This window comes from Fundidesulfovibrio terrae (assembly GCF_022808915.1).
GTDB lineage: Bacteria > Desulfobacterota > Desulfovibrionia > Desulfovibrionales > Desulfovibrionaceae > Fundidesulfovibrio > Fundidesulfovibrio terrae.
This window is the reverse complement of record NZ_JAKZFS010000001.1, coordinates 1,492,994-1,536,752: the sequence shown is the minus strand read 5'-3', so window position 1 is coordinate 1,536,752 and position 43,759 is coordinate 1,492,994. Positions and strand designations below refer to the sequence as shown.

The 43,759-nt window shown below is 60.3% G+C and carries 30 protein-coding genes, 2 tRNA genes and 1 pseudogene (1 of these 33 only partly in view); 19 read left to right on the top strand and 14 right to left on the bottom strand.

What is annotated here, in order from left to right; all coding sequences use genetic code 11:
- Positions 1–102 precede the first annotated feature (102 nt).
- The 3 genes from ML540_RS07165 to treS form a co-directional block, all read right to left on the bottom strand.
- Entirely contained in the window at positions 103–690 is a 588-nt protein-coding gene (locus ML540_RS07165) for a TrmH family RNA methyltransferase (RefSeq protein WP_243359618.1), read from the bottom strand.
- A gap of 9 nt (positions 691–699) precedes the next feature.
- Positions 700–3,126: a glycosyltransferase family 39 protein gene (locus ML540_RS07160; RefSeq protein ID WP_243359617.1), complete on the bottom strand. Its 2,427-nt coding sequence runs from the start codon at positions 3,124–3,126 to the stop codon at positions 700–702.
- Positions 3,127–3,234: 108 nt separating this feature from the next.
- Complete coding sequence (gene treS, locus ML540_RS07155) at positions 3,235–6,522, bottom strand: maltose alpha-D-glucosyltransferase (protein ID WP_243359616.1); 3,288 nt, start codon at positions 6,520–6,522, stop codon at positions 3,235–3,237.
- 113 nt (positions 6,523–6,635) lie between these two features.
- Here treS and treZ point away from each other — a divergent pair, with 113 nt between their 5' ends.
- Genes treZ through ML540_RS17940 form a run of 4 tightly spaced genes read left to right on the top strand, consistent with a single transcriptional unit; the run spans position 6,636 to position 17,441 of the window.
- Positions 6,636–8,603: a malto-oligosyltrehalose trehalohydrolase gene (gene treZ, locus ML540_RS07150; RefSeq protein ID WP_243359615.1), complete on the top strand. Its 1,968-nt coding sequence runs from the start codon at positions 6,636–6,638 to the stop codon at positions 8,601–8,603.
- Positions 8,600–11,419 (top strand): malto-oligosyltrehalose synthase, encoded by a 2,820-nt coding sequence (treY, locus tag ML540_RS07145; protein ID WP_243359614.1) that lies wholly within the window; start codon positions 8,600–8,602, stop codon positions 11,417–11,419. Before treZ ends, treY begins: the two co-directional genes overlap by 4 nt.
- A gap of 19 nt (positions 11,420–11,438) precedes the next feature.
- Positions 11,439–13,253 (top strand): autotransporter assembly complex protein TamA, encoded by a 1,815-nt coding sequence (locus tag ML540_RS07140; RefSeq protein WP_243359612.1) that lies wholly within the window; start codon positions 11,439–11,441, stop codon positions 13,251–13,253.
- Between the two features lie 36 nt (positions 13,254–13,289).
- Positions 13,290–17,441, top strand: coding sequence for a translocation/assembly module TamB domain-containing protein (locus ML540_RS17940; protein ID WP_341482630.1), 4,152 nt, complete (start codon positions 13,290–13,292; stop codon positions 17,439–17,441).
- 104 nt (positions 17,442–17,545) lie between these two features.
- Here the strand turns inward: ML540_RS17940 and ML540_RS07130 are convergent.
- The 3 genes from ML540_RS07130 to ML540_RS07120 form a co-directional block, all read right to left on the bottom strand.
- A tRNA-OTHER gene (locus ML540_RS07130) sits at positions 17,546–17,630 on the bottom strand.
- 336 nt (positions 17,631–17,966) lie between these two features.
- The gene (locus ML540_RS07125) at positions 17,967–18,161 is read right to left on the bottom strand and encodes a hypothetical protein (protein WP_243359610.1); all 195 of its coding nucleotides are present in this window, start codon (positions 18,159–18,161) and stop codon (positions 17,967–17,969) included.
- A gap of 442 nt (positions 18,162–18,603) precedes the next feature.
- Positions 18,604–18,867 carry a hypothetical protein gene (locus ML540_RS07120; protein ID WP_243359608.1) on the bottom strand — a complete coding sequence of 88 codons (264 nt, stop codon included), beginning with the start codon at positions 18,865–18,867 and terminating at the stop codon, positions 18,604–18,606.
- Positions 18,868–18,932: 65 nt separating this feature from the next.
- Between ML540_RS07120 and ML540_RS07115 the strand changes: the two genes are divergently transcribed.
- The 7 genes and pseudogenes from ML540_RS07115 (at position 18,933) to ML540_RS07085 (ending at position 25,434) form a co-directional block, all read left to right on the top strand.
- A complete protein-coding gene (locus tag ML540_RS07115) occupies positions 18,933–20,315 on the top strand; it encodes a DUF3987 domain-containing protein (RefSeq protein WP_243359607.1) in 1,383 nt (460 codons plus the stop codon).
- A gap of 195 nt (positions 20,316–20,510) precedes the next feature.
- Positions 20,511–20,894 (top strand): plasmid mobilization protein, encoded by a 384-nt coding sequence (locus tag ML540_RS07110; protein WP_341482629.1) that lies wholly within the window; start codon positions 20,511–20,513, stop codon positions 20,892–20,894.
- Positions 20,885–21,226: pseudogene (locus ML540_RS18010) on the top strand (relaxase/mobilization nuclease domain-containing protein); the annotation flags it as partial. The gene ML540_RS07110 and the pseudogene ML540_RS18010, both read left to right, overlap by 10 nt.
- A gap of 397 nt (positions 21,227–21,623) precedes the next feature.
- Positions 21,624–22,154, top strand: a complete 531-nt coding sequence (locus ML540_RS07100) for a hypothetical protein (protein WP_243359606.1) — start codon at positions 21,624–21,626, stop codon at positions 22,152–22,154.
- A gap of 3 nt (positions 22,155–22,157) precedes the next feature.
- Positions 22,158–22,436 (top strand): hypothetical protein, encoded by a 279-nt coding sequence (locus ML540_RS07095; protein ID WP_243359605.1) that lies wholly within the window; start codon positions 22,158–22,160, stop codon positions 22,434–22,436.
- A 438-nt stretch (positions 22,437–22,874) separates the two neighbouring features.
- On the top strand, positions 22,875–24,356 hold the full coding sequence (locus tag ML540_RS07090; RefSeq protein ID WP_243359604.1) for a DUF5677 domain-containing protein: 1,482 nt from the start codon (positions 22,875–22,877) through the stop codon (positions 24,354–24,356).
- Positions 24,349–25,434 carry a hypothetical protein gene (locus ML540_RS07085; RefSeq protein WP_243359603.1) on the top strand — a complete coding sequence of 362 codons (1,086 nt, stop codon included), beginning with the start codon at positions 24,349–24,351 and terminating at the stop codon, positions 25,432–25,434. Before ML540_RS07090 ends, ML540_RS07085 begins: the two co-directional genes overlap by 8 nt.
- Before the next feature lie 381 nt (positions 25,435–25,815).
- Here ML540_RS07085 and ML540_RS07080 read toward each other — a convergent pair whose 3' ends face one another.
- Positions 25,816–26,820 carry a site-specific integrase gene (locus ML540_RS07080; RefSeq protein WP_243359602.1) on the bottom strand — a complete coding sequence of 335 codons (1,005 nt, stop codon included), beginning with the start codon at positions 26,818–26,820 and terminating at the stop codon, positions 25,816–25,818.
- Between the two features lie 99 nt (positions 26,821–26,919).
- Positions 26,920–27,006, bottom strand: a tRNA-Leu gene (locus ML540_RS07075).
- Positions 27,007–27,092: 86 nt separating this feature from the next.
- Here ML540_RS07075 and ML540_RS07070 point away from each other — a divergent pair.
- The 5 genes from ML540_RS07070 to ML540_RS07050 all read left to right on the top strand — a co-directional run bounded on the left by ML540_RS07070 (position 27,093) and on the right by ML540_RS07050 (position 31,997).
- Positions 27,093–27,779 (top strand): DUF554 domain-containing protein, encoded by a 687-nt coding sequence (locus ML540_RS07070; RefSeq protein ID WP_243359601.1) that lies wholly within the window; start codon positions 27,093–27,095, stop codon positions 27,777–27,779.
- 18 nt (positions 27,780–27,797) lie between these two features.
- On the top strand, positions 27,798–28,151 hold the full coding sequence (locus ML540_RS07065) for a hydrogenase maturation nickel metallochaperone HypA/HybF (protein ID WP_243359600.1): 354 nt from the start codon (positions 27,798–27,800) through the stop codon (positions 28,149–28,151).
- Between the two features lie 2 nt (positions 28,152–28,153).
- Positions 28,154–28,810 (top strand): hydrogenase nickel incorporation protein HypB, encoded by a 657-nt coding sequence (gene hypB / locus ML540_RS07060; RefSeq protein WP_243359597.1) that lies wholly within the window; start codon positions 28,154–28,156, stop codon positions 28,808–28,810.
- Between the two features lie 210 nt (positions 28,811–29,020).
- Positions 29,021–30,730, top strand: a complete 1,710-nt coding sequence (locus ML540_RS07055) for an ATP-dependent nuclease (RefSeq protein WP_243359595.1) — start codon at positions 29,021–29,023, stop codon at positions 30,728–30,730.
- Positions 30,731–30,884: 154 nt separating this feature from the next.
- Positions 30,885–31,997, top strand: a complete 1,113-nt coding sequence (locus ML540_RS07050; RefSeq protein ID WP_243359593.1) for an NADH:flavin oxidoreductase — start codon at positions 30,885–30,887, stop codon at positions 31,995–31,997.
- Between the two features lie 121 nt (positions 31,998–32,118).
- On the opposite strand, the gene alr is transcribed toward ML540_RS07050, so the two are convergent.
- Positions 32,119–33,240 carry an alanine racemase gene (gene alr, locus ML540_RS07045; RefSeq protein WP_243359592.1) on the bottom strand — a complete coding sequence of 374 codons (1,122 nt, stop codon included), beginning with the start codon at positions 33,238–33,240 and terminating at the stop codon, positions 32,119–32,121.
- A 46-nt stretch (positions 33,241–33,286) separates the two neighbouring features.
- On the opposite strand from alr, the gene mutL reads away from it, so the two are divergent.
- On the top strand, positions 33,287–35,392 hold the full coding sequence (gene mutL / locus ML540_RS07040) for a DNA mismatch repair endonuclease MutL (protein ID WP_243359591.1): 2,106 nt from the start codon (positions 33,287–33,289) through the stop codon (positions 35,390–35,392).
- Between the two features lie 104 nt (positions 35,393–35,496).
- On the opposite strand, the gene ML540_RS07035 is transcribed toward mutL, so the two are convergent.
- Together ML540_RS07035 and rfaD are read right to left on the bottom strand one after the other, a co-directional pair.
- The gene (locus ML540_RS07035; protein ID WP_243359590.1) at positions 35,497–36,522 is read right to left on the bottom strand and encodes a hypothetical protein; all 1,026 of its coding nucleotides are present in this window, start codon (positions 36,520–36,522) and stop codon (positions 35,497–35,499) included.
- Between the two features lie 55 nt (positions 36,523–36,577).
- Positions 36,578–37,549, bottom strand: a complete 972-nt coding sequence (rfaD, locus tag ML540_RS07030) for an ADP-glyceromanno-heptose 6-epimerase (protein WP_243359589.1) — start codon at positions 37,547–37,549, stop codon at positions 36,578–36,580.
- Positions 37,550–37,699: 150 nt separating this feature from the next.
- On the opposite strand from rfaD, the gene ML540_RS07025 reads away from it, so the two are divergent.
- Positions 37,700–39,289 carry a phosphoenolpyruvate carboxykinase gene (locus ML540_RS07025; protein ID WP_243359588.1) on the top strand — a complete coding sequence of 530 codons (1,590 nt, stop codon included), beginning with the start codon at positions 37,700–37,702 and terminating at the stop codon, positions 39,287–39,289.
- A 95-nt stretch (positions 39,290–39,384) separates the two neighbouring features.
- On the opposite strand, the gene ML540_RS07020 is transcribed toward ML540_RS07025, so the two are convergent.
- A complete protein-coding gene (locus ML540_RS07020) occupies positions 39,385–40,323 on the bottom strand; it encodes a hypothetical protein (RefSeq protein WP_243359587.1) in 939 nt (312 codons plus the stop codon).
- Between the two features lie 841 nt (positions 40,324–41,164).
- Between ML540_RS07020 and ML540_RS07015 the strand changes: the two genes are divergently transcribed.
- Positions 41,165–41,935 (top strand): helix-turn-helix transcriptional regulator, encoded by a 771-nt coding sequence (locus tag ML540_RS07015; RefSeq protein ID WP_243359585.1) that lies wholly within the window; start codon positions 41,165–41,167, stop codon positions 41,933–41,935.
- Here ML540_RS07015 and ML540_RS07010 read toward each other — a convergent pair.
- Positions 41,868–42,587: an acyl-homoserine-lactone synthase gene (locus ML540_RS07010; RefSeq protein ID WP_243359584.1), complete on the bottom strand. Its 720-nt coding sequence runs from the start codon at positions 42,585–42,587 to the stop codon at positions 41,868–41,870. The two genes, ML540_RS07015 and ML540_RS07010, sit on opposite strands and share 68 nt — an antisense overlap.
- Positions 42,588–43,095: 508 nt before the next feature.
- Positions 43,096–43,759, bottom strand: the 3' portion of a protein-coding gene (locus ML540_RS07005) for a deoxyhypusine synthase family protein (RefSeq protein ID WP_243359583.1). The gene runs 308 nt beyond the window's last position; 664 of the gene's 972 nt are visible here — the last part of the coding sequence; its start codon lies beyond the right edge, outside the window; the stop codon is at positions 43,096–43,098.

Sequence of the window (43,759 nt, the reverse complement as noted above, 5' to 3'; positions counted from 1 at the left end):
CTGATTCCACCGGCATGCCGGTGGAATCAGGCCCGCGAAGCCTATTGAGGGTCCAGGGGGATCATCCCCCTGGCGGGTGCAAGGCAGCGCCCTGCTCTTTTCTTATTTCTTTATCCAGCCGTCGAACTTGTCCTGGATCTCTTCCGGCGTCAGGCCCGGCGTTTCGTACATGCCCTTGGCCATGCGCTGCCGGAAGGCCTCGTACAGAATCACCGCCGCGGCCACGGACACGTTCAGGCTCTGCACCATGCCCTGCATGGGGATGTAGATGTGGTCCGTCACCAGGGTCTGCAGCTCGTCGGCCACGCCGTCGTGCTCGTTGCCCAGGATGACGGCCGTGGGCTTGGTCATGTCCCAGTCGGTGAGGGACTTGGCCCCGGGGCCGAAGCCGGTGGAGAGCACCTGATGGCCGGTGGCGCGAAATCCTTCCACCATCTCTCGGGCGGACTTGTGGCGCTTCATCTCCACCCATTTCTTGGCCGAGGCCGAGCTCTTGTGGCCGAGCTGCGGGAAGGGGGTGTCGGTGTAGAGCAGGTGCGCCTCGCCCACGCCGAAGGCGTCGCAGCTCCTGAGCACGGCCGAAACGTTGTGGGGGTCGTGGATGTTGTTGAGCACGATGGTCAGGTCTTTCTGCCTGCGGGCCAGGACGTCGAGGATCCGCTGCTTGCGGTTGTCGGTTCGTTCTCTCATGGGATCATCCTAGAAGAGTATTGCCCCGTCCTTGTGCCAGAGCTGGCAGTAGCGGCCGCGCAGTTCGATGCGCAGCGTGCGCTCCTTGGGCCCGGGCGGGAGGATCAAGGGATATTGGGCGCTGATGGGGGTCCACTCGACAGGCACGCCGGCCATGAGCAGCACAGGGCGGCTCGTGCCGTCGGGCGACACCTCGAGCACCTGCACCGAGGCGTCGGAGCCCGCAAGGCGCGGATAAAAGATGGTGCCCGGCCCAACGGCGGCCTCGACCGTCAGCACGGCCGGGGCGTCTGGGTCCTTGGGGGCGAGCACGCGCCAGCCGGGGACTTCCGAGGAGGGGGTGTCGTCCAGGTTGACGGCCTCGCTCCATTTGGGATCGTGCGGGGTGGCGCTGTTGGAGACGAACGCCTCGGCGCCGTAGTTGAGCCGCATGCTCTCCATGTTGGCCCGTTCCCATGCGGCCTGGCTCTGGGCGGTCTCCCCGGGCCTGCACGCGAACACGTCGAGCCCCCGGAAGGCCAGGGTTTCCAGATTGCCGCCGTGGTACTGGGCCGTCAGCCCCCGGCACAGGAGCTCCACCGTGAACGTCACCCGCTTGAAGGGCTTGTCGCGAGTGAGCACGGTCTGGGACTGGCGCTTGGGGTCCGGCCCGGCCGTCCCGGCCAGGGGGATGCGCGGCTCGTCGTCGAAGCGGGCGTACAGGCCGAGCAGGTTGCCGAGCCCGATGTTCAGATACTGGAGGTTGAGGAAAAAGGTCACGGGGCCCTGATCGGGACCGTTATCCAGGACGTATTCGATCGATCCGGGATGGTCGTTGGCCGTGGCGGTGATGCCGATCCCCGGGATGGGGCAGAACGTCGCGTCGGAGAAGCTGGCCACGCGGCGGAAGAAATCGAGGGACGTGGCCGCAAGCGAGGCGTGCATCGGCAGGGAATCGAGGACCGGCGCGGGGTCGTGGGTCAGCCGGAAAGTGTAGACCGTGGCGTTCAGGGCCTTTTCGACCGACAGGGGCCTGCCCTGACGTGCGAGAAAATCCGTCTCGTCGCGGCCCAGGACGCCGAAATCGCCGTAGGCGGAGACGAAGCGGAGCTGGGCCGTTTCCCAGCCCGGAACGAGGCGTTGGGAGCGCAAGGGGTTGGGCGTGCTGTACTGATCCATGTACCAGTCCACGCCGCTGACGAACCCGGGATTGGACCCGACGACGAGGCCGTCCGGCGGCAGCACCCCGGCCAGGTGCTTGGCCATGGGCTTGAACAGGGTCACGAACACGGGATGACGGTAGCTGTCGACCTCGTAATAGCGCGCCTGCTGCGTGGACAGGATGGACGCGCACCCGGCCACCGCGAGGACGGCGGCCAGGGCCTTGGCAAAGGGGAGCTGGGACAGGGGCTGGGCCATGAAAAAGGCCAGCAGGGGCGTGGCGTAGGCCACATGCCAGGGCGAAAAGTAGGCCGCCTTGCCCATGACCAGCACGTTGGCCAGGGGAACAGCCACGAGGATCAGGCAGATGGCCGCCAGCCGCGGCCTGCGCAGGGCCAGCATGGCGAACCCGCCCAGGGCCAGGGCGGCCGCCCCGAGCCTGACGCGCTGGCCGTCGAAGAAGAAGAGCGCCTGTCCCAGATAGTCGGCGATGAGGTCAAAGACGTTCCAGCGAGAATACTGGGCGTCGGAGAAGATGCTTCGCGAGCCCGAGCTTGGCAGGAAGAACCAGGCGAACACGGGCAGGGCCGTGGCGGCGGTGGCAACGCAGAAGACCGCGAAGTGCTTCAGGTCGAAGCGCGGCCGGTGCATCCACAGGCACAGGGCCAGGGCAGCGCCCTGGGCGGCCGCCATGTGGAAGGTGAAATAGTGCAGCCAGAACAGGGCCATGTTGACCAGACAGAGACCGGCCAGGTCCCGCCAGCGCCCCTCCTCCGCCAGCCGCACCAACAGGCGCAGGGCCACGAGCAGGAGGACCAGTTGCAGCGCGTAGGGCCGTATCTCGCGCGAGAGCAGCAGGTGCAGCCCATTCACGGACAGGATGGCGGCGGAGAAAAGGGCCGTGTTTTCGTCCGTGAAGGCGCGCGCGATGCGGTACAGCAGGTAGATCGACCCGGTACCCAGGAGGGAGGGCAAAAGCCGCAGGGAGAAATCGCTCAGCCCGATCCCCATGGCCGCCTTGGAGACCAGGTAGAACAGCGGCGGGTGCATCTCGGCCGAACGGCAGAAATCCAGGATGTAGTCGAGTCCGTGGCTGGCGGTGAGCGGCACCAGGATCTCGTCCCACCACAGGGACGGCGTCTCGAGATGGTAGAACCGCAGCGCCGCCCCGGCCAGAAGGATGACGGCCAGCGAAATCCGGGCCCGGACGGAAGGGGCGTCGCAGGAGGAGGAAGACAAGGCCATTGGGTTCGTCGCGTCCAGCCGGATTGGATAGGTGGATGGAAGCCGCGGCATGCGGCTCCGTTTGGGAAAGGATGGATAGCGAAAGAACCCTTCCGGGTCAACGCCGTCCCAGCCCGCCCGGCCCGGCTCATCCGCCGCAAACGAAACCGGCCGCGCGGCTCACGGGAATATCTCCATGAGGAGCTCCGTCAGCTCGATGAGCGCGGGCACGTCTTCGGGTGCTTCCTCCAGGCTCCTGTTCAGGGTGCGCAAGAGCTGCTCCAACAGGAAAACCAGCAGAAGCTGCCGGACGGAATCCTCCTGCGGCGGCACCAGGATCGCCCCCTTCACGGCCTCAAGGTAGGCGTCGAAGAAGGCCAGTCCGGCCGTTCTGCGCCACAGGAAGCACCAAGCCGTGAGTTCGTGAGCGGCGTGGGGAGTTCTCTCCAGGTGCCGGCGTAAGGCCTTCTCGGTGGTCACGGCCATGGAGGCGATCATGCAGGCCACGTCCCGGATGGCCGGTCGCTTGATGGTCCTTTCACCAAGGGGCAGCCGCACGTCGCCGTCGAAGTCCACCAGCATGAAATCCCTGCCCATATGGAGCACGTTGTCGAGCTGCAGGTCGCCGTGGGCCCTGATGCGCACGCCCGTGGGCTCCATGTTCAGAAGCTTCGCGAATCGCTTCAGGATCGCCGTTTCCGGCAGCAGCCGGGGGACGGCGTCCGTGTCCCCGGCCTTGGCGCGCCACATGCGCTCGATGCCCCGGGCCGTGTTGTGGGCCAGATTGCGCATGGTCTGGTACAGGGAGCGCAGGTAGAGTTTCGTGACCGGCTCGGGGGAGAAGGCCGGGTTGTCCAGGCCGGCCAGGATGGTGTGGAAATGCGCTATGCGCTGGGCCAGGCGGCGGAAGAACTCCAGGGAGTACTCGTCCACCATGCCTTGCTGCTCCTTGGTGAGCACCGGGGCGACGAAGGGATCGGCTGGCAGCGGCCAGGGTGGCGCGAGGCCCGAGGCCAGGACCTGGTCCAGGAAACGCTCCACGGTGTCGAGCACGAAGGCCGTGCCTTCCGTGGCTCCCTGCACGAATTCCATGGCCAGGGCCAGGGTCATGGCCTGGCCGCGCGGCCCCAGGTAGGCGAGCCTGGCCAGCAGGCGCGGCACCCCCTCGAACCCGGCCTTGTTCAGAATGCTCAGGATTTCCGCCTCTGGGTGGCCGCCCTCCTCCGGGTGGCGGAAAATCTTGAGGAAGGCCCTGTTGCCCACGGAATAGGAAACCGTTTGGCGGGTGGAGTGGACGCGGCGGACGGGCCCGGACGAATGCATCAGCGCCTTGCGCAGACTCAGGGGGGCTCGGAGATCAACAATGAAGCGGGACGACCGGCCATGGTATTTCCTGTTGGAGGCAAGAAAGGCGGCCAGTCCGGCCACTGCCTCGGGATCGTCGAAGCCGTCCAGCAGGATTTTGCCGGCCTTGTCGTCGGCCAGATGGGCCAGCACCGCGTCCTGTGAATCCAGGGCGAACATTTCGGCGCGCTTGCCCCCGGCCACGGACACGAACAGCAGATGGTGGTCCTGGAACGCCTGACCGTGGACGGTATCGATGACGAACAGGGTGGCTCCCGGCTCCTGGTTCCTGATGGGCAGGTGGTCGAGTATCTTCAGGTCGAAAAGCGGACCGGGGGAGGCCGTCCCGCGCAGGCTCCTGGCCAGGGCCGTCGGCAGCAGCACGGATTTCAGCTTGCCCAGGTTCTCCCTGTGAGCCACGCCGTGTTCGGAATCCACCGTCAGGGACAAGGGGGCCCGGGGGATGGCCTGGACGGGCTGGGCCGCTCCCTTTTCCAGCACGAACCAGAAATGGTCGTGGGGGCCCAAGGTGAGGCAGTAGGGCTCCTTGCGGATGGCCGGGAAACGGGTCTGGCCGAAGACCTCCACCGGGGTGCACCCGGCCAGGCTTTCCAGGTCGAGCTCCTCCACCTGGGCATAGCGGGACAGGTTGGCCACGACCAGCAGCGTCTGCTCGCCCTCGGTGCGCAGAAAGCTCAGGACCTTGGTGTTGTCCCCGCGCACGAACGTAAGCTCCCCCGTGCCCAAGGCCGGAAAGGTCTTGTAGAGGGAAATGATCCGGCGCATCCACCAGAGGAACGAGGATTGGTTGCGCTCCTGGGTCTCCGCGTTGACCACTTCATAATGGTACTCGGGATCGATGATCACCGGGAGATACAACGATTGGGGGTTGGCCTGGGAAAATCCTGCGTTGCGGTCCGGGCTCCACTGCATGGGAGTGCGTACTCCGTTGCGGTCGCCCAGGTGGTAGTTGTCGCCCATGGCCAGCTCGTCCCCGTAATAGATGATCGGCGTTCCCGGGAACGAGAAGAGCAGGAAGTTGATGAGTTCCATCCTCCTGCGGTTGTTCTGCATCAGGGGTGCGAGCCTGCGCCGGATGCCCAGGTTGATGCGGGCCTTGAAGTCCAGGGCGTAGGCCCGGTACATGTAGTCGCGCTCCTCGTCGCTGACCATTTCCAGGGTCAGCTCGTCGTGGTTGCGCAAAAACACCGCCCACTGGCACGTCTCGGGGATGGCCGGGGTCTGGCCCACGATGTCGATGATGGGGTAGCGGTCCTCCATCCACAAAGCCATGAAGATGCGGGGCATCACCGGGAAATCGTAGGCCATGTGGCATTCGTCGCCCTGGCCGAAGTAGTCCACGGCATCCTCGGGCCACTGGTTGGCCTCGGCCAGGAGCATCCTGCCCGGAAACCTGGCCTCCACATGGGAGCGCAGTCGTTTGAGAAAAGCGTGTGTTTCCGGAAGGTTCTCGCAGTTGGTGCCTTCGCGCTCGTAGAGGTAGGGCACGGCGTCCAGGCGCAGGCCGTCCACTCCCATGCCCAGCCAGTGGTCCACCACCTTGAACAGTTCCCGGTGCACCAGGGGATTGGCGAAGTTCAGGTCCGGCTGGTGGGAATAGAAGCGGTGCCAGTAGTTGGACTTGGCCACCGGGTCCCAGGCCCAGTTGGAGTGCTCGAAGTCCTTGAAGATGATCCGGGCCTTGCCGTACTTGTCCGGAGTTTCGCTCCAGACGTAGAAGTCGCGGTGGGCCGAGCCGGGTTTGGCCTTGCGGGCCCTCTGGAACCACGGATGCTGGTCCGAGGTGTGGTTGAGCACCAGTTCGGTCACCACCCGGATGCCGCGGTGGTGGGCCTCGCGCAGGAACCGCTTGAAATCGGCCAGGGTGCCGTAATCAGGATGGACGTCCATGTAGTTGGCGATGTCGTACCCGTCGTCGCGCAGAGGGGAGGGATAGAAGGGCAAAAGCCACAAAGCCCCGACTCCCAGGCGCTCCAGATACCCCAGCTTGTCGATGAGCCCCGTGAAGTCGCCGATGCCATCCGCGTTGCCGTCCGCGAAAGAACGTACGTGGAGTTCGTAGAAGATGGTTTTCTTGTACCACAGGGGATCGAACGTCAGCATCCGCGCCTCCTCGTACGTCTGGTCCGGGCGGCCGAAACCTTTCCCATGGGAACTTGACCGCATTTGGAAAAAAATGTCTATGGTGCATTCAAATCGTCTGCTCGCGTTCCGGGATGGTCCGGTCCGGGGAGCAGGCCCGTGAGCCGCAACTGGTGGACATCATGGGAAACGAGACGTTGCTTCCCGGACCGCGCCCCCTTCCCGAGGTCGGGCACTGGAAGGCCGGACCGGACACATACGGGTTCCGCCTGTGGGCGCCACTGGCCCGCCAGGTGGAGCTCGAACTCATCGCCCCGGGCGGGGCACCTGCCGGAGAAGCCGGGTGGGACACCGCGTGGCCGCTGGCGCAACTCCTGCCCATGGAGCCCCTGGCGGACGGTTACTGGGCGGCCGAAGCCACGGGCCTGAGCCACGGCGATCTGTACCGCTTCCGCCTGGATGGCCGGACAGGCCGCCCTGACCCGGCCTCCCACCACCAGCCCCACGGGGTCCATGGCCCCTCGGCCCTGGTGGACCACGCGGCCTTCCCGTGGGCGCAGCTGGAATTCGCGTCCCCGGCCTTGTCCGACCTGATCCTGTACGAGACCCACATCGGCGCGTTCACCCCCGAGGGGACCTTTCAGGCGGCCGAAGCGCGCCTGGACGATCTGGTGAGCCTTGGGATCACAGCCGTGCAGGTCATGCCCGTGGCCCAGTTCCCGGGCAGCCGCAACTGGGGATACGACGGGGCGTATCCGTTTTCCGTGCACCACGACTACGGCGGCTCCCAAGGGCTCAAGGGGTTCGTGGAGGCGTGCCACGCCCGGGGCCTAGCAGTGGTCCTGGATGTGGTCTTCAACCATCTGGGGCCGGAGGGAAACTATCTGCGCGACTTCGGCCTCTACTTCACCGACCGCTACAGGACCCCCTGGGGAGACGCCCTCAACTACGACGGACCGGAAAGCGACCACGTCCGCAACTTTTTCTTCTGGAACATCCTGCACTGGCTGGAGCGCTTCCGCGTGGATGGGTTCAGGCTGGATGCAACCCACGCCGTCCATGACGTAAGTCCCAGGCCCTTTCTCGGACAGCTGGCGGAACTGGCCGGGCGTTACAGGACCGCACGCGGCCGTGAGCCGTTTTTCCTGGCCGAGAGCGACCTCAACGAACCAAGGCTGGCCCTGCCCCCGGAGATGGGGGGGCTGGGCCTGTCGGCGATCTACGACGAGGATCTCCATCACGGGGTGCACGCCTGGCTCACGGGCGAGAGGAAGGCATACTACCAGGACTACGGGCGCATGGAGCACGTGGCCAAGGCCGCGACCCGGGGCTTCGCGTACACGGGCCAATATTCGGCCTACCGCAGGCGAGGCCACGGGGGGGATCCGTCCCGTCTGCCGGTGTCCGCGCTGGTGGCGTTCCTGCAGAACCATGACCAGACCGGCAACCGGGCGCAAGGGGAGCGGCTGGCCTCCCTGGTGGACTTCGAAGCACTGAAGGCCGCGGCCGGGCTCCTGCTGCTCGCCCCCTTCGTGCCCATGCTGTTCATGGGCGAGGAGTACGGCGAGGAAAATCCTTTCCTGTATTTCATCAGCCACAATGATCCCGAGTTGGTCCGGGCCGTGCGGGCCGGAAGGCTGGAAGAGTTCGCCCGGTTCCACGACGGGCAAACTCCACCGCCGGACCCCCAGGACGAGGAGACCTTCCGTAACTCCAAGCTCGCGTGGGGAAAGCGGAGCACTGGCCGCCACAGGTTCTTGCTCGACTGGCACCAGAAGCTGATCGCGCTGAGAAAGCGCCTGAAGCCCGGCAGAGAAGGGACTCCGTGGCCCATGGCGCTCGCCCACGACGAGCAGGGGTTTCTGGCCGTCGAAGGCATGTGCGGCCCTGCGCGCCTGCTGTGCATGTTCAACCTGTCCCAGGCCAGCCGGACCGTGGAGGCAGGCGGACTGGCCCGGGGCGTGGCCTGGGGCAAGATCCTGGACTCCGCCGAAACGCACTGGGGGGGGCCGGGGTCGGCCATGCCCACTGTGCTGCGGGGGAAGGCGGTGTTCTCCCCCTGGTCCATGGCCGCCTATGCCCGGGAGGAGGTGCGTTCATGATTGCGGCGCCGCTGTCCTTGTACCGGCTGCAGTTGTGCCCGGGGTTCGGCTTCGAGCAGTGCAGGCAGGCGCTGCCCTATCTGGCGGGCCTGGGAGTCTCGCACATCTATGCCTCCCCGATCTTCAAGGCCAGGCCCGGATCAGCCCACGGCTACGATGTTTGCGACCACCAGGCCCTGAATCCGGAACTGGGCACGCCCGAAGAGTTCGACCGGCTCATGGCCGAGTGCAGGCAGCTGGACATCGGCTGGGTGCAGGACATCGTACCCAACCATATGGCCGTGTCCGGCGACAACGGCATGCTGGTGGACGTCCTGGAAAATGGTGAGACATCCCGATATTTCAATTTTTTCGATATAGAATGGAGCCATCCCTACAAGAGCATGGCTGGTCGGATGCTGGCCCCCTTCCTTGGCGTGTACTACAGCCAAGCCCTGGAGAACGGTGAGATACAGATACGATTCGACCAAGAGGGATTCAACGTAAAATACTATGACATCAGGTTTCCACTGCGCATAGATTCCTATGGGAAGATCCTAACACACAATTTAGTCGCATTTCGCGACCGGGTTGGCAGGGACAACCCGGATTACGTGAAGATGCTCGGTGTGCTGTACAACATAAAAAGCGTGACTGGGGAAAAACGTGAATCGGAACACTATACGCAGATTTATTTCATCAAGCGCCTGCTTTTCGAGATGTACCAGTCGAGCCCTCCGCTCAGGGACTTCATCGACACCAACATCAGGGTATTCAACGGCCAGGCCGCGCCGGGAGAGGGCGACCGTTTCGCCCTGCTGGACGACCTTTTGTCCGAGCAGTTCTTCCGGCTCTCCTTCTGGAAGGTCGCGGGGGAGGAGATCAACTACAGACGCTTTTTCAGCATCAACGACCTGATATCCTTGCGCATCGAGGACGAAGCCGTCTTCAACCACACCCACAGGCTCATCCTGGAACGAATCCATGACCAGAGCTTTTTCGGCGTGCGGGTGGATCACATCGACGGGCTCTACGACCCGTCGTTCTACCTGCAGCGCCTGCGCGGACAGGCCCCGGGCGCCTACATCGTCGTGGAGAAAATTCTCATGGCGCACGAATCCCTGCCCGCCTTCTGGCCGGTGCAGGGCACCACGGGCTACGATTTCATGGCCCTGGCCTGCAATCTGTTCGTCCATGGCGGGCAGGGAGCGGCATTCCAGAAGATTTACTCCGGCTTCACCGGCGTGAAGAAAAGCCTGGGCGACATCCTCACGCAGAAAAAAAGGGAGATCATCCGGCGGCACATGGCCGGGGACGTGGACAACCTGGCCCGGCTGTTCAAGACCGTGTCCATCATGGACCGGCGGGGCATAGACATCACCATGGTGGCCCTCAAGCAGGCCATAACGGAGCTTCTCGTCCAGTTCCCCGTCTACAGGACCTACATCAGCCACGAGGAATTCCGCCCGGCCGACCTGTCCTATGTGCGGGCCGCGATCCGCTGGACGCGGCGGGCCAACCCTGACCTGAACTTCGAACTGAGCTTCCTGGAGCGTTTCCTCCTCCTGGAATTCGGCGAGGGCATGGAGGCCACGGCCAGGCGGGAATGGACCCACTTCGTGATGCGTTTCCAGCAGGTGACGGGTCCGCTTTTGGCCAAGGCCATGGAGGACTCCACCTTCTACGTCATGAACCGACTGCTTTGCCTCAACGAGGTGGGGGCCGACCCGAACCGCTTCGGCATGGCCGCCGAGGATTGGCACGACGCCATCCGCAAGCGAGTCGAACATTGGCCGGCGACCATGAACGCCACGGCCACCCACGACTCCAAGCGCGGCGAGGACGCCCGCATGCGCCTGGCCGCGCTCTCGGAACTGCCCGAGGAGTGGGCAGGGGCCCTTACTGCGTTCCGAAAGCTATGCTGCGGGAAACACCGGCGCTCCGAAGAGCAGCAGTCCCCGGACCGCAACGAGCAGTATTTCCTGTTCCAGACCCTTCTGGCCAACATGCCCTTTGACGAGGAGGAGCTGGCGACATTTCCGGAGCGTCTGCGGCTCTATTTGGTCAAGGCCTTGCGAGAGGCCAAGGAGCGCTCCAACTGGCTGAGCCCCGACGAGGCGGCCGAGCAGGCATACTGCGCCTTTGCCGACACCCTGCTCGACCCCGGGGCGCGCAACAGGTTTCCGGCGATTTTCCAGCCTCTGTGGAATAGGATCGCCCGCGTGGGCATGGTCAATTCCCTTTCCCAGGCCCTTCTCAAGATCACCGCGCCGGGCGTGCCGGATTTCTACCAGGGATGCGAACTGTGGAACTTCTCCATGGTGGACCCCGACAACCGCAGGCCGGTGAACTACACCCTGCGCCAGAAAATCCTGAAGGACATGGCCGGAGGGTTCGAGTCGGACCGGAAAAAGCTTCTTCACCAGCTCGTGGAACACCCCGAGGACGGCCGGATCAAGCTCTTCCTGATCTGGCGGAGCCTGCACGTGCGCAAGGACTTCGCGGAGCTTTTCCGCAAAGGGGACTACCACCCCCTGAACTTCGATGGCGTCCGGCGGGACATGGCCTTCGGCTTCGCCAGAAGCCTGGACGGCGAGTCGACGCTGACCGTGATTCCCAGGCTGTTCGCCAAGGCTGCGGGGGAGGAGGGCAGTTTCCCGGTGGGGCCGTTCTGGGAGGACACGGTGCTGCACCTGCCCGAACCCAGGCCGTTCACCGACGCCTTCACCGGAAGGGAATTCCCGGCCGAGGACGTGGTGTACCTCAAGGAGATCTTCCGGGACCTGCCCTTCGCGCTGCTCACAGCCAGGGCAGACCGGCCGGCGGCTCCGGAGTGACCGCGAAATGGCGGCCGTCATGAGGCAGATGATCGCCCTGGGACTTGTCCTGTTCCTGTGCCGCGCCGAGGCGGCCTGGGCACTGAACGGCAAGGCCGGGGGGCACGCCGCGGGGCTGCGCTACCAGGTGTCCATCACGGGGATGGACGACCCGGAGCTGTCCGCCCTGCTGTTCTCGGTCTCCTCCTGCGCGGAGCAGCAGGACAAGCCCGTGGCCTCGGCCTTCCGCCTGCGCGCCCGGGCCAAGGCCGACGTGCCCGCGCTCCGGGACGCGCTCAAGTCCCGGGGGAGGTTCGCCGCCCAGGTGTCCTTCAGCGTGGACGAAGCCGCGACGCCGGTCAGGGTGTTGTTCGCGGTGAGCTCGGCCGAGCCCTTCCTCTTGGAAAAGGTGGACGTGGTACTGGCCGGGGGCGCGGGCGCGCCCGCGTTCCCCCTTCCTGGCGGGCGCGAGCTGGGCCTGGTCGAGCGCGCCCCAGCGATCTCCAAGGAGATCGTGTCCGGGGCGAACACCCTGCTGTCCATTCTGCAAGGCAAGGGGCATCCCTTCCCGGTCCTGGCCGGGCAGCGGGTCGTGGCCGATTTCGAGACCCACCTCGTCCGGGTGACCTACACCGTGGACCCAGGCCCGCGAGCGGATTTCGGCCCGGTCCGTTTCAGCGGTCTCAAGGGCGTGGAGGAGTCCTTCCTGCGGCCTCTGGTCCCCTGGAAGGAGGGCGACGAGTATCGGCAGGAGCTCGTGGCGCGTTTCCAGGACCGCCTCCTGAGTCTGGGCCTGTTCGCCACCGCGGCCGTGGCCCCGCGAAAGTCCCTGGACGAGAACGGCCGCGTCGTGGTGGAGGCCACGGTAACGGAGCGCAAGATGCGCACCATCAAGGCCGGAATCAACTACAAGACGGACGAAGGGCCGGGAGCCAACGCCTTCTGGGAGCACCGCAACCTTTTCGGCCAGGCCGAGAAGCTGCGCCTGAGCCTCGCCGTGTCGCAGATCAACCAGACCTTCGAGGCCGCATTCGAGAAGCCATCCTTTTTCAGCCCGAAACAGAAGTTTCTCTCCGACTTCAAGAGCGTCGCGGAGAACACCCAGGCGTACAAGGGCCAGAATGCGACCCTGCAGGCGGGCCTCAGCCGGGAGCTGACCGAACACCTGACCGCCACCGCCGGGGTGGGGTACCGGGCCAGCAGGATCGAGGAGGACGCGGCCAATCCCCAAGAGAACAGCAAGCGCTGGGGGCTGGCGTTCATCCCCCTGGAGCTGGCCCTGAACACCCGCGACGACCCCATGGACCCGAAAAAGGGGTATCTGGTGGGGGTCAAGGTCGCGCCATACCTGGACACGCTGGGGAACAAGCTCGACTTCCTGAAGGCCGAGCTGTCCGCTGCGGCCTACCTGAGCCTGCTGTCCAAGCCCCCGGTCATCCTCGCGGCCAGGGCCGGGCTGGGTTCCATCAACGGCGCCCAAGCCAGGGACATCCCTCCCGACGTGCGCTTCTACGCCGGCGGCAGCGCCACGGTGCGGGGGTATGCCTACCAGCTCGTGGGCCCTCTGCGCGGCAACAGCAAGCCCCTCGGTGGCAACTCGATCTTCGATTTCGGCAGCGAACTGCGCGTCCAGGTGACCGAACGGATCGGGATCGTGGGTTTTCTCGACGGGGGCAACGTCTACGACAAGCAGTACCCGGCATTGAACGAGGGCATGCGCTACGGCGCGGGCCTGGGCGTCAGGGTCAAGACCCCGGTGGGCCCCCTGCGCCTGGACGCGGCCACGCCGCTCAATCCGCGCCCCAATGTGGACGGCCCTTTCCAGTTCTACATCGGGCTGGGGCAGGCCTTTTGAACGCCGGATGAAACGGCCTGGAGAAGAGGACGGACAGTGAACGACCGACATCCGGAACATCCGGGCGCGAAACCTCCGGGCAAGACCAGGGCCAAAGGCCGGGTAGCGAGGTTCGCCCGCTGGCTGGCCCTGGGTTTTGTGCTGGCCTTGGCGCTGCCGCTTGCCGCGCTCCAGCTGGAGCCGGTGCGGCGCGCGGCCGTGGGGGCGCTTACGGACCTGGTGGCCGCCCAGGCCGGGTGGCGTTTGCAGGTCGGCTCCACGGAGGGCCTGTGGCCTTTCCGAATGCGGTTGGGCGATGTCCGCCTGTCCGACGCGGCGGGCGAGTGGCTGTCGGTCTCCGACCTCCGCATCACGCTGCTGCCCTGGCCGCGCCCCGGGGATGAGCCCAATCTGGAGGCCGTACTCGGACAGGTCCGGATACGGCGCGCCCCCGAGGCTGCTCCGCCCCCGGCCAAGCCGCCGCCACCGGAGCGCCCGCTGGTCTTCCTGGACGGCCTGGCGCCAATTCCCCTGGCCTTCTCGGCCCGGGTGGTAGTGGACCGCATGGACCTGGACGACCCCGTGGCCGGACGCGCCCTGGCCGCGCGCCTGTCCCTTTTCGCACGCAACGCCGGGAACGTCCTGTCGATCAAGGCCCAGGCCGAGCGCCTCGAGGGTGCGGCCACCCGGCTGGAGTTCCAGGCCGAACTCGATGCTCTGGCCCGTTCGGCCAGGCTCGACGCCGGGCTGGAAGAAGCACCCGGAGGCCTGGTTTCCGGGCTTGCCGGACTGGGGGGCGACTCGCCCCTGTCCGTGAAGCTCACAGGGAACGGGCCGCTGGCGGCCTGGTCGGGGCGTCTGGTAGCCGCGCAGGCGGACGTGGACATCGTGGACGCGGCCTTGACCGCCGCCCTGGGACGCTCCTCTGCCGAGGACGCCAGGTTCGGCCTGAAACTGGTCCTGCGGCCAGACCTCCTGCCCTTATCCGGCCAGCTCCGCGCGGCCTTGGGCCGGAAGGCGGACGTGGCCTTCACGGGCGTGCTCACCTCGGCGGGGCTTGCCGCACCCAAGTGGAAATTCCTGGTGGAGGAGCTCTCCGTGTCCGCCGAGGCTGGCTCGGCGCGTCTCTCCGGAGACACGGGCGAGGATATGCTCACCCCGTCCCTGTCCTTCGAGGCCACGCTGTCAAGGCCCGGCGCCCTGGGCCTGGACGTGGGGCCGTTTGCCCTGCGTGGGGTGGCCAAGGCCGGCATCAATCCCGCCGGCCCCCTTTCGGCCGAGGCCGAGATGGTGATTCCGGATGTGGGAGCGGCGCTTACGCCCCTGGACGTCGGCATAGGCGGCGTATTCCGGCTCCGGGCCTCGCTCACCGGGGACGTGGCCAGGATGGACTTTTCGCTCGGGCTCGAGGGCGGACTCTCCGAAGTGAGTCCGGTGCGGGGCGATACCGGGACGAAGCTGGCCCAGGTGCTGGGCCTGGAAGTGGCCCTGGAGGCCCAGGCCAGGCTCGATTCCGGCCGGACGCTGACCCTTTCCCGCACGCGGGTCGCGGCCCGGTCCTTTACGGCCGGCGCATCCGGAACCTACGGCCTGGAGTCCGGCTCCCTTGCCCTGGACTGCTCCCTGGGCCTGGGCGACCTGTCGCTGCTCTCCGGCCTGGCCGGAAAACCCATGGCCGGAGAACTGGCGGCCACGTCGCGGATACGGGGGACCGCCTCGGAGCCGGAGGTCACGGTCAGGCTCGAGGGCAGCCGCCTGGCCTACGACACCACGCGCTTCGACAAGGCCGGGGCCGAGGCGGAGCTCGCGCTTGGGACGGACGGCTCCACGCGCGGCCGGGTGTCGGCCACGGTCTCGCGGGACCGGGCCGACCTCAGCCTGAACACCCGGTTCGCCGTTTCGGGCGGCAGGCTGGGGCTTTCCGGCCTGACCCTGGCCGGACCCGGCGTGGACGCCTCCGGGAACCTGGACGTGGAGCTGGCGACCTCCACCGCGTCGGGTTGCCTCAAGGCCCAGGCGGACCTCGCCCGGCTGGGCGCTTTTTTGAACATGGCCCTGGCTGGCACGGTCCGCCTGGAAAGCGTGCTGGCCGAATCGGGCCCCCGCCAGGACGCCACCCTGTCGCTCACGGCCTCGGGCGTGAAGGGGGCGGGCCTGTCCGTTGCCAGGGCTGAGGTGTCAGGCTCGGTCACGGATGTGGCCCGCGCGCCCCAGGGCAAGGTCACCGCCACCCTGGCCGGGGCGAAAATCGGGGCCGTCGGGCTGGAAACCCTGAATCTTCAGGTTGCGGGGAAAGGCAAGGAGGCGTCATTCTCGCTTGCGGCCAGGGGAACCCTGCCCGAACCCTTCGATGCCCGGACCTCCGGGGCCTTCACCCCGTCCCCGGGAGGCGGCCGGATCCGCCTGGACGACCTTCGAGCCGGCGCGTACGGCGCGAAGCTGGCCCTGGCGCGCCCGGCCACACTGGCCTTCGGCCCGTCCGGATTTTCGCTCGCAAACCTGTCGATGACCCTTGATTCCGCCACGATCTCGGCCTCGGGCGAGATGAAGGCCGATTCGGTGGCCCTGGCGGCTGATGTGCGGGAATTCCCCCTGGAGCTCCTGGGCAGGGCCCGGCTGGCGGAAGACTTGTCTGGCAGAGCCTTGGCCAGGCTGCGCGTGACGGGTTCGCCGCGAAACCCCAGGGTCGAAGCGTCGATCGAGCTTTCCCGGGTGCGCTACGCGCCCGATCAGAACAAGCCGCTCCCGCCCGTGGAGATGTCGGCCGAGGCCGTGTATTCCCAGGGCCGGGCGACCCTGCGCGGCCGCATGTCGGCCGGGCAGGGGGCGTCCTTGGAGGCGAACGCGGCCGTTCCGGTCCGCCTGGATCTGAAACCGTTCGCGTTCAGCCTGCCAGCGGACCCCTCCCTGGAGGCCGGACTCAAGGGCTCGGCCGACCTTGCCACGCTGGCGACCTTTTCCGGCCAGGACGGGCTGGACATGCGCGGAACCATGAAGGTCGACCTGACGGCGCGGGGACGGCTCAAGGCCCCGGACGTGTCCGGCAGCGCGGGCATCGAGGGAGGGGCCGTGGAGTATGCGGCCAGCGGGACGGTGTTGCGGGGCATCACCCTCAGGGCGGAGGCCGTAGGCTCGGCAATCACAATCCGGGAGTTTTCCGCCCAGGACGCAACTGGCGGGCGCATCTCGGCCCAGGGCCAGGCGTCCCTGGCGCCGGACGGCGGTTTCTCCCTGTCCATGGACGCATCCCTGGACAAGGCCACCCTGGTGAACACGGACGTGGCCACCGCCGCGCTGTCGGGCCGCCTGGCCGTGACCGGGGACTCCTCCGGAGTGCTGGTGAAAGGGACCCTGTCCACCGGGCAGGTGCAGGTGAACATTCCGCACAGGATTCCACCGGACGCCACCCCGGTTCCGGTGGAGGAGGTCCACGCCCCCAAGGGAATGGCTTACGCGCCTCCGGCGGAGGCATCCGGTGCGACGCCTCCCCTGCCGGTCAGGCTGGACCTGGACATCGATTTTCCCGGACGGATATTCGTCCGGGGCTACGGCCTGGATTCGGTCTGGGACGGAAAGCTGCACGTGGGCGGACTGGCCTCCTCCCCCACGGTTGCCGGTGACCTTAACGTGGTCCGGGGACTGATCGAATTTTTCGGCAAGCAGTTCACCCTGGTCCGGGGAACGGTCACATTCACCGGCGGCCCTCCTGCTACGCCCAGGCTGGACATCGACGCCCAGTACCAGGGCTCGGATATCACGGCGGACATCCTGGTGGGCGGCGATGCGGCCCATCCCAAGGTGTCCTTCAGCTCGGTTCCCGCCCTCCCCCAGGATGAAATCCTGGCCCAGGTGCTCTTCGGCAAGAACGTTTCGGGCCTGAGCGCGCCCCAGGCCCTGCAACTGGCCCAGGCTGCCCTGGCCCTCACCGGGAAAGGCGACGCCCTGGACCTGATGGGCAAAACCCGCAAGCTGGTCGGCCTGGACTACCTGGGTCTAGGGTCCGCCAAGGGCTCGGATGCCGGCCAGATGTCGATTACAGCCGGGAAATACATCTCGGACAAGGTCTACGTGGAGACCAGCCAGGGCCTGGGTGACCAGGGACCGAGGGTGTCCGTGCAGGTGGACGTGTTTCCCAACGTGACCGTGGAAAGCACCACGGGCGCGGATTCCAAGACCGGGGTGGGGCTCAACTGGAAGATGGACTACTGAACGACCGCCGGAAGCGGGCTGGCCTGGCGGGACAGGAGCGGGACACAATCACCCGGAAAAGAAAAAGGGCCTATGCAGATCCTGCATAAGCCCTTGATTTTCTTTGGTACCGGGAGGGGGACTCGAACCCCCAAGGCCTTGCGACCGGCGGATTTTGAGTCTCGAAAAGTGTACAATTTTATCCACGGGTTATCATGAATAATCGAATAATACCACGTGGTTGATTGTTCATGAGTATTCACGAGAAATCGCGGTTTTTCAGTCCGAGTGGAGCAAAATTGGAGCAAATTGGAGCAACTTTGTTGGATCTTCGAAGCGCAACGTTAGAATTGATCCCGTCGTCGGAGAGAAAGATTATCTTGAAATGGGGAGAACTCGCGTCCGAACGTCAAGTCCTCCCCAGGGCTGAGCAGGCAGGGAGAGGTTATTACTGACGGCATGCCGTGAGATGAATCAGCTAACCACGCAGACCTCCCCCATGCCGGATGCGGCTGAGAAAGGCCCTTAAATACAGTTCTTGGATTGCTAGCAGTCCTCGCAGTCGCATATACTACAACAGTCCCCGTGGAGTTCGGGGTCATAAGGCACTTCATGGACGATTCCTGAATTTTCTTGATCTTCCATAAGCTTATTAAAGCACTTCCCGCAGAAGGCAACCTCTGGGTACTGCTCATCGGTTTTGTCGGAAGACAAATCCCCAAATATCTTGGCAGCTTTCATTCGCAACTCCTATCTATTACTGTTATTTACACTAATCATTCTATATTAACTTCAGGAAAGAGTGCCGTCAACATCCTGTATAAGCAATTGCTCGATTTAACGGAAATATTTTCTAAGTACACCAAATTTAATGCTTATCCGGCGCGCAACATGAAATTGCCCCCTCCTCGGAGAGGCGGGCAGATGAGCTTGGCATACAAAACTGCTGGACTCCATGCCCCCCCATCGCCGACCAATATTTCTCACATTTTTTCGAGTCCAGTGCCGTGTTGTGTGACACCCAGGCAATTACATACGATGCAACGAGTCTACAGGAATTTGTATTGGAACATGGTGCTACGAGCTGAATCATGTTGGATCATGTTGGTCCATGTTCAATTGTACTAGTACATGTTGGAGCGGCAATTATTTCCGCATCTTGACAATATTCAACAACGTGCGTTTATGCCTCCTCATTCATTCGCTTCACAACAAATGAGGAGTATCCATGGTCACCCAACGTTTTTACAACATCGAAGAGCTGTCCACCATCCTGGGCAAAAGCATCGCGGCGGTCCATGGGCATCTCGCCCGAAAGCAATATGACGCGGTTCCACCCCCTATGAAGTTGGGCCGCCGCTTGGCTTGGCTGGTGGAAGCCGTTGATGCGTGGATCGATGCCAAGGCCGAACAGGCCGACATCAAGGCGAACGTCGAAAGAGGTCACTCTGTGCCCCCTGTCAGGCGGCGCGGTAGGCCGACAAAATTGGAGCAGAGGGCCAGGGGTGAGAAATGAGCGGCAGGTCCGCTGTGCGCTCGCTCCCTTGTTCGCATCATGAGGCAGCTCCGGATGACCTGGTCAACCTCAACCTCAAGGAATGGCCCCAGTTTTCGTTTGACGCTTGCCCGGGCATTCTGGGCGAATTCGTGCGGCTGGCGACTCGGGACAGCGAAGCCGATCCGGCGGCGGTGTGCATCACCGCGTTGGTGCGCTTCGGCGCGGAGGTGTTCGGCCACAAGACCAACCAGGGTCCTCACATTTATGTGGGCGAGACCATCCACCCCCCACGACTCTTCGCCGTGATCTGCGGGAATTCCAGCAAAGCCCGCAAGGGAACCTCGCGCCATCCGGTCACCAAGCTGTTTGGTCGGGAGCACTGCCAGCCTGCCGATCTGAAGACATGGGGAGTGCCCTCGCCCGCCCGGGAGAGCGGCGGCCCGCTTTCCACAGGCGAAGGGTTGGCCAACCACGTGCGCGACGAAAGCGATGATGAACGCGATCGGCGGCAGCGGCAGAACCCAACCGAGCCCATCCGGGAGGCGGACGATAAACGGCTCGTCATCATGGATGAGGAGTTTGCCAGCGGCCTGGCCTGCACCAAGCGCGAGGGCAACACGCTGTCCATGGGCATTCGTTGTTTCTGGGATTCCGGCGACTATGCGCCGCTTACCAAGAACAATCCCGTGGTGGTGCGGGGAGCGCACATCAGCATCATCACCCACATCACCATGCAGGAACTAGCCGTGTGCCTGGGTGAGGTGCAGGCCGTAAATGGCTTCGGCAACCGGTTCCTTTGGATATGCGCCCGGCGCTCCAAGTTGGTGGCTTTGCCTTCCCGGATGCCGGACCAGGAGCTTGCACCCTTGCAGCGCGAACTCTGGCGGCTCGTGGGCCTGGCTCAGAAATGCGGCACCATGACCATGACCGGCAAGGCCCTTGAGCTTTGGGAACTGATTTACCCGGAACTCTCCCAGGAACACATGGGCCTGGCTGGGAGCATCATCAACCGCGCTGAGGCTCAAACGCTCCGTCTGGCACTCGTCTACGCCCTGTTGGACGGCCAGGGTCAGGTGGCAGACGCTCACCTGCGTGCAGCCCTCGCCATGTGGCGCTACGCCCAGGAATCCGCCCTGTACATCTTCGGCGAACGAGCAATCGACCCGCTGGAGGAGAAGATCCTGGACGCCCTGAGGGGCGGTCCCCTCTCGGCGACAGAACTCAGCGCCCTCTTGAGCAGGCATGTGTCCCGTGAGCGTCTCAAACCGCTTCTGCAACAACTGGAAGTGCAACAGCGCATCAGCATCACAAAGCTGAAGAACGGAGGCCGCCCACGGATCATCCTCACACTGCGCGAATTAAGCGAAAAAAGCGAAATAAGGGGGAGCGACGCATGAGGCTTTTTTCGCTTTTTTCGCTTTTTTCGCCCGGTTGGTGTTGCCCAGGCGTGCCCGTGCTCATTGGCGTTATCGCGGAGAGCCAGCCTACCCGTTGTGGGCACACGCTGACGCGGTGCCCCCTGCCGGGGCTGGCGAGGGCGTGCCGCCCTTCGAACCCTGCCAGAGGCGAAAGGCCGGGATGCAGTTGACGCCATGAAAGAGAGATCAGAGAGCCGCACAGCCTGGATCAAGCTGCGCGTCGCCCCGACAGAGAAGGAAGCGATCACGGCCAAGGCGCGAGCCCAAGGGCAGACCGTTACGGACTTCATCCGCCAACGAGCCATGGACTACCGCCTTCGCCAGACGCCGCTGGAGAAAGAGCACATTCGACAGCTTGCCCGAATCGGGGCCAACTTGAATCAGCTGGCCCGATGGGCCAATACGTACAAAAGCCGAGCAGAGGCAATCCGGGTGCTGGCCGCCCTCCTCAGCATCGAAAGGGCGCTTAAGTGCTGCGCAGGCGCGGGAGGCAATGACCGACAAGCCTCTTCTCTCCTCTTGGAGTCAAAACCCTCCTCGGAGACGCCATGTACATGAAAGTCTTCCCGCACGGCCAGGGTAGTGGCGATGGGCCGACACACTACCTTGTGCGCCCGGACTACCCGGACCGGGACAAACATCCGCCCGAGGTGCTGCGCGGTGATCCGGAGCTGACGCGCGATCTGATCGATTCCCTGGACACCAAATGGAAGTTCACGGCGGGGGTGTTGTCCTGGCACCCGGACGAACGCGTGACGCCTGAGCAGGAAAAGCGCGTCATGGACGACTTCGAGGCCGTGGCCTTCGCTGGACTGGAGCCGGACCAGCGGAACGTGCTCTGGGTGCGGCATCGCCATGCACGGCACCATGAGTTGCACTTCGTCATCCCGCGCGTGGAGCTGTCGAGCGGCAAGGCGTTCAACCCCTGCCCGCCTGGCTGGCAAAAACACTTCGACGATTTCCGCGACCTGCACAACCATCGCGAAGGCTGGGCCAGGCCGGACGATCCAGCTCGAGCCCGCCTTCGCACGCCAGAACACGCGGACTTGAGCAGGGCTCGCCTGATCCGCTGGGGCAGAACGCCCAGCAAGGACGAACGCGCGGAAGCCAAGGACGAGGTCCACGCCTACCTGGCCATGAAGATCGAGGAGGGCTTGGTCGTGAATCGGGCTGACGTTCTCGCGGCCTTGAAAGAGGCGGACCTGGGAATCAGCAGGGTAGGCAAGGATTACATCACCGTCAAAGACCCCGCGAGCGGCGAGAAGCTCCGCCTCAAGGGAGGGATATATGCCGAACACTGGCAACTCGCTGGCCTCCCTGGCGGAGCGCATGAGGTCCAAGGCCGAACAAGATCGGCAGGAACTCGAAGTCCTGACCCGGCAACGGTTCGATGCCTTGAGCGAGAGCTTGCGGCAATCATCGACCGCCGCGCTCAGTATAACCGAAGCCGCTATCCAGGACGCGCTTGGACGATTGGAGGCGAGCATAGCCTCGCGCTGCCAAACCCTGAGTTGGGCCTTCAGCAGGAGATGGTTGCAAGCCCTGCTCCTGGGCTTGGCACTTCTGATGGGAATCGCCCTGGGCGGTTGGGGCTTGCTGGCCATGCTCCAGAGCAAGGCCGCAGCCTTGCAGGGCGAGATTCAAGACCTGCGGGCAGACAAAGCAGCCTTGGAGGCGACCGTTGCGAAGTTGAGCGACCGAACCTGGGGCTTGAAGCTCCTGGAGAATCAGGAAGGGCGATTCATCGTCCTGCCGCCAAATACGACGCCCAAAACAGGCTGGACCGTGGGCAAACAGCAAGCGGTGAAGTTGGAGTAAGTCATGACCGAAATCGAACGCCTCCTCACGGACCCCCTGGCCAAGCTGGAAAAGGAATTACGCCAAGCGCAGGAAAGGCAGGGAACGCTCCTGACCGATCAACAGCGTATACTGGCAAACCACGCGAACATCTTGCACCAGCTCCAGCAGCAAGTCGCCAGACTGAGCGCTCAGCAACAGGAATCAGCGCAGCACTTACAGCGCTTGAGCGATATACACGAGAGTTTAGAGCCCTTGTTGGGGCGGTTGAACGACATCTTGAGCGTCAGGCAGAAAGGGTAAATCATTCACTCACAATATGATTTGGCCCCTAAGGAGATCATACGGTATCTCTTCAGCCTCACTTTCAATAGGCGAAGCATGGGGTAGGATACCAATGACAGGCGGAATGGCTGAGGTAGCATGTTTCCTATGATCACCGAGGGCTTGTTGATTTGACGTTAAAGTTTGCGAGTTCTGGGAAAATGGGAGGCAATCATCAACCTTCGCGCTCAGCACAACCGAAGCCGCTGGGCTGGACCTTCGCAGGAAATGACTACAAGCCCTGGCCCTGTGGCGCTGTTTCATCGCCCCGAGAGGAGGACGCTGACTTATTTGGGACAAACAAAATTTCTTTCCGTTGAGCAGGTTATGCTATACAATTCCGGATAAATTTTTAAGCCAAATTAATCAAAGCCAGAAATACTCGGATATTTTTCCTACATTTTTACGAGGGCAACAATGAACACTCACAGTCAGCTTCGAGATCATGAGTTCAAGAAAGGTAAGTTTTTCAGTCCTTTCAACAAGGCCCTTGGCGAAAAAGGGAAACTTCAATCATGGTTTCATGAAAGATTACCTGAGTATATGTGGATAGCTATTATTCTGGAGACATATGGACGTAAAGATGGATTTAATAAAATGTTTCAAATACTAAAAACACTAGTCGAGCTTAATCCAGCAGTAAGAAGGCCATCATGGTTTTCCATTCTAAAACTTCCAGAAGACGAACAATTAAAATTTTACGGCAAGTTAGAGACTACAATTGACAAACACATACTTTCGCCACTTACTATCGTTCATCAACACCATGAATTTCCGGTATTTGTTGATTTTTTTTGCAACAACAGCCAGACGCCGAAAGAGCGAACCGACATTATTACTAACACCATGCTGAAGGCAGCACATCATCAGTCGGATTTCGCAACAGATATTCGGTACATTGCTTTAATGCACCAAGTATTTTCTGGCTCCTTAAAGCTACCGAAAGAGGTCGTCGAGGAGTTGATAAAATACCCTGAACTTGAGCATACGGCCGAGGAAATGCACACAATTAGGCCCATGATCAGGTCATCAGAGATGTCACTAAAAATGATGGAATCAATGAATCTCCAAGGTGATACAGATGACACCCCGGATGAGATTATGTGCTCATTTTGGGATGTCCTCAGCAGATGTGTCGAATGTGAATTGTTTATTATTAAAAGAGAGGTTGAAAAATCAAATACAGATATGTATGTCGCGCACCTGCAAGAAATTTTTAGGTATTTATCCGAACTATTTACTGCAACAAAACCGCTTGATGCTAAAATGTTAGTACTACTTGGGATTGCAACGTACGCATACAAAAGAATGCATGAGGTATACGCACATGATTTATATAATTCAGTTTGCGGCAGAGGGGCCGTTCGCAGTATAATTGAGTGTTATATAATGCTAAAATACTTACTTCTAATCGAGAATGATCACAAAAACATATGGGAAGAATATCAGTATTATGGAATTGGATTGACAAAGCTCGTAGTGTCACGCTCAAGAGATTCTTCATCCGACCTATCGAATAGCCATGTAGACTATAGATATCTTGAGTTATTGGTTAATCATTATATGGATGAAGAATTTATCAATATGGACACTTCGTATTTTGATAAAAAAAATATTCGCGAAAAAGCAATAGCTGTCGATGAAAAAGAATTGTTTGGCCTATATTACGACTACGACTCCCATTTTGAGCATGGATTGTGGGGAGCTATTCGTGAAAGCGCTCTTGTGTCGTGCAAATCTCCTGCACATCAATTCCATTGCGTCCCTGATGCCCTAGCTGCGCAATCCCTGCCCAGTGTTTGGCACGACTGCAAGTTTGTAATGGGAAAAATTCTCGCCTTCTTAGACGAACAATACTTCATTCCCAACAAATTATTATCAAAGGTACAAAATGCATAAGCTAATAAACTCAGAGATTCTCAAGATACAACGTGAATATCTTCAGCTATTGCAAGGCTTAATAGTCAATGTTCACAGGTCTAAGATAGCCTCTGCGATTGATAATGTTTTGGTTTTTTGGCATTCTCACAGAAGAGTGACCTCGTTGTTTTTGAATTGTTTGGACCAAAGCTCCCGAGCATACTTATTTACAGGGGCTTCATATTTAAATACAAAAGACAACAACCACTACCCGTTTGTGTTGTTGGGAGACATCCATATAGTCGATGACCCATTGTGTAAGTTTGCAAAAATTTTCCCCAGAATAGTCACCAAGCAACAACAAAATTTACACTTTGATTACATTGTTAATGCAACTAATGACATTATTGACATAATACAAAGATACAATCAGTATATTTTAGTTCTGCCAGTTACATTTGGATTCCATGAAGAAAACCATGAAATCAATGAAGTGAGCACCAAAAATTTTCTATATTTATTTAAAGAAGAATTTTCAAGCATAAAGGAATACGCAACAAAACTTGTAAAAATAGAAGATATCTTTGACGCATTAAAAGACGAATGCAAAAACATTCCAATCTCGGACGCTACATCAACAGGCTGTGGATTGATTGAAGAATTTAATGAGTTAAAGACAAATTCTCTTATTAGTGGCTTGGCAAGCAGTAGTGATTCGTTTTTGTTTTATACCTATGTACATGGCATGTTGACACAATCTTTAGATATTATTTTGTGTTGCTTAAGATTTGGAATTGTCCCTTACATTAGAAGTAGAACTTGTTTTTACTATGCTGCGTCTGCAGCCGGAAACTTTCTAAAGATCTCAGAAATTCGAAATATGCATTTTCACATGACATGCGCATATATTCTTTACAAAACATTCCCTGAAGGATTTGAGCGCATTGGGTTTGAAGAGTATTGCAAGGCAGCTAGGGATTTTGACATTGATTCACGCTTTAGCGCGTTGTTATTGAAGCACTTAGAAACATCGCAATTGTCTTTTAGAGAAATTAAAGCTGAACTCAAGGTGTGCTTTGGACAGCTTGCTGAATCGCTCAAAGTATCTTTGGACTAGACTACAACAACATGAAGAAAAGTTCCGTCTTGGTGAAGCCCTGCACCATGGGCATTATCCTGCGCCACGCAGAGTTAACCTTGATATCCGCAAGCACAGATATGTGAAGGGCTGTTTCTATCCCCCTGCCAATCGGCATTGAAATTCGGGGCGTAGCCGAGCAAGTCCAGCATATCAGCCTCAAGGCTATCCTCTTGGCCAGACGTTGGGATGCAGGTGTGTAGGTCAAAAACCATTCGGGATCAGTCGGCAGCCCCCCCCTCAAATCATCTCGAATTGAAGGCGTGCTGCATTCTTGGCATCAGGGCCATACTCCAAATCAACCACTCCCACCTGACCAATGGTACAGGATCAACCCATACGCCATGCTTATGTTGCACATTATTGTCCGACCTCACCGCGCCGTGCACCATCCAGCCTTGCCGCCAGATTGGCCGTCCTCAAATGCGTGTACCGCGCCAGCATTTGAAGCGTCTTGTGCCCGGTGATGGCCTTAATCTCCATGACGTCCAGGTCCGTATGCTCAAAGAACCGGCTGGTGGCCTCGTGGCGCAGGTCGTGAAAGTGCAGATCATCCAGTCCGGCGGCACGGCAGGCATCGGCCATCTTGGCTGAGAGGTGATCGGGGCAGAAGGGGAATACCCTCCCGGAGATGTGACGGGGGAGGTCTTGGAGTACTTCCTTTGCCGTTCGGGAGAGGGGGACCGTCCGGGACTCCTTGTTCTTGGTGTCGTTCAGCCGCGCCCGGCTGGCCCTGATATCAACATCCTGCCAGCGCAGACCGACAATCTCGCCGCGCCTCATGGCGGTTGCCAGCGCGAACCGCACGACGAGCGCAAACTCAGGGGCGCAAGCGGCCAGCAGCCGTTTCTCTTCCCCCGGCTCCAGTCTCCGAGTGCGCCCCGGCGGCAGTTTCGGCTTGGCGGCCAGGGCCACGGGATTCGTCAGGCTTTCCATCCCCCAATCCGAGCGGGCGTAGTTGAACAGCCTGGACAGCAAGGCCAGATCAAGGCGGACCGTGTTCGGAGAAGCGCCCTCGGCTTCGCGTTCCCGCCGGAAATCGGCTATATCCTTGGATCGGATCGTGGCCATGATCCGGTGGGCAATGGTTCTCCGCTTGAGCCGGTCAACCCTGGAAATTTCGCGCCTGGGGTCTTTCAGGCGGGGCAGATATTCTTCCTTGAAGCGTTCAAGGCACTCGGCAAGCGTGTACGCCTCGGCTTCCTTGGCGGACACGAATTGCCCCTTGCCCATGGTCGCCTCTGTTTCTTTGGCCCACTGTTCGGCCTCGGCTTTGGTGTCGAATGTCTTGCAGGTGGTGGGATAGCCGCGCTTCCTGATCCGGGCCTCCCACTGGAGATTTCCACGCTTTCTAAAGCTCGCCATGCTCCACCTCCGTGAGCAAAGTGGAGCAAAATTGGAGCAAAAAAGCAAGCGGGCGGCCTAGCTTCTACAGCCAGACCGCCCGCAACCCGCGTCATTACTTGGTACCGGGAGGGGGACTCGAACCCCCAAGAGGTTGCCCTCGGCGGATTTTGAGTCCGCTGCGTCTACCAATTCCGCCATCCCGGCAAAGGGGTTCTTTACCTAGGCCAAGCCCTGGAATGTGTCAAGATTGGCTTGTGCTTGCGCCCGCATGGGCGTATCTCCAACCCCCCATGGACATGCCAGTCGGAACCATCGCCAACGCCGGGGCCATCGTGGCCGGGAGCCTCGTGGGCATCCTCATGCACGGCCGTTTCCCGGAGAACGTGAAGCGCATCGTGTTCCAGGGCCTGGGACTGTCGGTGCTGCTCATCGGCCTGCAGATGGCCCTCAAGATGGACCGGCCCCTGCTGGTGGTCTTCAGCATGGTGCTCGGCGGCATCGCCGGGGAACTCCTGCGCATCGAGGACCACCTGGAGTCCCTGGGCGAGCGGGTGAAGACCCTGGCGCGCTCGCGCAACGCCCTGTTCACCGACGGGCTGGTCTCGGCATCGCTCATCTACTGCGTGGGCTCCATGGCCGTCCTGGGCTCGCTGGACGACGGGCTGCGGCACGACCCCACCATCCTCTTCACCAAGGCCACCCTGGACGGCTTCGCCTCCATCCCCCTCGCCTCCACCTACGGGGTGGGAGTGATGTTCTCGGCCGTTCCTGTACTTCTCTACCAGGGGGCCATCACCCTGGGAGCCGGGTCCGTGCGCGAATTCGTCACCCCCATGCTGCTCACTCAGATCACCGCCACGGGCGGCTTGCTCATCCTTTCCATCGGCGTCAATTTGCTCGGGTTCGCGCAGATCCGCGTGGGCAACTTCCTGCCCGCGCTCGCCTTCGCGGCGCTCTTGAGTTTCACCCCCATTTAGGCCACAACCGGGACCGCCATGCACGAAATGTCCATCGCCCAGTCCATCCTGGACATCATCCAGCAGGAAATGGAGAAGAACGGCCTCACCCGGCTGATCCGGGTGAAGATCAAGTTCGGCAGGCTCACCAACACCGTGCCCGAGGCGCTCGAAACGGGCTTCATGGCGCTGACCATCAAGACTCCCCTGGAGTCCGCCGTGTTCGAGCTGGAGGAAATTCCGGCCCGCTACCGGTGCTTCAAATGCGGCAAGGAATTCTCGCCCGAGCACACCAACCGGCTGCTCGTGCCCTGCCCCCACTGCGGCGAGGAGCTGGGACATTCCGTCCTGGCCGGCAAGGAACTGTTCATCGACTACATCGAAGCGGAGTAAGCATGAAAGTATCCGTGGTCCGCAATGTCCTGGAGGCCAACGACCGCCTCGCCCAGGAACTCAAGCAGCTTTTCGCCGAGCGCGGCATCCTGGCGCTCAACCTCATGAGCTCGCCCGGCGCGGGCAAGACCAGCCTGCTTGAGCGCACCCTGGCCGACCTGGCCGGCGAGTTCAAGATGGCGGTCATCGAGGGAGACCTCCAGACCGACAACGACGCCCGCCGCGTGGCCGCCACCGGCGCCCAGGCCGTGCAGATCAACACCGAGGGCGGCTGCCACCTGAACAGCTCCATGGTGCTGGAGGCGCTCAAGGCGCTGGACCTGGAAGGCCTGGACATCCTGTTCATCGAGAACGTGGGCAACCTGGTGTGCCCGGCCGAGTTCGACGTGGGCGAGGACAGCAAGGTGACGCTTCTCTCCGTGGCCGAGGGCGACGACAAGCCCGAGAAGTACCCGCTGATGTTCAATCTGAGCGAGGCGTCGCTTCTGAACAAGGTGGATTTGCTACCCTATGTGGATTTCGACATGGAGCGCGCCAAGGGCTTCATGCGGGCCTTGAACAAGGACATCACCATCTTCGGGGTATCCTGCAAGACCCGCGAGGGGCTGGAAGGGTGGTACGAGTGGCTTCGCAAGAAGCGGGCCGCCAAGAAGAGATAGTGATAACGTGGAGGCCTGCAGCTTGTCGCGCTACTAACAAAATATCTCGATGAAAACGAAAAACGGGGGCCAAGCCCCCGTTTTTCGTTTCACAAGCCTTGCACACCAACTCCCTAAGGCTTATATTTATATTTATACTTTACATTTTAACACCTAAAACACCTGGGGCCTGGCATAGACGCCAACTTATCCCTTTGCGAGTAAGAACATATGCACGACATCATAGGAACATCCTACCAAATAAAAAATTACAAATGCATCGGAAACAATCCGACAGGATTCAGTTCAATACAAGCAATAAATATCATCATTGGAAAGAACAACTCTGGAAAATCAAGCCTTCTTGATACAATTGGATTAATAACAAACATTACTCACGGAATAGCCCCAGACAAACTTCGCGGCGATCAAAACCCGACAATTATCTACAATAAACAGCTTGAGGAACATGAATTACGTCAAGTATTTCGTGAGTCAACTTCCGGAGGAGAAATCCGTGGATACATAAATCATTGGAATTACGGTAAACAATACATAGGAAAAAAAATAACACTTGAAATTGAATGCATCACAGGAAAGCGAGGAACTCTTTCAATTGATGATTGCGATTTAATTACACCTGCTATGGACGACTTCAGAGCAGGCTACAAAGAAAACTTGGCACAAAACATAACAAATAAATATGCAAACAAACTTATCATAAAAATCGATGCCGAAAGAGATATTGTTGCAGAACAAAACACAGACAGACTTGACATACAAAGCTCAGGACATGGAATCACCAACATAGTCCAGAATTACATTGTCAATGCTGAACTAAACAATGACATAATACACGGAAAACTACTCAACGATTTGAATTCAATATGTAATCCAGAAATATACTTCGAAAAGATTGAATGCAAAAGACACCAGAATGGCACATGGGAAATATTCCTCACAGAACTCAACAAAGGATCTATTCGACTTTCAAACATGGGGAGCGGGATAAAAACAATTATCCACGTCCTCGTCGCGACGTCACTATCTAGACTTGTATACAAAAAAGCTCACGAGAATTTTATATACTGCATTGAAGAACCAGAAAACAACTTACATCCTTCAATGCTCAGGAGACTGCTGAAGTTCATCACAAAGCACACAGAGCACAACAAATCTTGCTTCTTCATCACAACACACTCGGCAACAGTTATTGATTTTTTCAGTAAAACACCAAGATCTGCCATATACCACAGTAATCATGACAACGGACAAACGACAATCAAACAGTCATTATCCTACGAACATCATAAAAAAATTCTTGACGACCTAGAAATTAGAGCAAGTGACCTCCTTCAATCCAACGGAATAATATGGGTCGAAGGTCCATCGGACAGAAACTATTTAAAAAATTGGATCAACATATGGAGCGATGGCATGCTCCAGGAAGGCATGCACTACCAAATCGTGTTTTACGGTGGTCGGCTGTTGTCACATTTGCACTCAAACCCATACGACCACAAATTAATAAGCATGCTTAATGTAAACAGAAACAATGCCATATTAATAGACAGCGACAAAAGAAACAAACATTCGCCCATCAATCACACCAAGAAAAGAATTCGTGACGAAATAATCAACCTCGGTGGCCACTGTTGGATAACATTTGGAAAGGAAATTGAAAACTACATCACCTCCCGCCTTGTCACATCTATACTTGAGCAAAGAAAAACAGTGCGAGTTGTTGGCCGGTTTGAAGATTTCTTTTCGTACCTTGATGAGATCAAACCAAGATCAGGAACGTTTTTTAAAGCAAACAAACCGAAATTATCCGAAATGGTATCTGAAATTTCAACAAAAGACGATATCACTCAGTGTCATGACCTACCAAAACAACTTGATACCATCTGCAATCTTATAAAACGTTGGAACACCATTTAGACGCTTTGCTATACGAGCAAGCATTTCCCTCCAGCCAACCGTGTCTCCTGTCCGTTCCCGGACATCCCCCGTCCGCTTCGAGGCTGTACTCCCCGCGCGCGGCCGTGCTACTGGCGGCCTAACCTACGATACCGCGCAGCCAAAGGAGGCAGCCATGCCCGACCTCTTCGATACCACCGTCATAAAATCCCTCACCCTCAAGAACCGCTTCGTGCGCTCCGCGACCTGGGAGGGCCTGGCCGGGGACGACGGCTCCGTCACCCCGCGCCTAAGCGACATGATGGCCGAGCTGGCCCGGGGCGAGGTGGGCCTCATCATCTCAAGCCACGCTTTCGTCTCCCCCGAGGGCCAGGCCGGTCTCAAGCAGCTTGGCGCGTACAGCGACAAGCTCGAGGACGGACTGGCCTCCATGACCAAGGCCGTCCATGACGCAGGGGGCAAGATCGCCCTGCAGCTGGCCCATGCGGGCACCCAGGCCAACGCCAAGCTCTCCGGCAAGCGCCCCGTGGGGCCGAGCGCCCTGCCGGACGCCGACTGCCGCGAGCTGGACGCCGAGGGCATCGCCGCCACCGTAGCGGCCTTCGCCCGCGCCGCCGGGCGCGCCAAGGAGACCGGCTTCGACGCCGTGCAGATCCACTCCGCCCACGGCTACCTCCTGAACCAATTCCTCTCACCGGCCTGGAACAAGCGGACGGACGAATACGGCGGCCCCCTGGAGAACCGGGCGCGCTTGCTCATGGAAGTGACGCACGCCGTGCGGGGCGCCGTGGGCGCAGGCTTCCCGGTGCTGGCCAAGATCAATTCAGAAGATTTCGTGGCGGGCGGCCAAACCCGCGAGGACTCGGCCGCCGTGGCCGCCATGCTGGAGGCGGCCTCCGTGGACGCCATCGAGCTTTCGGGCGGGTGCAGGCCCGCGGGCGAGGCCTTCATGCCCGCGCGCAAGGGTCGGATCAAAACGAAGGAGCAGGAAGGCTACTACCGGCAAGCGGCGGCCCTGTGCAAAAGTCGCCTGAAGATTCCGCTCATGCTGGTGGGGGGGCTGCGCTCCATCGAGGTGTGCGAGGAAGTCCTGAAGTCGGGGCTGGCCGACTATATCTCCCTGTGCCGCCCGCTCATCTGCGAGCCGGGGCTGGTGAAGCGCTGGCACGAGGGCGACCGCCGCCCGGCCCTGTGCGTGTCGGACAACGCCTGCTACGCACCGGGATTCGCGGGTGAGGGCATCCGCTGCGTGACCTTCGAGAAGAAGCGGGCCAAAGAGAAGAAGTAAGAAAAGGCCGGGGCTGCCCGCGTGGACGGCCCCGGTCTATTTTGTGAGATTGGGAGGGAAGATGCCTCCGGCGGCCAAAGGGACTTCGTCCCTTTGGAATCCCCTTTCGCCTCCGGCGGTGCTAGACGTACTCGCGCTTGTTCAGCCCCAGCAGGCAGAACACCTCGTAGGTGATGGTGCCCCACCATCCGGCCAGGTCCTCGGGGGTGATGCGCCCCTCGCCCTCGCCGCCCAGCAGCCAGATTTCGTCGCCCGGGCGCACGCCGTCCATGCCGGTCACGTCCACCGCGCACATCTGCATGCACACCCTCCCCAGCACCGGCACCCGCCTGCCTTTCAAGCACATCTGCGCCTTGCCCGAGAGCCCCCGGCTGTAGGCGTCGGCGTACCCGGCGGCCACGATGGCCACCTGCATGTCCTGCCCAGCCTTGAAGGTGCATCCGTAGCTGATGGTCTGCCCGGCCTTGAGGGGGTGCACGGAAAGTATCTTCGTCTTCACGCTCATGGCTGGCTTCAAGTCGCGCCCCAGCTCCTCGCGCGAGGTGCCGTAAAAGGGGCTCGCCCCGTACAGGGCGATGCCCGCGCGCTGGTTGTCCAGGTGCAGGTCCGGATGCCCCAGGATCGCCGCCGAGTTGGCGATGTTGGCTTTGTGGGGCAGGCCGTGGGCCAGGAGCTCGCGCCGGATGGCCGCGAATTCCTCGCCCTGCTCCCTGACGTAGGCCAGGGCCCCGGGCTCATCGGCCGTGGCCAGGTGGGAGCTGACGTACTCCAGGCGCACGTTCTTCATGGCCTTGAGTTTCGCGGCCACGGCGGGCACGTCGGCCAGGGTGAAGCCCAGGCGGCGCATGCCAGTGTCGAACTTGAGGGCGATGGGCAGCACCTCGTCCCGGTCTTTCTGGAAAGCGTCCAGCCTGTCCAGCTGGTCGAAGCTGTGGAAGAAGGCCACCACGCCCGCGTTCCACAGGGCCGCGTACTCGTGGTCCTCCACGGGTCCCAGCAGGGCGATCACCCGGCGGGCGTGGCCCGAGGCGCGCAAGGCCACGGCCTCCTCCACGGTGCCCACGGCAAAGGTGTCCGCGCCCTCGGCGGACAGGGCCTGGGCCACCTGGGAGAGCCCGTGGCCGTAGGCGTCGGCCTTGATGACCGGCAGGATGGCCCCGGACGCAGCCTGGAGCACATGATAATTGTGAACGATATTGGCCAGTTCGATGACAGCCGTGATTTTGTTGTAGGGAATGCTCATATCCGCTCCGTTGCCGGGAGTTGCGTGTTCGGGTATTCTCGCGGCGATGAATTCCTACCGCACAATTCGGGTACTGCCGCCCAACCTCCAGAACCAGATCGCCGCAGGCGAGGTGGTAGAGCGGCCGTCGAGCGTCGTCAAGGAACTCGTGGAAAACAGCCTGGATGCGGGCGCCGACCGGGTCCAGGTGACCCTGGACGGCGGAGGCCTCGGGCTCATCCTCATCCAGGACAACGGCCGGGGCATGGATCCGGGCGAGATCAAGCTCGCGCTCACCCGCCATGCCACCAGCAAGCTCACGGCCGTGGAGGATTTGGAAGCCATCGCCACCTTCGGCTTCCGCGGCGAGGCCCTGCCCTCCATCGCTTCGGTGTCGCGCATGCGCCTGGCTTCAAAGAGCCAGGACAGTCCTGACGCCCACTCGCTCGATGTGCATTTCGGGGATTTCCGCGAAGAAGGCCCCACGGCCATGCCCCAGGGCACGCGCATCGAGGTTCGCGACCTGTTCGCCAACGTGCCCGCCCGGCTCAAGTTCATGAAGACCCAGGCCACCGAGGTGCGCCGCTGCCAGGAGGTGCTGGAGCGCATGGCCTTGGCCCGGCTCGATGTGGCCTTCAAGCTTTCCATCGGGGAGCGGACGGTGCTGCGCTTCGTGGCCGGACAGGATCTGCTGGCCCGCCTCGCCGCCGTCTGGCCCCCGGCCGTGACCCAGGCCCTCACCCCCGTAGAGGCCGAAATGCACGGTTGCCGCGTCACCGGCTACGCGGGCCTGCCCCACGCGGGCCAGGCCCGGCCCGATCGCATGCTCTTCTACGTCAACGGCCGCCCTGTGCAGGACCGGGTGCTCCTGCGGGCGGTGCGCGAGGCCTACAAGGGCCGCATGCTCTCGCGGGAATACCCCGTGGCCGCCCTCTTCATCACCACCGGGCCGGGCGAGGTGGACGTCAACGTCCACCCGGCCAAGACCGAGGTGCGCTTCCGCGACGAGGGGCTCATGTTTTCGCTGGTGCGCACCGCCGTGGCCCGGGCGCTGGACCTGGGCGCTCCGTCGGCCAGGATGCAGAGCGTCATGGACCACAACGGTCCGTCCATCGCCAAAGACGCCCAGGACGGCCCCAAATATGCCACCTACCAGGAGTATCTGGTGGAGGTGGCCCGGGAGAACGCAGGGGAGCGGGATGCTCCGCGCACGCCTGGGGGACATGGACGGGACGCGGCCGGACGCGCCCTGGGCGAACCTGCCGCCTGGGAGGATTTCGCCTCCGGCAGGCTTGAGCAACCGGGAGAGGACGACGCGCGGTCAGGCTTCCTGCCGTCCTTCCGCTCCAGGGGCGCAGCGCAAGAGCGTGCCGGTTCGGCCTCCGGGTTCGAGCCCGGCGACGTCGGGGAGGACGTTCCAGCCTACCTGCGGCGGGGCGAATCCGGCCCGCGCCCGGGAGGATTATACGAAGGGACCGGCGAGCACGGCATGGCGGACGGTCCTGCCGCGCGCCACATGGAGCGCTTCCGGCAACCGGCGGCGTTGCACGAGGCCCAGCCCGGCTACGGCGTCGAGCGAGAGGCCCGGCCCACCCCTGCCCCCCAGCGCAAGGGGCGCGGCACGCGCGGCGTGGAGTACCTGGGGCAGGTGTCCGGCACGTACCTGGTGCTGCGCCTGGCCGGGGAAGGCCTGGCCCTCTTGGACCAGCACGCCGCCCACGAGCGCGTCCTCTACGACAAGATGCGTTCGGCCCACAGCAAGGGCCAGAGCCAGGCCCTGGCCATCCCCTTCGAGCTGGTGCTGCACGCTTCCGAACAGAAGAAGCTGGCCGGGCTCTGGCGGGACCTGACGGCCCTGGGGTTCCAGATGAGCGAGCCGCGCCCCGGAGTGGTGGCGGTGAAGGGCGTGCCCCCGCTTCTCACCACGGGGCAGGCCAAGGAATTTCTGCGCGAGGCCCTGACCGGGCAGGCCAAGAAGATGGAGGACCTGTGGGCGGTAATGAGTTGCAAGGCGGCCATCAAGGCCGGGGACAGGCTGGCCGACGACGAGGCCCTGGCCCTGGTTGACGCCTGGAGCGGAGCCAAGGACCGCGACTACTGCCCCCACGGCAGGCCGGTGGTGGTCACATGGGACACCAAGGCGCTGGAGAAGTTGTTTAAGCGCAGGAAATAACTCCTACGCTTGTAGGTGCGGCTAGGCATTGCCCCTGCACAACTATATTATCCAGATAAACGCGGCCTAGCTTTGGAGTGGATCCAAGGACCATATGTCATGAATTATGATTCTTCATTCCGAAAGAATCGGACTACAGGCTCTCCTTCTTTTCTGGCAAATTGAACATTCATCTCCATCTCTTTCCCCTGTTCACTTGAACACTGATGCTCAACAACAACAACCATGCTATCCTTCTCTAAGTCCTTCTTATCTCCTGCCCCAGAACCATACATTTTCAATATTTCTTTCCATTTTTTTTGTAAAAAATATCCAGCCGCAGCCGTTCCATCTGCTGTTCTTCCTGCACACACAAAAAAATATCTCGAATTTTTACACTCTTGCTGCGGACAAGCAACACGAGCAATAATCGAATAATCCCTATCTTTATCTGATATATCAACATCAAACCCCGGAACAATAAAGTGATCTGTGCACCGAACACCAAACTTACAAGATTCATCCCAAACTATTTTAAACAGCTTCTGCCTAGTGAACCTTTCAATTAAATTGGTTGCCCAATTAAATCCTAGCCCGATTGCAACCATAGTATAGTCAATTTCATCAAGATTATATTCAGAAATATCACTATCAACGATATACTTCGGGGTGATATCAACATATCGCCCGAGTAATCGTGAGACGTAGACGGCGGCCCTAATGTCCTGAAAGGGGATCCAAGCCCTCACTCCCTCCGGAACAGGAATCTTTGAGGGCTCCACATCTGGCGTAAAATACGTCTCCCACACATGTGTTTTTTGCTCTCTGTACTCTCTCAACAAAACTCTATATGGAAACACATACCTAACAGGGTTAATCCGTATTGAGGTTCCAAAAAAACTCGTGATCCTACCCGCTTCAAGATACTTCGCACAATACTCATAAATCTTCGGAATCAACCCAAGCATTGCCGCAACAAAGACAGAAACAAACAATGAAACCCAAAATTGCCTCTTTACCATACCACCAGTCTCGGGAATATTTAAAAGAAACAAGTAGATGACAATCGCCACAACTAGCAACGCCGCATTATAAACAAACAAGAAATTATTATGAACAAACTTTGCAAGACGATCCTTCTCAATAAACATCACCCCTCCCCTGCACACTGTTTCCGCAATTCACCAGGCAAAGAAAATCTGCCCCTTATAGAAAGCTATCCTTACCCGCCAGATACCCCTGCACGTAGTCCTTCACGCCCTCTTCCAGCGACGTGAACTCCCTGTCGTACCCGGCGGCCCGCAGCTTCCCCATGGGAGCTTCGGTAAAATACTGGTAGGTATCCCGGATGGTCTCGGGCATGTCCACGTATTCAATGTCCGGCTCGCGCCCCAGGGCTTTAAACACCGCCCCCACCAAATCATTGAAGCTGCGCGCCTTTCCCGTTCCCACGTTGAACACCCCACTGGCTTCCGAGTTCTCCAGCAGCCAGCAGACCACGTTTGCGCAATCTTTCACGTAAACGAAGTCCCGAAGCTGCCCTCCGTCCTCCACGCCCTCGCGGTGCGACCGGAAAAGACGCACCCTGCCCCGCTCGCCGATCTGGGAGAACGCCTTGCAGGCCACGCTCATCATATCGTTCTTGTGGTATTCGTTGGGGCCGTAGACGTTGAAGAATTTGAGGCTGGCGATCTCGTCCAGCCAGCCGTTCCTCAGGGCCGTGAGGTCAAAGAGGTGCTTGGAGTAGCCGTACATGTTCATGGGCCTGAGCGCTTCCAGGCCGGAATGCGCGTCCCCGAAGCCCCGCGAGCCGTCGCCGTAGGTGGCCGCGCTGGAGGCGTTCACGAAGCGCACGCCGCGCTCCAGGCAGCAGCGGCACAGCTCCGTGGTGAAGCGGGTGTTGTTCTCGTAGAGGTAGTCCGCGTCTGGCTCGGTGGTGGACGAACAGGCCCCCATGTGCACAACGCCCGTGATCCCGAAGGGGTCCTTGCCGCCTTCGATGCGCCGCAAGAAATCCGATTTGTGGATGTAGTCGGCGTAGCGCCGGTTCACCAGGTTGCGCCACTTGGAGCTTCGCCCCAGGTTGTCCACCACCAGGATGTCCTGGCGGCCCGCCTCGTTCAGCTTCCAGATGACGGCGCTGCCCAGAAACCCGGCTCCACCGGTGACGATCAGCATACGGCCCCCCTGTGCGCGCGTGCGAAGTGCCTGTTTTCCCGCAACTATGCCAGCCGGGCTGCGAATGCAACACTGCTTTGTCCTTGGCTGACTTCGTGAAATGATGTACAAGCGCCGCAGTGCCCGCAACCAACCCAGAGAGGCGAGTCTATGGCTTTTTTCGACGAGTTCGATATCGCAATCAAGCAGCTCTACGCCAACGCCGTGGATGAGGAACGCCTCATCCAGAATCCCGGCCCGGAAAGGCTCAGGCGGATCTGCCTGGAGGAGCCCGAGGTCCGCGAGACCAGCTACGGCAGCATCGTGGCCAACACCGAGCCCATGTCCCGGGCCAAGCCCTTCACCAAGAACAACATCGACGCCACCTACGGCCAGGCCGAGTTCGCTCTGCTCGCCCAGGCCAAGCAGGCGCTGAACAAGCAGCAGCTCATATGCATGGACGTGCTGGTGCGCGACGAGGGGCAGCCGGTCACGGCTAGGCTCCTGGTGCCGCGCCGCTTCGCCCACATCGCCTACGGCGGCCACAAGCTCTTTGGCCCCCGGGTGAACAACGTCACCGACCCCACCTACCAGGTGATCTTCTTCTACGACGACGCATGGGAGCAGAACGGTTCCAAACCCCTGCCGGAAAAGGACATCACCATCCGCCTGGTGCACTCTCAGGACGGACGCATGATCAAGCTGGTGCGCAACTCCAGCTACCTGGGCGAATGGAAGAAAGGCGTGTTCGCCGGCGAGGACTGGCGCGCCAAGCTCGAGCGCCAGGGCATCTTTCTGCACGCCGGATGCCGCCGCGACTGCCTGGAGATGGCCCACGGCGGCATGCAGACCCAGACCTCGCTCTTCGTGGCCCTCTCGGCCAATGGCAAGACCTCGCTCACCTGCCGGGTCATGGCCCGCAAGAACGGCGAGGAATCCTGGCTCATCCAGGACGACGGCGGCATCCTGAAGCGCGACGGCTCCTTCCACGGCTTCGAACAGGGCGGCATCTACGCCAAGACCGACGGCCTGACCCCCAGCGAGCAGATCGAGACCTACTACGGCGCGCTCAAGCCCGACGCCTACCTGGAGAACGTTCACGTCGACCAGAACGGCGACATGGACTTCTTCAACATCGAGCTGACCTCCAACGGCCGCGTGGTGGTGGAGCGCCGCGACTTCATGCACGCCCACCGGCACATCACGGCCAGCGACGTCAACAACCTGTTCATCATCACGCGCGGCCCCACAGTGCCCGCCGTGTCCAAGCTCACGCCCGAGCAGGCCTCGGCCTTCATGGTGCTGGGACAATCCATGGAGTCCTCGGCCGGCGACCCTACCCAGGCGGGCAAGATCAAGAACGTCTTCTTCTACGACCCCTTCCTGGCTGGCGACCGGGTGGACCACGCCCATCTCTTCCACGAGATCCTCGCCGCAAACCCGCACATCAACTGCTACCTGCTGAACACCGGCGGCGTGGGAGAAGGCGAGCACTTCCGCAAGATCACCCTTGGCGACACGGTGAACATCCTGGAATCCATCCTACGCGGCGACCTGGAGGACTGGGAGGTCAACGAGGCCGTGGGCCTGGCCGTGCCCAAGGCTGTGAGCGGCGTGGAGTCCATCCTCATGCATCCGGAAAAGCTTTTCCCCAAGGGCGAGTTCGGCAAGCGCCAGGCCGCGCTCCACGAGACACGCCTGGGCATCCTGGAATCCTTCGGGGGGCTCGACCGGGCCATCGTGGAATCCATCAAGAAATAGCCCCGGAACTCGGCCGCTCGGCGGCATATGGTTGAAACGAAAAAAGGCAGGGCCGTCACGGCTCTGCCTTTTGTATTGTGCCGCTCGAGCCGGAATTATTTCCCTGCACGCCGCCGCATCAAGGCGGAGCAGGCCAAGCCGGAGCCAAGAAGAACCAGGCCGCACGGTTCCGGCACAGCCGAGGGAAGGCTCGGATCGTCGCCTTGCACCGAACCTCCGGCGATGAGCAGCCCGCTGGAGTAAATCTCATCACCGACGTTGGCCACGGCGAAAACAAGCGCGTAGGTCCCGGCGGTCGTCGTGTCGAAGGTGAAAACCGCGTTGACCCAGTTTGTCGAACCGCCCAGTCCGTTCCCTGGCGAACTGCTTGGATCCTGCGGGTAGCCGTTGGGGCCGTATTGCGTGGCGTCGGGATCAGCCCCGGAGGTGCCCGCCGTCAACGGATTCAGGAAGAAGACGTCTCCCTGAAGGCCTGCCGAGGACGGCGTGAGGACCAGGCCGGACGGGAAGCCACTGAATCCGAATCCGGGCACGGCCGAACCGCTGCCCCCGGTGCGCGCGGTGAAGAAATTGAGCGGAGACGCTCCGGTGGGCGCGCCGCTGGCGTCAACGGGCAGCAGATAGGCCGCCCCCCAGTCGGAGAAGGTGTCCGTGCCGTCGTTGGTGATGAACGAAAAGTCGAAGTTGATCTTTTCGCCTGCGACGGCCGTGAACACCGGTGAAATCATCGCACTGCCGTTGGTGGAACCGGGAATGCCGGGAGCTCCGGGTATGGCCGAGGCCGCCAGACTGGTTGGATTGAGCGCCGGAAAGCCTCCGCCGCTGTCCGTGACGATATAAAGATCCACGGGATCGCCACTGGGCGACAGGAACGGAGGCGCGCTCGCCTTGACCCCGCCGCCCAGGCTCCCTCCCATGAGGGTCCATCCGCTCGGGGTGTTTCCTGGGCCCTCCAGCACAGGGATGGCCCACGCAGATGCAGCAGCCGACACAAAGAACACAAACACGATATATGCCACCAGAGACGTTCTCATTATTACACCCTCCTCATGTTTACCTCCCACCGTTTGCTCACCCACAAAGGCAGCAACAACTATTCCACATCAGAACTGCGAGAAAGAACTACAACATAAAGGCCAACGATAACTGTGTCAGCAGTTGAGGTTGTCAAATCAACCGACATGCCATGAATGATTCTTTACAATTCCTACAGCCAACATCAATAATCATTATCATTCGAAATTGGAATTAATATCTTCCAACACACAAAAAGAACAATTGACGCTGGATTATTACAGGACAACCTTATCGCCCACTCGTACGGCACATGCTCATCAGCGTGTATGGAGGTGACCGCGGCACTGGCCATCGAAGAATGCAAATATGAAATCGAGGGCATGAAGCACTAGATGAAGCTGCAGAGACAGGAAAAATCGCGAGGGCGCGGCCCAAGGCGCGGGATGCGACTGCGGCGTCAAGGACCACGGGCATGGGCACGACTGCTGCCGCAACAAGGCGAAGCCTGAAGAGGCATAGACTTGGATCATTCCTGTCGCTCCTTCGTCGGATGACTGTCCGGGACGCGCTCAGGCTGCGCTAAGGGGTGGGGACGCCCCGCGACAGGTCCGATGACAGGGCTCCGCCCTTGAGGCGGACGTGAAAATGCCCGTCCAGCGAATGCTGGACGGGCATTTTTGACGGTGATGGAGCGCCCTGAACGCGCAGGAACGCCTCACCGGCAAGTGGCCACGCGCCTCTTCCCCTTGTCTGGGCGCTCAAAATATCAGCACTTGCAATTTATCCACCCGACGAATAATCCTTGCCTTGCGCCCCCATCTTCACCAGAGGAGTCGAATTATCCAGCGGAGGGTAATCATGTTCCCCCTCAGATCCATTCCAGAACAGGAAATGTCTGGGGACGACGCAATCGTATTGCTTGAAATTATTCAGCAATGCCTGTTTTGCACAACAAGCGACGAATATCACGAGATATTCGTAAAATTGAAGAAGCTTTTCCAGTTCGACCATGCATTTTCAGGAATAGCCAAACTCGGAACCGACTCGATCATCTCCTACAACATCGAGAACATCAGCTACCCCGCTGATTGGCTACGAGTATACTACGAAAAGAATTTTCTCGAATCCGACGTCATCATCAACGAAAACTTCAAATCCTTCTCTGTACAATACTGGCGGCAGACGTACCGTCGCACCCCTCCACCATCGGAATATGTATCCATCTCAACGGATTTTGGACTGACAGATGGATATACGCATGGTTCACGTCCGTTCGGCCAATGGAAACATGCGAGCCTGTTTTCGTTTTCCAGCCCCATCATGAAAAAGCTTGAACTCCGGACGGTCAAAATCCTCGAAACAATAATCCCCCATTTGCATCAAGCCATTTCCACCTTCATGCACAGCAGGGACACTTCAGCCCTGGCCTGCAAAATCTCGAAACGGGAACGCGAGATCCTGCGCTGGCTCAAAGACGGAAAAAGCTCTTGGGACATGTCCGTCATTCTCAACATCAGCGAACGGACAGTGAATTTTCACATATACAACATACTGAGAAAACTCAATGCCGTAAACCGATCCCAGGCTGTTGCACAGGCAATACATTGTGGATTGATTGAAATTGACTGAACCACTGATACATTTTTGGGTTCTTCCGAGAGTTCAGCTCATCGAATTCGCGCAGGTCCAGAATTGCAGCAACGGCCTCAACACCGTCCGGCATCACGACAGGATCCCCAATAGGCCTGCACACAAAGCCGCAAATCCGCATCATCCGGTACACCTTCTTCTCGACAGCCAGATATAGATAACGTATATCATTCGCGTTGCACCAGTGATAAACGCACTTATGAAGCATCATCTGGATGCTGTTGTAGCCGAAATTTTCGGCACGCATCAATTGCTTTGCGTACGGCGACAGGCACAACCTTGACATCTCCCCGGTGCGGCTGTCCTTGCGAATGGTGTAGTGCGGCCCAACCATGCTGCGGAAATCACTCTCGACCATGAATCTCCGCCCCGGCTTGATGACTCTCAGGTAAGCCAGAAGCCTTGGCCCTTCAAACACTCCAAAATGAACCGCATCGTCATCGTAAGCATCGCATTCCAAACCATCGTTTCGAACGGGAACCCACCGCAAGGACTCCGCAAACACCTCGTGCCTTAATCTGTACCCCTTCAGCATTTCTTCATCATCATCGATGCTTCTGGCCGAAAACTGATCCTCACTAATCCAAACACCTTCATACTCCCGACGTTCGAACACGAGCGCGCTGGACATATCATCCCCTCCTGGCCGTTTTGAGAGGATGAATATTTATAATCAGTAGCTCGTCACCTGTTAGAAATGACAGGTGTCAGCGTAACCCTTTTCGATATTGAATGCCTTTATTCAACTGATCGGGGAGGACGACATGGGCACGTGCGAATGGTGTAAGTATGAGCCGAGATGGGATTCCGACGATCCGGACGCCAAGGGACTTTGCCGCTGGGCCGAACAGTTCTCCGGCATCCCCCTTCCGGCCAGCATAAAACCCTGGATACGACTCTACGACGACTCTTCAAAATTCATCAACAACATGATGCATCCCGTCACTCGAGAATCATGCATCACCTGCCTTTCATTCGAGGCAAAAAGTTGCAGCGCATGACATTGCGCCGCCCGCGCCAGCGTCCACTTTTACTGCGCCGCGCGTGCTAAAGCCGCTCAAACACAAAAAAGGCCGCACCCTTTCGGGCGCGGCCTTCTTCATCTCGTCAATCTTTCCGGTCGCTTACTTGCGCAGCAACTAATCCCCCAGCACGTAGCTGAAGATCAGCGGCGCGACGATCGAAGCGTCAGAGTTGATCATGTACTTGGGCGTATCGATATCAAGCTTGCCCCAGGTGATCTTCTCGTTGGGCACCGCGCCGGAGTACGACCCGTAGCTGGTGGTGGAGTCGCTGATCTGGCAAAAGTACGCCCAGAACGGGGTGTCTTCCAGCTCCAGGTCCTGGATCAGCATGGGCACCACGCAGATGGGGAAGTCGCCGGCGATGCCGCCGCCGATCTGGAAGAACCCGATGGGGGTCTTCTTCTTGCCCATCTCGATGTACCACTTGGCCAGGTGCTCCATCTGCTCGGTGCCGTGGCGGATGGCGGCGTGGCTCTTCACGTTGCCCCGGATGATCTCGGAGCAGAAGATGTTGCCGAGCGTGCAGTCTTCCCAGCCGGGGGTGTAGATCACCACGCCCATTTCCTTGGCGGCCAGCACCCAGGAATCCTCGGCGGGCACCTGGAAGTGCTTCTCGATGCCGGGCTGGTCCAGCAGCTCGTACATGAACTCGTAGGGGAACTTGGGGGTGTTTTCCTCGGCGGCCTTCTTCCAGAGCCGGGTGATCTCGCGCTGCACCTGGCGCATGATGCCTTCGGGGATGCAGGTGTCGGTGACGCGGTTGAAGCCGTCGTCATAG

Bases quoted from the DNA above. Each gene is read 5' to 3' on its own strand.
- ML540_RS07020 (WP_243359587.1), bottom strand. From the start codon at position 40,323: ATGAGAACGTCTCTGGTGGCATATATCGTGTTTGTGTTCTTTGTGTCG.
- ML540_RS07100 (WP_243359606.1), top strand. From the start codon at position 21,624: ATGCCGAACACTGGCAACTCGCTGGCCTCCCTGGCGGAGCGCATGAGG.
- treS (WP_243359616.1), bottom strand. From the start codon at position 6,522: ATGCTGACGTTCGATCCCCTGTGGTACAAGAAAACCATCTTCTACGAA.
- ML540_RS07095 (WP_243359605.1), top strand. From the start codon at position 22,158: ATGACCGAAATCGAACGCCTCCTCACGGACCCCCTGGCCAAGCTGGAA.
- ML540_RS07035 (WP_243359590.1), bottom strand. From the start codon at position 36,522: ATGTTTATTGAGAAGGATCGTCTTGCAAAGTTTGTTCATAATAATTTC.
- ML540_RS07070 (WP_243359601.1), top strand. From the start codon at position 27,093: ATGGACATGCCAGTCGGAACCATCGCCAACGCCGGGGCCATCGTGGCC.
- ML540_RS07055 (WP_243359595.1), top strand. From the start codon at position 29,021: ATGCACGACATCATAGGAACATCCTACCAAATAAAAAATTACAAATGC.
- ML540_RS07140 (WP_243359612.1), top strand. From the start codon at position 11,439: ATGAGGCAGATGATCGCCCTGGGACTTGTCCTGTTCCTGTGCCGCGCC.
- ML540_RS07050 (WP_243359593.1), top strand. From the start codon at position 30,885: ATGCCCGACCTCTTCGATACCACCGTCATAAAATCCCTCACCCTCAAG.
- treZ (WP_243359615.1), top strand. From the start codon at position 6,636: ATGGTCCGGTCCGGGGAGCAGGCCCGTGAGCCGCAACTGGTGGACATC.
- rfaD (WP_243359589.1), bottom strand. From the start codon at position 37,549: ATGCTGATCGTCACCGGTGGAGCCGGGTTTCTGGGCAGCGCCGTCATC.
- ML540_RS07085 (WP_243359603.1), top strand. From the start codon at position 24,349: ATGCATAAGCTAATAAACTCAGAGATTCTCAAGATACAACGTGAATAT.
- ML540_RS07160 (WP_243359617.1), bottom strand. From the start codon at position 3,126: ATGCCGCGGCTTCCATCCACCTATCCAATCCGGCTGGACGCGACGAAC.
- ML540_RS07010 (WP_243359584.1), bottom strand. From the start codon at position 42,587: ATGTCCAGCGCGCTCGTGTTCGAACGTCGGGAGTATGAAGGTGTTTGG.
- ML540_RS07015 (WP_243359585.1), top strand. From the start codon at position 41,165: ATGTTCCCCCTCAGATCCATTCCAGAACAGGAAATGTCTGGGGACGAC.
- ML540_RS07090 (WP_243359604.1), top strand. From the start codon at position 22,875: ATGAACACTCACAGTCAGCTTCGAGATCATGAGTTCAAGAAAGGTAAG.
- ML540_RS07065 (WP_243359600.1), top strand. From the start codon at position 27,798: ATGCACGAAATGTCCATCGCCCAGTCCATCCTGGACATCATCCAGCAG.
- ML540_RS07110 (WP_341482629.1), top strand. From the start codon at position 20,511: ATGAAAGAGAGATCAGAGAGCCGCACAGCCTGGATCAAGCTGCGCGTC.
- ML540_RS07125 (WP_243359610.1), bottom strand. From the start codon at position 18,161: ATGAAAGCTGCCAAGATATTTGGGGATTTGTCTTCCGACAAAACCGAT.
- ML540_RS07115 (WP_243359607.1), top strand. From the start codon at position 18,933: ATGAGCGGCAGGTCCGCTGTGCGCTCGCTCCCTTGTTCGCATCATGAG.
- ML540_RS07080 (WP_243359602.1), bottom strand. From the start codon at position 26,820: ATGGCGAGCTTTAGAAAGCGTGGAAATCTCCAGTGGGAGGCCCGGATC.
- mutL (WP_243359591.1), top strand. From the start codon at position 33,287: ATGAATTCCTACCGCACAATTCGGGTACTGCCGCCCAACCTCCAGAAC.
- treY (WP_243359614.1), top strand. From the start codon at position 8,600: ATGATTGCGGCGCCGCTGTCCTTGTACCGGCTGCAGTTGTGCCCGGGG.
- ML540_RS07025 (WP_243359588.1), top strand. From the start codon at position 37,700: ATGGCTTTTTTCGACGAGTTCGATATCGCAATCAAGCAGCTCTACGCC.
- alr (WP_243359592.1), bottom strand. From the start codon at position 33,240: ATGAGCATTCCCTACAACAAAATCACGGCTGTCATCGAACTGGCCAAT.
- hypB (WP_243359597.1), top strand. From the start codon at position 28,154: ATGAAAGTATCCGTGGTCCGCAATGTCCTGGAGGCCAACGACCGCCTC.
- ML540_RS07165 (WP_243359618.1), bottom strand. From the start codon at position 690: ATGAGAGAACGAACCGACAACCGCAAGCAGCGGATCCTCGACGTCCTG.